This window comes from Peribacillus asahii, assembly GCF_003570725.1.
In the GTDB taxonomy this organism is placed as follows: Bacteria; Bacillota; Bacilli; order Bacillales; family DSM-1321; genus Peribacillus; species Peribacillus asahii.
This window is the reverse complement of record NZ_QWVS01000002.1, coordinates 288,358-345,613: the sequence shown is the minus strand read 5'-3', so window position 1 is coordinate 345,613 and position 57,256 is coordinate 288,358. Positions and strand designations below refer to the sequence as shown.

Here is a 57,256-nt window from a genome sequence, read left to right as displayed (position 1 = left end):
GATTAAAACGGCATTAGGTGCTACTTTAGCAATTGTACTTGCCCAATTATTAAATCTGGATCATTTTCCTTCTGCTGGTATCATTACGATACTATGTATTCAAGTGACACAGAAGAAGTCTTTAAAAGCCTCTGCATCGCGTTTTCTCGCTTGTTTACTAGCAATGGGCTATTCAACCTTATTGTTTGAGTTAATTGCCTACAACCCATTTACAATAGGATTAATTCTTTTGATGTTTATTCCGACTACGGTGGCATTAAAGGTGAATGAAGGCATTGTCACAAGCAGTGTAATCATTCTTCATCTCTATTCGTCAAATGGTATCACGCTGGATTTGCTCATCAATGAAACCATTTTAATTGCTGTAGGAATTGGAGTTGCGCTAGTCATGAATATATATATGCCTAGTGTTGAGAAAGACTTGAAATCTTATCAGCGAAAAGTTGAAGCAAACTTTAGCGCGATTTTAATGGAAATTGTGAAGTACGTGCGTGATAATGACTATACTTGGAATGGAAAAGAACTGACAGAAACGTCGAAATGGTTAGCGGAAGCGAAAAGCTTAGCTTTTCGAGATGTGGAAAATCATTTCTTACGAGAAGAGGATTATTACTATCGATATTTTGATATGCGCGAGAAGCAATTCGAAATTATCGAGCGAATTTTACCTCTTGTCACGAATATACCAAGTATCGTGAAGCAAAGTGATATCCTTGCCAACTTTATTCAAGAGTTAGCAGAAAACGTTCATCCGCAGAACACAGCTAGCTTTTATTTGCGGAAGCTGGACGGGATGGAACGAGGGTTTAAAGAGATGCAACTTCCTGTCACACGTGAAGAATTTGAATCGAGGGCGGCATTGCTTCAGCTTATGAAGGAAATGGAGAGATATTTATTGCTCAAACATTCCTTTAATGGTAGAAAAGCTGGAATGAAAAACGGCGGCTAGCTTAAACTAAGCAAAAAGAGAAAGTCATGATAGTAGTATACATTCTTCCTCTATTGCTTAGCTTTACGCTCCGACTGGATTCTTCTTTAAAGATTTTTGAACATTAGCAAAACAAATATAGAGCCATTCGATGAAACAAGAAAATAGAAAAGAGCGAAGCCGTTTGACTTCACTCTTGTTAGCATTACATTAAAAAGGCTATACCTGATAGTAATGTTGTTAACAACATCGAGATTAGCATTAAGTATACGATGATTTTTCTTATTTTTTTATTTTTCATATAGTGCTCTCCTCAATTTCAAATGAATATGTTTAGCTTTATTGTAACGTGAACAATAATCGGAAACAAGGTTAAATACCTGTCCGACAATTTTGAAAAGTTAGAGGGTTTTGTTGGGAAATGTAGAACTATGTTATGTTTCGTTTACTAAGTGTACATCATGGAGGGTTAGGTAATGATTAAAAATATCGATCATATTGGTATTGCTGTTCGTTCACTCGAAGAAGCTTTACCACTTTATACAGAAACATTAAAGTTAGAGCTTGAAGGCATTGAAACAGTAGAAAGCCAAGGAGTTAAAGTAGCATTTATCCTTGCTGGAAATACTCGCCTAGAGCTATTGGAAGCGTTGTCACCTGAAAGCCCAATTGCTAAATTCATCGAAAAACGTGGAGAAGGCGTTCATCATGTGGCTTTAGGTGTGGATAACATCGAAGACCGCATTCAACAAATTAAAGAAGCTGGTCTACGTATGATTGACGAGACATCTCGATTGGGTGCCCATCATGCAAAGGTAGCATTCATTCATCCGAAGTCTACAGCGAGTATTTTATATGAATTAACAGAAAGACCTGAATAAGAGGAGGAGCCATAATGAAAGACATCTACGAAACAATTAACGATTTATATGACAGACGCCGTGAGGTTGAGCTTGGTGGCGGTGATGAACGAATTGAAAAGCAACACGCTAAAGGAAAGTTAACAGCTCGTGAAAGAATTGAGCTATTACTCGATGAAGGTACATTTGTTGAATTAAATCCATTTATTCAACATCGCAGTACAAACTTCGGTTTAGATAAAGCAAAAGGGCCTGGAGATGGTGTTGTAACAGGATACGGTAAAGTAAATGGACGCGATGTGTACTTATTCTCACAAGATTTCACGGTATTCGGTGGGGCGCTTGGAGAAATGCATGCTCTGAAAATTGCCAATGTTATGGATTTAGCCGCGAAGAATGGGGCACCGTTTATCGGGTTAAACGATTCAGGCGGCGCGCGTATCCAAGAAGGGGTTGTATCTCTTGATGGATATGGACAAATTTTCTACCGTAACTCAATCTATTCTGGTGTAATTCCACAAATCTCTGTTATTATGGGACCTTGTGCAGGTGGAGCAGTTTATTCTCCAGCGATTACGGATTTCATTTTCATGGTTGAGAAGACGAGCCAAATGTTCATTACTGGACCAAAAGTTATCGAAACAGTTACAGGAGAAAAAATTACGTCTGAAGGCTTAGGTGGCGCAACTGTACATAATACAATCAGCGGTAACGCTCACTTTAAAGCACCAACTGACGAAGAAGTATTGAAAGATGTACGTAAATTATTAAGCTACTTGCCGCAAAATAATACAGAGAAACCACCTGTATTAGAAGCGGACAACAATGATGATTATCGTCCAGACTTAACAGATATCGTTCCATTTGAAGGTATTCGTCCTTACGATATCCGTAAAGTTGTTGAGCAAGTTGTGGATGAAGGATCATTCATGGAAGTACAAGAAGGATTTGCGAAAAACATTGTTATCGGTTTAGCTCGTATTAAAGGTCAATCTGTTGGTCTTGTATGTAACCAACCGAAAGTATTAGCTGGTGGACTTGATATCGATTCTTCTGATAAAGCGTCTCGCTTCATTCGATTCTGTGATTCATTTAATATTCCAATTATCACATTCGAAGACGTTTCTGGCTTCTTCCCAGGCGTTAAGCAAGAGCATGGTGGAATCATCCGTCACGGTGCGAAAATGCTATATGCATACTCTGAAGCAACTGTACCAAAGCTTACAATTATTCTTCGTAAAGCATACGGCGGTGCTTATGTTGCACTTAACAGTAAGTCAATCGGTGCAGACCTTACATTTGCATGGCCAAATGCTGAGATTGCCGTTATGGGATCTGCTGGTGCGGCTAACATTATTTTCGCTCGTGAAATTGCAAACAGTGAAGATCCAGAAGCAACACGTGCAGAGAAAGTTGAAGAATACCGTGAGAAGTTCGCGAACCCATACGTTGCAGCAAGCTTAGGAATGGTTGATGACGTTATTGATCCTCGTGAAACACGAATCAAAATCATCCAATCTCTTGAAATGCTGCGCAATAAAAAAGAAGATCGTCCTTGGAAGAAACACGGAAACATTCCATTGTAATACACGATTTTTTCAGAGAAGCTCAAGGCATAATGGCCTTGGGCTTTTTTGTTTTAGCTTTGCTTCACAATATTTGCCGGTTTATTTTCTAAGAAGTATACTAAGGTAGGATAACTTTTTTGGAGGGTATAAAGATGATTAATGAAAATCGTTTAGTAGAAGAATTTTTTGAATTGGTTCAAATTGATTCGGAAACGAAAAATGAAGCAGCGATTGCCAAAGTATTGAAAGAAAAATTTACAGAGCTTGGTTTAGATGTATTTGAAGATGATACAACAGCAATCACAGGTCACGGTGCAGGTAATTTAATTTGTACCCTTCCAGCTACAAAAGAAGGTGTAGATACAATTTATTTTACATCCCATATGGATACGGTTGTACCAGGGAACGGTATTAAACCATCGATTCAAGACGGATATATTGTGTCAGATGGTACGACAATATTAGGAGCCGATGATAAAGCGGGACTTGCAGTGATGCTAGAAGTGCTAAAAGTGATTAAAGAGCAAAAGATTGCTCACGGAAAAATAGAATTTATTATTACAGTTGGCGAGGAATCTGGTTTAGTCGGTGCAAAAGCGTTAGATCGTTCATTAGTGACAGCGAAATATGGTTATGCACTAGACAGTGATGGAAAAGTTGGGAATATTATTGTCGCAGCGCCGACACAAGCAAGGTTCGAAGCAAAAGTATATGGAAAAACGGCTCATGCAGGTGTTGCTCCTGAAAAAGGAGTTTCAGCGATTACAATTGCGGCTAAAGCGATTTCTAGAATGCCTTTAGGTCGAATCGATTCTGAAACAACAGCGAATATTGGTCGTTTCCAAGGTGGACAACAAACGAATATTGTATGTGATTACGTTGAGATATTAGCAGAAGCTCGTTCACTTGTACCAGAAAAAATGGAGGCACAAGTTCAAAAAATGAAGGAGGCTTTCCAAACAGCGGCTGCGGAAATGGGCGGGCGTGCTGAGATCGATGTAACGGTCATGTACCCTGGCTTTAAATACAGCGAAGGTGATCATGTTGTAGAAGTAGCCAGACAAGCAGCAGAGAAAATTAATCGCCCATGTGAATTACAACAAAGCGGCGGTGGCAGCGATGCCAATGTAATTGCTGGATTTGGCATTCCAACAGTTAACTTAGCTGTTGGTTATGAAGAAATTCATACAACAAACGAAAAAATTCCAGTGGAAGAATTAACGAAGCTTGCTGAAATGGTGCTGGGAATTATCGAAGTTGTTACAGGAGAATAATCTGCAAAAAATTTAGAAGAGTTTTAAGCTTGGGGCGTCTGCAATGATCATTGCAGACGCCTTTTTCGCTCTATAAATATAGATTAATCTATTTTCGGTAAATTCTTAAGACATTTTTATAGTAAGTAAGCATATAGTTATAGGAAATTAGTTATATTACTTTTTTTACCAAAATAGTGTATAATTGATGAGAATAGTATTCTGAATTATTAGATAAAAGGAAGTGGGGGGAGGATAGCATAATGTTTATTGTTTGGCTTGTTCTATCCGTATTTATCTCTTTAATCGTAATAGAGACATCTGTTTCACTCTGGATTAATTCAGGTACAAGGCAAGAGAAGGTAGAAAACAAGTTATTCTTCAAAAATATTCAATGGAAGTTTTTAAAAAAGAAAGCTGTATAAATAAAACGAGGATGCCGCAGTCTAGCATCCTCGTTTAGTTCTCTTGGTCTTCTTGCTCGATTTTTTCTATAGGCCACCAAATATGTCCGTCATGAGCTAATAAAGCATCAGCTGCTGATGGACCAGGGGAACCAGCCGGATAATTCGGGAAGCTTTCATCGTTTGTCTTTTTCCAGACTTCAGAAATCGTATCAATAAATTTCCATGATAAAGCGACTTCATCCCAATGCGTAAAGTTTGTTGCATCTCCACGCATGCTATCTAGTAATAGTTTCTCGTAAGCTTCTGGTGTATTAATATAATCTGTACCTTCATTTGCTAGTTGTAATCTGACGGATTTTGTTTCTGTTGTCGTGCCCGATTTTTTTACATTTAGTAATAGCGTAATGCCTTCTTTCGGTTGAATATGGATGACTAGTAAGTTTGGTGTCAATTTGTGTTCTGCCTGATAGTATAGATTCATTGGCATATCTTTAAATTGGACAACAATTTTCGTTGATTTACGATCCATCCTTTTTCCTGTTTGAATGTAGAATGGTACCCCGAACCAGCGGAAATTGTCGATCATGAGCTTACCCGCTACATATGTTTCTGTATTGGAATCGATGCTTACATTTGCTTCTTCTCGATAAGCAGGCACAGTCTCGCCGTGGATTATACCTTGCGCATATTGGCCGCGAACAAAATAGGTGTTCACCTCTTCTTGACTCATAGGTCGTAATGAACGGAGTAATCGAACTTTTTCGCTGCGAATTTCTTCTGGCGTTAAAGAAATAGGCGGCTCCATAGCAAGCAGGGCGACCATTTGCATCATATGGTTTTGAACCATGTCGCGCAGTGCCCCGCTGTTTTCGTAATAGCGACCTCGTTCCTCTACACCTAGCGTTTCACTGGATGTAATTTGAATATTAGAAATGTATCGGTTATTCCATAGCGGTTCAAATAAGGCATTAGAGAAGCGAATCACTGCAATATTTTGAACCATCTCTTTTCCTAAATAATGATCAATTCGATAAATTTCTTCTTCTTGAAACACTGTACGAATTTGTTCATTTAGTGCTTTCGCTGTTTCAAAGTTTGTTCCAAATGGTTTTTCTATTACGAGGCGTTTGTAGCCTTCTACGTTTGTTAAACCTTGTGTTTTGAGTTGATTTGTAATTGTACCGAAAAACTCTGGTGCCATAGCTAAATAGAAAATGCAATTTCCTTTCAGCTTATATTGATTGTTGATTTGGGATGCAAGCTGTTTTAATTCAATATAAGATTGCGAACTTGTAACATCATGGCAATGGTAATGAAAATGAGAGATAAATGCTTCTATCCGATAATCGACGTTTGCGAACGTCATGACAGAATCTTTGACGTTCTCTTGAAATTGTTCGGTTGTTAATGGACGCCGCGCGATGCCAATAACAGCGAAATTCTGTAGTTTATTTTTTGTATATAATTGATAGAGAGAAGGAAATAGTTTTCGTTTTGCTAGATCACCGGTTGCTCCAAAAATCATGATTAATGCAGTAGGTTTCGTATTTTCTGACACGGTCAATACCTCAACTTTCCTTTTTCACTAGGCTATGTGATAGAACGTGGTTGATTGTTGGTTATAATGAGTTTAAAATCGTTCGATTAAACAGACTTTTTTCCTGTTAGAGTGTTGGAATTATGTTTTTCATTTTACGTTTAGCATTCCCTAAAAAGCAATCATTTCGTTCGTTAAAATTATCAAAGCTTTGTATGCGGCACGTTTGCTTGCAATTATGCTATAGTTAATATAATGAGGATAATCGGAGGTAAAAAAGTGGATTTTATGTTTTTAGGAACGGGTGCTGGTGTTCCGGCAAAGGCGCGTAATGTAACATCAATTGCCCTTCAACTATTAGAAGAACGAGGAACGGTATGGCTGTTTGATTGTGGAGAAGCTACTCAGCATCAAATTTTAAAAACAGCTATAAAACCTCGTAAGATTGAAAAGATTTTTATTACGCATTTACATGGAGATCATATTTTTGGCTTGCCAGGGCTGCTTGGCAGTCGTTCATTTCAAGGTGGAACGGAAAAATTAACAATTTACGGACCAAAGGGGATTGCTGATTTTGTTCGAACGAGTCTTGCTGTAAGTACGACTCATTTAAAGTATCCGCTCGAGATCATTGAAATTGAAGAAGGAATGATATTTAAGGACGAGCAATTTACTGTTTATGCGCTTCCGCTTGATCATGGTATTTATTGTGTAGGCTACCGCATTGTTGAACAAGATCGTCCAGGCAGTTTACTTGTCGATAAATTAAAAAGAGAAGGTGTAAAACCTGGGCCGATTTTTAAAGCGTTGAAAAAAGGAGAACGTGTGCAATTAGAGGATGGTCGTTTACTAGATGGGAACGATTATTTAGGAGAAGCACAAAAAGGGAGAATCATTACGATTCTTGGAGATACGAGAATGTGTGAAAATGCAGTTCGTTTAGCTGTTGATGCAGATTACGTTGTTCATGAATCGACCTTTGCAGCGGATGAAGAAGAGATGGCTAAAGCTTACTTTCATTCCACGACGGTACAAGCTGCTCAAGTAGCGAAAACAGCGGCTGCCAAACATCTTATTTTGACACATATTAGTTCTCGCTACACAGCAAATGAAGTAGAACAGCTTCGTCAGGAAAGCGCAGCTATTTTTCCAAATACAATTGTCGCAGAGGATTTTTTACAAGTGAAGATTCCTCTCTATATATAGAAATAAAGTATAAAAGGAGTGAAGAGATATGATGGAGCAAAACCTATTACATAAAAAAGCGATGGATTTTTTATTAACAACGAGTCGGACGTTTTTTATTCCGATTAGTCATTTACCATCTGGATTACAAGAAGCGATTGGTTCAGCTTATTTGTGCATGCGTGCCATTGATGAAATTGAAGATGATTCGAAGCTTCCTGCTGATACGAAAATTTTTCTATTACAATCTGTCGCTAAATTGCTGCAAGAAGGTCATAGCGCAGCAAGAATTGAAGCACTTTTTACTCCGTTTAAAAAAGATTTACCTGAGGTGACGTTGCTTTTGTCGGATTGGATTGCGTATTGTCCACCGGGTGCATTAGATAAGGTGTTAGAGTCTACTATAGAAATGGCTGAAGGAATGGCGAAATGGGTTGCGAAAAATTGGGAGATCGAAACGGAAGCCGATTTAGATGATTATACGTATTATGTTGCTGGTTTAGTCGGTGTAATGCTCTCAGATATTTGGAAATGGTATGATGGGACAGAAACAAATCGTGAACAAGCGATTGCCTTTGGACGCGGTTTGCAAACGGTTAATATTTTACGTAATCGTGATGAAGATGCGGAGCGTGGTGTTCAGTTTTTCCCAAAAGGGTGGGGGTTCGCTGAGATGCTTGCTCACACTGAGAAAAATTTAGCAATGGCAGAAAAATATTGCCAAACGATTCAAACGAAGGATATTTTGCATTTTTGTAAAATTCCTTTAGAATTAGCGAAAGCCACATTAGTCGCTTTAAAAGAAGGAAAAGAGAAGATTAATCGAGCGGAAGTAACGAAAATTGTAAAGCATGTTGTTGATCAGTAAATCAAAAACCCGAAAAGCTTCAATAGCTTTCCGGGTTTTTATTATGCTATTTCTTTTTTCGATTGTTCTACTAGAATGTGTTGAGGTATTTTACAAAGCTCAATCCATTTTTTAATAGATGTAAGGAGAATAATCACTCCAAGGACAAGCATAATGATGGATAATGTGCCGTTTAATACGCTAAAACCTGTACTTTCTGCATTCCAGTATACATTTTTAATCATCCAATATCCTGCCACATTGACCGTAACATATAAGTAAGCGAGTGGGACTAGACAAGTTAGCATATACCAGCGTTTGTCTGCGATTTTTAAAATAACAGTTGCCCCAACAATTAAGCCGATGGAAGCCATTAATTGGTTGGATACACCAAATAGTGCCCAGATAGAACTGATGTCACCAGAATATAGAAGGTATCCCCAAATGAAACATGCTAGTGCACTAGCAAATATATTTGAAAGTAAGGACTCTGTATTTTTTAAAGGTTTATAAAAATCACCGAAGAAATCTTGAATAAGATAACGAGCTACACGAGTTCCTGAATCAATGGCTGTTAAGATAAAGACTGCTTCAAATAAAATAACGAATTGGAAGAAGTAGGACGCTAATTTTTCGAAAACTGGTATTTCAGTGAAAATATAAGTCATTCCAACGGCGAGTGTTACAGCACCGCCTGTTCTTCCTTCAAGATCCATGCCGATTTCATCGCTTAACTCATCTAAGTGCACCGTTTCCATTCCGAGTGTTGCAAATTTTTCAGGAGCGGAGTTGATAGCGAAATAGTCTCCTGGCTGTAAGGATACTGCAGCAATTAAAGCCATAATGGCTACTAAACATTCAACAAGCATGGCACCGAACGCAACGCCTTTAATATCACTCCAGCGATTAATCATTTTAGGAGTTGTTCCAGAACCAACGAATGCATGGAATCCTGAGATTGCTCCACAAGCAATGGTAATGGAGATAAATGGCCAAACCGGACCAGCAACGATTGGACCGCCGCCGTTAATAAAGTCTGTCAACGCTGGAAACTGAACAGATGGGTTTACGTAGAATACACCGACAATTAAAGCGGCGAAAACCCCGATTTTCATAAATGTACTTAAATAGTCACGTGGAGCAAGCAATAACCAAACAGGCAAGGCCGCTGCGAAAAATGCGTATATTGGTAAAATAATAGCAATTGTACTTGCTTCAAGTGTTAATACATTACCAAGTGCTGTGCCTTGAAGATTTGGTCCGAAAAGAATAGCTGCGATAATTAGACCGAATCCAACGATTGTCGCGGATTTTAGATTGCCGGTCTTTTTATGATAAAGACCAACACCCATTGCGATTGGAATGGTAATACCGACAACAAATGTACCCCATGGGTTGTTTTCTAGTGCATGTAATATAACTAAAGACAGTCCCGCCATTGTAATGGTAATAATAAACAACATCGCAAGGCCTGTACAAAATCCTGCTACAGGACCAAGTTCTTCTTTAGCTACTTCAGATAATGACTTTCCATCTCGACGCATAGAAGCAAATAGAACGACTATATCGTGAACGGCCCCACCAATGACGGCTCCGATTAGTAACCAAAGCAATCCTGGTAAATACCCGAACTGTGCTGCTAAAATTGGTCCAACTAATGGACCTGCAGCTGCGATTGCCGCGAAATGGTGACCAAACGTTACCCATTTATTAGTTGGAACATAATCTTTACCATCTTCTAGTTTATGAGAAGGAGTAGGTTTAGAATCATCTAGTTTTAATACTTTAGCTGCCATAAATGTACCATATAAGCGGTAGACAATTAATAATATACAAATGGAACCAATAACTATAGAAACCGCATTCATTTTTATGACCTCCAAACTTCTGTTATAGTACAGTAATCATACTAAATGAAAGTGCAAATAGGTAGATTTTTGGCCGAAATACAGAAAAATAATGTTCGATTACAAAAAATAAAGGGTGAGATACAATGAATAAACTGAAAATTTAGGATTTTTATAATTTTAATATTTCAGCTATATTGTTATATAACGATTTTAAGCAACAAGAGAATACCAGTTCAGAATTGTAATAACTGCTTTAGTTCTTTTATGTAGGTTCGACTAACAGGAACATTAGAACCGTCATTCATAATGAGGTTGTAAGTTGAGTTAAACCAAGGTTGTATTTCAGAAATGTAATCGATATTGACGATATAGCTGCGATGTACGCGCATAAATGAATGATCCTGTAGTTTTTTCTCTAGCGCAACAAGCGTTTCGCTTACTTTGAATACGTCATCCTTTGTTTTAATCATACATTTACCTTCACTTGATTCAACAAATAGAATAGATGCCATATCAAGTAATATGATTCTTTCTTCTACAAGGATAGCTATTTTGCCTGTTTTATTGATTGGAACGTTAAACGAAGGCTGGATGTCTTGCTCACCTATTTTCTGCAGTTTGGTAATTTTGTTTAACATTTGATACACACGCTGTTCATCGAACGGTTTTAATAAATAATCGAGTGCGTTTAGTTCAAAAGCTTCGAGTGCATATTCGTCATACGCTGTTGCAAATACAATAGCAGGAGTCTTTTTTAGACTATGAAGCTGCTTTGCTAATTGCAATCCATTATCTTCAGCTAATTCAATATCGAGAAAAACAAGATCGGGTTCTTGGACAGGGATGTCTGCCATTGCTTTCTCTAAACAATCTGCTTCTCCTACAACTTCTACTTGTTTGCTGCAAATGAGCAGATACTTTAATTCATCTCGTGCTAACGGCTCATCATCTACTATGTATGCTCGTAACATGTTGTTCAAAAACTCCTTTACTATGAAGAGGAATAGAGATAATAATCTTCGTACCTACATTTAGTTCGCTCTGAATAGTTAATTGTGCTTGCCCATTATAAATGCCCATTAAACGTTCGTGAATATTAAATAAAGCTGTACCTGTTCCCTTTTTAGAGCTGATGGTTCGTTGCCCAAGTTCTCTTCTTCTTTCTTCTTCGATTCCTTTTCCATTATCTTGGACGATAATGTGTATCCTTTCATCTTGTGAAGAAATATTGATTAAGATAGTTCCTTTATTATGATTTCCTCGAGTAAAAGCATGATTAACAGCATTTTCGACTAAGGGCTGTAAAGTAAACGGTGGAATCAACACTTGATTAAGCCCAGGCTCTATATGGAGAGAGAGGTGATAAACATCTGGAAATCTGGCTTGCTCTAACGATAAATAGGCTTTTACATGCTCGATTTCTTTTTCTAATGGAATCATCATTTGCCTAGCTCCTTGTAAATTACTACGAAAGAATGAACTAAGCTCGATTAATAGCTTTCTTGCTTTTTCTACATCGGTTCGGCATAGTGCTGAAATGGTGTTGATGCTATTAAACAAAAAATGTGGGTGAATTTGCGCTTGCAATGCTTTAATTTCTGCGTCTTTTAATAATTTTGTTTGCTGTTCGGCCTCTGCCAATTCTAGTTGAGTAGAAAATAAGTTAGCAAGACCTTCTGCTAGTTCTTTGTGTACTTTATCTAATTTAGCAGGGTCCTTAAAGTACATTTTTAAAGTACCTACAGTTTTATTTTGGACTTTTAAAGGCAGAACAATTGCTGCCTGCAAGGGGCAATCTTTTTGAAAACAATAAATTTCTTCTTTTACTTGTGCAATAGCAACCTTTCCGCTTTCCAATGCTTTTTTCGTTAATCCTGTAGCAAGCTCCATGTTTAGAATATGGTGATCAGCACCTGCGCCAACATGAGATAAAATTTGACGGTCATCTGTAATCGCTACAGCATCTGCATCAGTCAGTTGCAACATTATCTCTGAAATTTGTTGACAAGAACTTGGATTGAGTCCTTGACGGAAATAAGGCAATGTTTGATCGGCAATATGAAAGGCTTGATTTGTTTGATTAGCGCGTGCTCGTTCTTCATCCCGTATCATTGATTGAATAATAAGCATAAAAAGCAATGTTCCAAAACCATTAACAAGAATCATTGGCACACTGATTATTTCAACTAGTGTTACTGCTTGTTCAAATGGTTTGGCGACAATTACAATAATGAGCATTTGTACAGCTTCTAAAAGCATGCCGATTTTAACGGCATAGAGGGGAGTGATTTTTTTTCTACTCTTCCGTCGTTTCTTCCCGTAATAACCAGCTGCAACTCCAGCTAAGACGGTAGAGATTGCACAGGCAACAGCGGTAAAACCTCCTAATGTTAAACGGTGAACTCCTGCAAGCACACCAGCACCAATTCCGACTACTGGGCCACCTATTAAGCCCCCAATGACTACTCCCATGACTCTCGTATTGGCAATCGCATTATCGGGATTAACATCCGTAATCCAATCTACTTTATGAATTGTGTCGTGATGAATTTCTATCCCTGTATAATTACTAATCACTCCAAATGTTCCAAAAAGAACGATGAGCCATATTCGCTCTGTTACGTTGCGTTCACCGTGAACAATCTGGCGAAAGGACTTCATTTGTGAAAGTAAAAAAGCCACAATGACAATAATCCCTACTTTTTCTAACATTAATGATACTAAATTAAACATTGCAATCCATCCTTATATGCAGCATTGAATTTATCTTATACTAGAAATAGGAAATTTGTCGAATACTCGTCATGAAGGTCTGAATTTTTTCTGAGTTTTAACTTTCCTAATATATAGAAAGTTTTAAAAAGAATAAAAATATATTGAAATAATTGCGTGGAAGCGCTTATAATTTAATACATAAAAGCAAAAACGCATAACAGCACTGAATTAGAGAATTTTTCATTATCGAAAAAGAGGGGGAGAAACATGAAGAAGAAATTATACTCAGCTGCAGCAATTACACTTGTAACGAGTGCGTTATTAGCTGGCTGTGGCAGCGATTCAAGCAGTGAGGATACAAAGAAAGGGGACAGCGGAGAAAAAACTTATCAAGTTGGGGTTACCCAAATTGTGCAGCATGCTTCTTTAGATGAGGCGACGAAAGGGTTCCAAGATGCTTTAAAAGAAAGCGACCTAAATGTGGAGTTTGATGTTCAAAACGCACAAAATGATCAAAGTAATAATCAAACAATTGCGAAAAATTTTGTGAGTGATAAAGTGGATTTAATTTTTGCAAACTCGACTCCAAGTGCATTAGGTGCTAAAAATGCAACAAGCGATATTCCAATTGTATTTACATCCGTAACAGATCCAATTGAAGCAGAACTTGTGACATCTTTAGAAAAGCCAGGTGCTAATGTAACAGGTACAACAGATTCTCATCCAGATGCCATCGCAAATACGGTGAAATTTATTGCAGAAGAACTTGGTGCTAAAACAATTGGAACAGTGTATAACGCTGGGGAGAAAAACTCAATTGTACAAGTAGAGAATATGAAGGCTGAAGCGAAAAAATCAGGAGTTAAAGTGGCAGAAGCTTCTGTTTCTACGTCTGCAGATGTAAAAAAAGCAGCAGAATCTTTAATTGGGAAAGTGGATGCATTCTATATTGTGACAGATAATACAGTTGTTTCAGCATTAGAATCGGTTGTAGGTGTAGCGAACGATAAGGATATTCCATTATTCGTAGGAGAGTTAGATTCAGTAGAACGCGGCGGGTTTGCTGCTTACGGTTTCAGCTATTATGATATCGGTTTTGAAGCTGGAGAAAAAGCGGTGGAAATTTTGAAAGATGGTAAAAAACCAGGAGACATTCCAGTTAGCTATCCACAAAATTTAAAACTTGTAATCAATGAAACAGCTGCCAAAGAAATGGGCGTTGAAATTAAAGATGAGTGGAAGAAAGAAGCGGAGCTAGTAAAGTAAGCTCAACCTCTTTTTAGTTCATTGTTTATCTAGGGTCCCTTATGTTTTTGATCTCGGGACCCTTTTATTTTAACTTTAGGAAGGAAGAAAAATATGTTTACAGCCGTATTCAATTCATTTGAATCTGGAATGATTTACGCCATTATGGCACTTGGTGTTTATTTAACGTTTAGGATTCTTGATTTTCCTGATTTGACAGTAGAAGGAAGCTTCGTTACAGGTGCTTCTGTAGCAGCGATTATGATTGTGAATGGTTATTCGCCGATTATTGCCACATTAGCCGCATTAGGAGCGGGTTTTCTTGCAGGTATATTAACAGGCTTGCTGCATACAAAAGGGAAAGTAAATCCTCTTTTATCGGGAATCTTAGTCATGATTGCTCTTTATTCAATTAACTTACGAATTATGGGTACTTCGAATATTCCATTGCTTTCGCAAAAGACTTTATTAACGAATATTCAAGATGCTTGGGCAAAAACAGGAATAGACGATGTATTAAATGGCTTATTAACGGCAATTGGTTTAGGAGACAGTTTACCAAAAACATGGTCTATTTTACTGATGATGTTAGTCATTACGGTTCTTATCCAAGTAGGGATGTCTGTCTTTTTAAAAACAGAAATTGGTTTAGCTATTCGTGCAACCGGTGACAATGAAGCGATGGTAAAAAGCTTCTCCGCCCATACTGGGAATATGAAAGTACTTGGCTTGGCAATTAGTAATGCACTTGTTGCATTTTCAGGTGCTCTTATTGCTCAATATAATGGCTTTAGTGATATCGGAATGGGAATAGGGATGATTGTTATTGGTCTTGCCTCTGTTATTATCGGTGAAGCAATCTTTGGTGCGAAAACGATTGTCAGAGCAACGCTTGCTGTAATTGGTGGTTCGCTTATTTATCACTTTGTTGTTACACTAGCGCTTCGTGTAGATTTCTTACAAACAGGGGATGTAAAACTAATTACCGCTCTTATTGTAATTGGCGCACTTCTGTTACCTCTTATTACGGAAGGTCGGAAAGTAAAAGCACGAAAGAAAAAACGTCTGATGGAATTGCAATTTGATCATAAATCATTGGAGGAGGGGAAATAAGATGCTTCATCTGAATGGAATTTATAAGGTATTTAATGAAGGAACACCAGATGAGAAGCTCGCTCTGCAAAACCTTCAACTTCAATTAAAAAAAGGTGAATTTGTTACGGTGATTGGCAGTAATGGTGCAGGAAAATCAACGTTAATGAACATGGTATCCGGAAAAATTCTTCCTGATGCCGGGGAAGTTCTTATTGATGGTCAAAAGGTATCAGGAGTAGAAGAACACCAGCGAGCCAAACTCATTGGCCGTGTATTCCAAGATCCGATGGCCGGGACAGCTCCACATATGACAATTGAAGAGAATATGGCCATTGCATATGGTCGAACAAATCGCCGAGGTTTACGTTTTGGCGTAACGAATAAACGAAAAGCATTTTTTAAAGAAAGCCTAGAAACGCTTCATTTAGGTTTAGAAAATCGAATGACAGCGAAGGTTGGTTTATTATCCGGAGGGGAGCGTCAAGCGCTATCGCTTCTTATGGCAACCTTTACCAATCCGAAAATTTTGCTTCTAGACGAACATACAGCCGCACTTGACCCTTCTCGTGCAGAACTTGTAACACAATTGACTAAAGAAATTGTTGAGCAAAGCAAATTGACGACATTAATGGTCACACACAATATGCAGCAAGCGATTGATTTAGGTGACTCCTTAATTATGATGGACAAAGGACAAATTATTTTTGAAGCAAGAGGAGAAGAAAAACGGGCGTTGACTGTTGAAAAATTATTGAATGAGTTCCAACGTATTAAAGGTGAAAAAATGAATAATGACCGGGCGGTTTTAGCCTAATCATTTTTATATTCATAGGAAATCCATATATTGTTTTTGAATCAGGAAATAACACAATATTTAGTGCGGAAACAACAGAAAGAAGATGGAGTTCAAACGAAAATTTAAAAATAAAAGGTTTCTCTACACTCTGTGAAAGTGCCTATTCTTTGAGAATAGGCACTTTCTGCATGATTAGTTTGTTTGTGCTTCTTTTTTGGAAGAGCGAAAAAGAGTGCTGAAAAATGGCTTTTTCTTTGACTTTTCTGTTGAAGCTGCTTCGTCGAAGGTAAGGAAGCAGTCGGCTTGTGAGGCTACTTCTAGTTTGGTTTGGAGCGTTTCGATTTGTTGAGTTAGCTGGCAAACAACGCTTTGTAACTCTTCAATCTCGTTTCGATGCTGTAGGATTTGATAGGAGACGACATCATCTGCTTTTGTTGATAATTTCCGTTCAAGATGTTCAATTCTCTCGACTAGCTTGTCATACATTTTAGTTTCATCTTTAGGTGGTTTGTTTGCTACTTTTGCCTTTCGTACTCTTTTTTCATGGATTTTCATGCTTTGCAGAGGGGTACCATTTTTCAGTTGTTCCTGAACCTGCTGGAGTAAGGCTACATCTTCTTCTGAAAATCGATAATGGTTAAGGGGAGTTCGTTCAACCTCTAGTCTTAATTGTGTGACCCAACGAAGAACGGTTTTAGGAGAAACACCTAATAATTTGGACACTTCATTTGTATTCATAGTATTCTCCTCCTCATTTAATATTTACAGGCCGCTATAGTTAATAAGAAGAATTCTAGCTTCGATAGTCAATTCCTTTCAGGATGACAAAACTAGTATTCTTTCGCTAAAGAAAGTGATTTTTCGAGGAGTTTTATTGAGACAGAGCAAAATCCCACCGTATGATGGGATTTTGCTCTGTAGTAATTGTTTCACTATGAATGCGTCGTCAATAATCTTCTTTACCAGCCGCGCTTATATGGCGTAGGTGCTTCTATTTCATAGCGAAGTTCTTTTGCCGTGTTTCTTGGCCAATAAGGGGCGCGTAGCAGTTCACGACCGATAAAAATAAGATCGGCGCGCTCATTTTGTAAAATTTCTTCCGCTTGGATGCCAGTTGTAATTAAACCAACTGCTCCTGTAGCAATAGAGGCTCCGGATCTAATTGTTTCGCTGAACGGTACTTGGTAGCCTGGATAGACAGGAATAGAAGCGGGCACAACAGCTCCAGAACTTACATCAATTAAGTCGACCCCATCTTCTTTCATCCATTTACTGATTTCGATATACTGCTCTGCTGTCATGCCACCTTCTTGATAATCATGAGCAGAAATACGTACAAATAGTGGACCTTCCCATACTTGCTTTACTGCAGCGATGACTTCTTTTACGATTTTATAACGATTTTCGCTAGATCCGCCGTATTCATCATTTCGTTTATTGCTTAGCGGTGAGAGAAATTCATTTAGTAAGTAACCGTGAGCAGCATGTAGTTCAATAACATCAAATCCTGCTTTTTTTGCTCGTGCAGCTGCTTGTTGAAAGGAAAGGATTGTTTTTTCAATATCAGCTTGTGTCATCTCTTGAGGCTGTTTATAAGTCTCATCAAAAGCAATGGGTGACGGTGCATAGATGGTGCCTGGTACTGTCGCTTTTCGACCTGCGTGAGCGAGTTGAATGCCTGTTTTTGCTCCTTGCTCTTTCATCATTGATACGAGCTGTGACAGTCCTGGTAGCTGTTCATCATTCCAAATGCCTAAGTCATTAACGGAAATCCGACCTTGAGGATCAACTGCTGTTGCTTCTAGCATAATTAAACCTACACCGCCAACTGCTCGGCTTGTATAGTGCGTTAAATGCCAGTTTTTAACGTGGCCATCTTCCTGACTAGAATACATACACATCGGTGCCATAACAATTCGATTTTTGAAAGTTACATCTTTGATAGTATAAGTAGAAAAAAGTTTAGTATTCATGTTCATCCCACTCCCTATTTCCTTAAATATGAAATCTAGTATAGCAACTAAAAATCCAATTAGCTAAACATTTGATTGTAAAGAGTAAAAGAGCATGAATCAAAAGAGGCATATCCTGTCCCTTTTAATCACGCTCTTTTTATAATTAAGAATCTCGCTAAATTGACATAAAATCATGCCAATTTAGCGAGGAACAGCATATTGTGCAAGCTGGTCGCTAATTTGTTTCCCCATTCGTTTGGATTGTGCAGTTGCTTCCTCAATGCAGGCGATAAAAGCTTGATCGACTTCATAATTTTGTAGTACTTTTAATCCTGCTTCGGTCGTTCCGCCAGGAGAAGTTACTTCTTTTCTTAAAGTAGCTGGTGATTTTGTGGAATGTTTGAGCATTTCGGCAGCACCTAGCATTGTTTGAATGATTAATTGTTTAGCAGTACCGGCATCGAGGCCGAGATCTTGTGCTGACTTTTCCATTGCTTCAACAAGGTAATATAGGTAAGCAGGGCCGCTGCCGGATAGACCCGTTACAGCGTCTAACTGCTCTTCTTCAACAACGACGACAGAGCCGATTGTTTCAAAAAGCGTAATCGCTGTTTGACGTTGTTCCGCTGTTGTGTACGCATTGGTACTAATTGCTGTGGCTGATTGCCCGACCGTTGCAGACGTGTTCGGCATCGCGCGAATAATGGCTACCTCTTTTGCCGCAATTCCTTCAAGGCTTGCGGTATGAACACCTGCTGCAACAGAGACGAGCATCATCTCAGTTGTAATATATGGTTGAATGGATTGCATGGTAGCTAACATATCTTTTGGTTTTACAGCTAGTAAAACAACGTCAGCTTCTTTCATAGCCTCTTGTATATTTCGTGTCCCTGTTACACCATATTTTTCGTTTAAGGATGCTAATCTAGCTTCATTTGATTTGTTTGTCACGTTAATATTTTTAGGATCTACCACTTGTTCGGCTACTAATCCTGAAATAATAGCCTCAGCCATAGAACCTGCCCCAATAAAGGTTATTTTCTTCATTTTCTTTCGCTCCTTTGTTAAAGTCAAAGGCTCTGTTAGCGAATGTAGCCATGTTTAAATCGCATTATGTAACAAAGCCAAATAAAAAAAGATCTCTCATCCATAAAGGACGAAAGATCTTGCTTCCGTGGTACCACCTTTGTTCAGCTTTCTCCTTTACGTTCGCTGAAAGCTGCGCTTTAAGATCCTTTAACGTGGGATATACGTCAGGTTTTCCTGAAGGCTCATAAGGTAGGTTCAATACATGAGAGGGTGGTGAAGCCTTGCAGCCAAAAGGGAGCCTCACTCTCTATTCACCGTCATCTATTTACTTGGTCTTACTCATAGCCAAACGATTTAATTACTTGTGATTATGCAGGATAAACAAGTAAACTGTCAATATATAATATATGCGCGATACAAAAAAATAACCATAATTATGCGAAAATAATGACAACGTCCAAGAGAAAATGTAAAATATGGATTATATAAGTGTAAGGCTGTTGTGTAACAGGTTTTCAATATAATGCTTAAGGTGGATAAAATAATGGTGAATTGGGAGAATAATATCGCAAAGATTGCATTGCCAACACCGTTTGCGGTTGGTGACGTAAATGTATATGTTGTAAAAGGAGATGCTTTAACTTTAATTGATACAGGCCTTAAAACGAGGGAGGCAAAAGAAGCACTCGATTATAAATTAGGTGAATTAAAGTTGAAAGTAGAAGATATTGAACAAATCGTTTTAACGCATCATCATCCTGATCATGCTGGTGCACTTGATTTCTTTGCCGAAGATGTGCCTTTGTATGGTCATAAAAATAATCAGCGCTGGCTTGATGGGAGCGATGAGTTTTTACATACGTGTAATCAATTTTTTCTTGAATATGCCGATTTACTTGGAATTGAAGAAGAGTTAAAAGGGAAACTAACTTACTCTAAAAAAGAGAGAGCATTTTATAATGGAAGAAAGCTTACTGCTTTTTTAGCAGAAGGTGATGAAATACCGGGTTTACCTAATTGGAAAACGATTGAGACGTTAGGTCATGCACAAAGTCATATATCATTGTACCGAGAAAGTGATGCCGTATTAATTGGCGGCGACCATGTGATTGCTAAAGTATCACCCAATCCGATTATAGAGCCTCCGTTTTCCCCTGGTGAAGAACGTCCAAAGCCATTGCTCCAATATAATGAATCGCTAAAGAAAATACTTAATTTTTCAATTTCGAAAGTGTATTCAGGGCACGGAGAAGAAGTTAAAGGTGTGGAGGAATGGGTTCAATCTCGTATGAATCGTCAGCATGAGCGTGCGATGCAGGTGAAAAAAATGCTGGAAGAAAAGCCGTTGACTGGATTTGAAATTTGTAAGCGTCTATTTCCGAAAGTGTACCGCAAAGAAACTGATTTGACGATGTGGGAGACGATCGGTCAATTAGATTATTTAGAAGACTTAGGGGAGATTAAAAGTGAAATCCAATCGAGTTTAACACTTTTCTCTATTGCGTAATAAGATGACAAGATTGAGAGGAAAAGTTGTTGCTATTACAGGAGCTTCTGGCGGGTTAGGAAAAGAGATTGCAATTCAAGCAGCTAAACAAGGAGCCAGTGTTGTACTGCTTGCAAGAAGTGTAGATAAATTAGTAGCATTGCGCAAGACAATTATTGATACGTTCGGTGTTTCTGTATTTGTATTTGAACTTGATGTAGCAAATTCGGATGAGGTGCGAGCCGTTTTTGACCGAATTGCGAACGAGGTTGGGGAAGTTGATATTTTAGTGAATAATGCGGGATACGGCATTTTTAAGGAAGCTGCTGAAACCGATATAGACGAAGCTAAAGCGATGTTTGATGTCAATGTACTCGGTTTAATGGCTTGTACAAATAACGTACTTTCTTCGATGAAACGTCGGAAAGCAGGGCATATTATTAATATTGCGTCCCAGGCCGGTAAAATGGCTACACCTAAATCATCGCTCTATTCGGCAACTAAATTTGCTGTACTAGGTTACTCAAATGCGCTGCGAATGGAAGTAAAAGAAGAGGGGATTTCTGTTACAACCGTGAATCCTGGTCCTATTGCGACAAACTTTTTTGAAACGGCCGATGAATCGGGTAACTATGTCAAAAACATTCAAAAATTTATGTTAAAGCCGGAAGCGGTTGCTCAAAAAATTGTTGAATCCATGTTGACCAATAAACGAGAAATCAATTTACCGGGTTGGATGAATGTAGCGAGTAAGTTGTATTATTTATTTCCCGCAACAGCTGAACTAGTAGGGAAACGAGCTTTTTTCAAGAAATAAAATATTAGCAAGCTGTACTAAAAAGATATAATTTGGTACAGCTTTTTTGTTCAAGGCTATGTTATGGAAGTTTCACTTTATTTTTAATAGCGTTTGTTTGTTTCAATATCCTGCCTTTTGGAAGATGAATGGGTACATATATTTTTAAAAAATAAGGAGGCAACATTTTGAAGCGAAAGCTGATAAATTTATTATGTTTGTTTGTGATGATTGTGTTAGTCGGTTGTCACCCTTCTGATACTCAGAAAGAGCGGATTGAAAAAGGGGACACAGGGTTTATTACCGACCTTGATGACAAACGGCTTTTAATTAAAAGTACCTATTATAAGATGACGAAGGAGACTCTTATTCAAGATTTGAAGGGCAGAGAGCTCTCCTATGGGGATTTAGAAATCGGAATGAAAGTGAAGCCGTGGTATATAGGAGAAATTAAAGAATCGTTCCCAGCGAAAACGAAAGCAAAGTTCCTTCTTGTGCTGACCGACGCCCAAAGTATAGCTGAACAAGAGGCCGTCAAGAAAGCGATTAATCATGTGACTGAAGCTGCGAGTCAACGATTTATGGTGCTGTATGTATTATATGAGGCGAAGGAAAAAGTTTATAACATTGAGATGATGAATCGTTCTAATACAGACACAAGCTTTACGGTTATGGTAGATGAGCGTAAGAATGAAGTTCTGTATTAATCTGTATAATTAACATTAAGAGCTGCACAAGCCGATATGCTGCATAATGGAAGTGCAGGTTATTTGAAAAAAAGTGATCCGTCACGAAGATTACGCGAAATCTATTTCTTTGCAAACTTAACTCCAACGGTGAAGCAATTAGAAAAAATGCGAAAGAATATAGTGAAAATCAACTAAAAAGAAGCTGGCTTGAAAATTTGTAGTTTCGAGCCAGCTTCTTTTTCTATTTGTAGAAGTATAATCATTTTTCGAGAATCTCTTTATCTTTAAATGGTTTTGCTTTTAATATGCCTGTGTTGGTAAGCTTAACATCTATATGAATGGCTTGAAGGGCATCTCTATGTAAATAATCATTTGGCTCATTAAAGTGATGAGCTTGCCAAAATCTCAGCTCTTTTCGATAGAGTATTTCACCTAAATTAAGCGGATCAGCGTTGTTTCTTAAGCCTACTTCAAATGTTTTTCGGATGTCTTGGGCAATCGAAGCTTTTAATGATTGCTCTAGATCCTTTATGCTCTTATGAGATGTAAGTCCTAGAATATGTCCTGATACAGAACAATCAATGATAAATTTTGCTTGATCTCCTTCTATGATGGGTGTAATCTTCGTCTTCGGATGTGCCATGGAAAAATAAGCAAATCCATCTTTTGTTTGGATGTCAACAGGCGTTCTCGTTGTATCTTTTGTCATCCAGCGAATACCTGCCAATTCTTCTTCTGAATACCATGGTTTGGATTTATTGTAGAATAAGGTATAGGCACCATCAATGACGAATGTTTTTAGTTTCTTCTTAGTTATCCTTCCAATCTTTTGCATTCCATGTAATGGACGGGACTATGGTTGTTGCTGCAGCTTCTCGATATTGGGCAATAAATTCTTGAATCGTAATGGGCCTGATGAAAGAGCGGTTTCTATATACTTCATCAGGAAAATGGAGCTCAGAATACATAGGAGATAAATTGAAAAAGCCAGTAATCTTAAAGAGCTCATCTATAGGCTTTTTCGTAACAAAAAAATTGCTTGAATAACGGATAAAGTTATTACGAAAAGCAGAGTCAATAATGTCATTAATATCTTGCTTTAAGGCATTTTCTGTTAAGATAAACGTATGAACGTGTCCAAGAAATAAACGTTGCTGTGCTGTTTTGTATAAGTTATTAATCGCTTCTGTAATCGTTTTTCCACTATTATGACCTATATAGGATCTTGAAGGAGTAGTTGGCTTCATTTCTTGTTTGGCGACTCCAGCGAAATCAATTAGTTGGACATATACAATATACTTTCCTTCTTTATAATCAACCGCAAAAGTTGTGACATAGTGTATGTCTTGTATGCTTTTTTGATCCCAGCAACCAGATAAGAGTAGCAGACAAATCATGAGTACCAAGCCTTTTTTTATTATCCTTTTCATGTTTGTCCCCCTTTCCTTGTTTGATCGATTGTTGATTCGTTCCTTTTACTCGCCCATTTCCACGGCTTTTTTAAGAAGGAAACAACCATTTTGTTTAGAGTAGCAGGTGAGAAATCATTCATGTATGGAATGCCAAATGATTCTAAGCTTGATAGGAGAGCGGTTGTCATAATAAAACCGATAATTAAGCCATATATGCCAAGAAAAGAGCTCAGAATAAGAATCACAAATCGAAGTACTGTGACAGCACCTGTTAAAGCTTGGTTAACAAGTGTAAATGAAGCAACTGAAGTGGTGGCTGCGACTACAAGCATTGTTGGGGATGTTAAGCCTGCACGAATGGCTGCATCTCCTACGATTAATCCTCCAACAACAGCAACCGTTTGTCCAACAGCTTTTGGAAGACGGACGCCTGATTCGTGAAAAAGTTCAAATAATGCAAGCATAAGGAACATTTCCATAGTTGCAGATAGCGGTAAACCAAGACGTGAGACACTGATTGTGGCGAGTAGGCTAAATGGGATTTGTTCAATATTAACGGTAGAAAGCGCGACCCAAAATCCAGGTATTAATATTGAGAGAAAAAACCCTCCAATACGCAAAATTCGCTCAAATGAAACGTAAAAAAAAGGAAGGTTCGAGTCTTCCGCTGTTTTTACTTGTACAAGTAATGTCGTGGGAGCGACGATAGCTGTTGGCTGCCCATCAATAATTAGTATGAATCGCCCTTGATTTAAACACTCGACACAATAATCAGGACGACTTGTATAATCTGTCAGCGGAAAAAGGGTGAATGGATGTTCTGAGATTAACTCTTGCAGTTGTTGACTACTTGTTAGAATATCAATATTTAATTCATTTATTTTTGTTGTAATGGTGGTCACTAAAGAAGGTTCAATAATATCATTCATATATAGCAGAACAACTTTTGTTTGACTACGTTTACCAACAATGAATTCTTCTACTGTGAGGGTGGAAGTCCGCAACCTTTTCTGATTAAGGCAACATTGACAGATACATCTTCAATAAAGCCATCGCGTGGTCCACGAACAGACACTTCAAAAGCAGATTCTTCTGGCTGACGATTTGGGACTTCGGGAATGGCAATTGAATATAGTTGTTGCTTTTCTTCAATGAAAATAAGTACTTCTCCACCAAAATTGAATTGGTATAAAGATTCGAAGTTGCCATCAAATGATAGTGAACGAAGATCCATTAATGTATTTGTAAAGGATTCACCTTGGTGTTTATTTTTATCTTCTTCAATATAAATAATTTTTTCAAGATCCTCTAAAATATGGTCATTCAATTCTGTCATATTGACGAGACTAGGAGCAAAGAAAACCAACATTTTGACTGGATGATTGGTTGTCTTTGAAAAAATTGTTTTAAAGTGAACATCAGGGCTATTAGAAAATTGATTACGAAAGGTATCGTCTGTATATTTTTTAGTATCGTTTTTAAACAGTTTCATTTTTCTTCGCCTTTCTTTTTGGTTTCAATAGGGCACAAATGAAAAACAGAAGCGCGAGTGCGTATAGAAAATAAGAAGTATTTGTAAAATAATAGTTTTTCATAAAGGTGTAAAACGACATATTGCTCCACGGAATAAGCGGCATGATTACGACTAATAAAGAAAGAAAAACAAGAACGATTTTTTGACAGCTGGTTTTTGAAGATTTAATAAATCGACAATCATAAACATAGGTAAAACAACGCGAATAAAGGCACCTGCCAGCCATTGATAAATAGAGAAAAAATCTGTATGTGAAATGTATTTTCCGATTTTTAACAAGCGCCATTGTTCATAAGAAGGATGGCGTAATTCGCTAGATAAAATAGGACCAAATTCAGCAAGTGCGCCAGTAATCGGTCCGAATATAAGGATCATTAACATGAGTGTTAAATACACAAGTGTTTTCGCTTTAAATCGTTTGGTATCTGTAAAGTGATGTTGCAAAATAACAAGAAAAAGGAGCTCTAAAAAGCCGTTAGAGGCATAAATAATCGCTTTTGCTCCATGAAAATAGCCTTGTTCAAACAATGGAAATAAAAAATGAAAATGTTTCTTTGGCATATTTCCAGTAGAAACGAGGATGCCTAATACAACGACAATAGGCAGCAGCAGGGCTGAATTAATCGATATAGCACGAAGCCCTGCCTGTGCAAGAAAGAAACAAACAATAGCAAAGGGAAGGACAATTGCAAGTAATGGTGTTTCAAAAAGAAAGCTCGATACAACCCAATCTACCATATCTTTAATAGTGACGAGTATCATTGATAGTAGATAAAGAATGATGAGCCAAATCGTCAGTTTAGCGAATCGTTTTCCTATTCTATTTTCAAGCCATATATGGAGGGGCTTCTGTTGCTTTCGTCTTAAAATAAATAATAAAAAAAGAGCAAAGAAACAACCAATTCCAGATGTTACTAATGACCAAAACCAAGCATCCTGACCAGCTGTATCAAAAAGAATGGGTATAATCATCACATGATTAAAGAGACCGATGGATAGGGAGAGTACAAAAAACATCTGGGTTGAATCAATTTTTTTCATAGATAAAGACTCCCGCTATTTTTTTAATAGCTTAAGCGGAAAAGTGAAAAATATTCAGTAGAGGAATGATTCAACAGAAAACGATGGATTATGTATAATGAACAAGTTAAGGAGGGGTTTATATGTATATCGAATGGACAGAGAAAGCTTTAACGAAAGTAACGGAAAAGATGAATGGAGTTAGCGGGTATCTACTATTAAAATACGATACAGATGATTGCGGCTGCGCAGTTAATGGAGTAACTGTGCTTTGGCTCGTTCAGGAGCTGGATGCAGATTTTGAGAAGATTGATACGAATGGTCCAACTATTTATGTAGAGAAATCGAAAATGATTTATTTAGATGAAATGATGAAATTTGATTTTGTAGAATCAGCGAATTGTTTTATGCTCAAAAGTCCGAATGAAATTTTAAATCCACGGCTTAGTTTTTATCGAAAATAGTTCACAGGAATAAGGTTGTCTCAAAGTTGATTGTTGAGACAACCTTATGTATTTTTGGCAACATACAGTTACCACATTGGTTCATCCTTATTGTTTAGTTTATATAAAAAGGGCATCCAAATCAGTGCCAAAACAATTGTTAGGAATTGTAAAGATATAATGATTTTAATAGGTAAGTTGAATGATAATAACGGTATGGAACTTAAGCAAGGCATGACGGACAATAGGCTTATTTGGTTTCTTGACTTTTTTGATAGATATTGAAAAGTTTCGCAGGAGGAGCATTTAAGCTTATTTTTAAATGTAAACATTTTGCAAAATGTTTCTCTCCAGCTCCATTTAGCATAACAATGCTGACATGTCGGCATAATCAAGTACCTTCCTCTTTATCATAAACATATGTTTCTAAAAATAGTTTAACTTGAGCTTTATATTCTTCAGGATTTTCGTTATAGGACTGGGCATGAGCCCCTTTTTTCGCTAAGTAAAGCTGTTTTGGCCCTCTTTTTTTCTCATATAAGGCTTGTGTCATGGAGGCAGGAATGAAACGGTCGGGTTCACTATGGATAAATAAAATGGGTTTTTGAATATTGTTTACATAGTCAATTGGAGAGACTTCACTTGTCCAGTAGCCATCACGCAGTTTAATGAAAGCGCGACCGATTGGGAAAACAGCCCATGATGGTACAGGAACTTCCTGACTCATTTGATGTTTAATTTGTTCCTCGAAGTTTGAGAAGGGACAATCAGCGATATAAAAATCAGCCGCATCTTCAAGCATCCCAGCGTATAAAAGTGTCGTTACGGCTCCCATCGATTCACCGTGAATACCAAGCGTAATGTCATTGCCTTTGCGTTTCTTTACCTCAGCTATAACTGCTTGTAAATCAAACTTCTCATAATGACCGTAACTGCTCGTTTTACCACCGGATTCACCATGACGGCGATGATCGTAGATAACGGCATTAAATCCAAGTTTCATAAACATATCGGCATATTTAAAAGAATTGATTTTATTTTCGGTGACACCGTGACAAATAATGATCCATTTTTTTGTATCATGGGGTTCGATTAATACACATTTTAACGAATAGCCTTCTGGAGAGGGAATGGGGAGTTCGGTTTTTGGTAATGCTTCGAACTCTTTTATACTAAACCGTTTCGCCTCTATTTCGCGATTTTGTATAAAGGCATCTTCTTTTTTCTTCATAAACATAATGCGATTGGACATATACATTCCGATGGCTATTACATAACTTAGAATACCTGCGATAATAACCCACCATTTTTTCATGAAATTTCCTCCTATTGCTATTATTGTATCATTCTAAGCAAGAAATCAAAACAGAAGTTGTGTTGCATGATATAATAGTGACAACGTAAGGGAGGGGTTTACTAATGAGCAAAAAACAATCGCGTACTCATACGTCAAAAAAACAAACTCAAGATGATTCTTTAAAATTAGGGGATCTCATTAATGGAGATATCATGTCTAAGCTTCGTCAGACGCAAAAAGAATTGACAGAAGCTGCACAGATAAAAAAAGAAGCAGAAGAAGCGAGACAGCGTGAAGAACGGAAAAGACGCGAGAAAAATAAATCGTTTGAAGAGCTGCTAGAGGAAAGTAATTTAGATTGGAAAAACTATAAATAAAGAAAAGTCCCATATGTCATGAAATGGATATATGGGACTTTTTGTAGTTGAAACGGAAATTTTGTTAGATAATTCACAATTTCCGTTGATAAATATAGAATAATCGCAGATAAAGGATTAATCTCGATGGATATGGTACACATTCGCTTTTGTAAGCTGGCGTAATAATTGCAGTTCTTCAGAAGATAGGGCTTTACTTCGAACAGCTTGACAATTTTCACGCAATTGAGCGACAGAGCTTGCTCCAGGAATTACAGCAGCGACAGTCGGTTCAGCGAGAACATATTGCAGAGCTGTTTCATTCATTTTTCGAGGAGACAACTTGTCTTTTAATAACGGAAGCAGTTCCTTTAATTCATTATAGCTGTAGTCTAAATATCCGTCCGCGTTTAATTTACTTAACATGCGTTCACTTAATAATCCTTTTGCCACAGGCCCGCGAGCGATGATGCTAATGTTTTGTTCTTTTAATAAGGGAAGCCATTCTTCAGGACGACGGTCAAGCAAACTATATTGCATCATCACTGAATCGATATGAGATTTCGCTGCATATTGTTTAATGACATTTGGTCGAATAGAAGAAATTCCGTAAGCTCGAATATAACCAGCTTTTTTTAATTCCTCAAATGTATTAATTATCTCGTCTATATTGTCTTCCAGTGTTCCTCCATGAAGTTGATATAGATCGATATAATCCGTCCCTAAGCGTGTTAAGCTATCTTTAACGGCTGTTTTGATGTAAGCACTTGAAGCATCCCAACTCCAGCTATCTCGGGCTTCATTCCAACGATTTCCGACTTTTGTTGCGAGGATGACTTGATCTCGGCAGCTTTTTAAAGTTTGACCGACAATTGCTTCATTCATGCCGTAGTCATATAAATCAGCTGTATCAAAATAGGTAATCCCTTCATCTAAAGCAGCATGAATAATATCCGCCGCTTTTTTTTCATCGGTTCCAAGTGACATACAGCCTAATCCGATTTCTGAAACCTTTATTATAGAGCTTCCTAGTTTTCTTGTTTTCATTGTATGTACTCCTATTTCTCATTTTCTTCCTCATTTTACCTTAACTTTTATTGAGGTGTGAAATGATTTGTTTTTTCATCATTTCATGAAAAAGAGGCTATTGATTAGCCTCGATAGATTAAACCGTTTTTCGTTGTGGAGCAACAGTTTGTTGATGAACATCAGTGATCCATTCGTTGACATATCGATAGTGATGTAGTGATTCTTGGAGCTTTTGTTTAATTTCCCACGCTTTACCCGAGAATACAATACTTTTTTCCAACACGTATATTTTCATCAAATCGACCTCCACTGTTATTATGGTAAAATATATGAAGTTTCATGCTAAATAGAACAAAGGAAGTGGACAAGTTGAAAAAATTTGAAGAAAAAACATTGTCGTCACAAAAAATATTTACGGGAAAAGTGATTAGCTTACAGGTAGATGACGTTGAATTACCGAATGGAAAGACAAGTAAGCGGGAAATTATTAAACACCCAGGTGCGGTTGCGGTCATTGCTATTACAGACGATGGGAGAATTGTGATGGTTGAACAGTATCGAAAAGCAATGGAAAGAAGCTTAGTGGAAATTCCTGCAGGAAAGCTTGAACCAGGGGAAGAGCCATTAAAGACGGCAGAACGTGAATTAGAAGAAGAAACAGGCTATGTATGCGAGCGAATGGAGCATGTCATTTCTTTTTATACATCCCCAGGGTTCGCCGATGAATTAGTACATGTATATGTCGCTCATCAGTTATCGAAAAAAGAAGATGCTGCGTCATTAGATGAAGATGAATTTGTTGAAGTGATTGAGCTAACACTAGAGGAAGCGCAACAATATATAGCGGAAGAAAAAATTTATGATGCAAAAACAGCGTATGCTGTGCAGTATTTGCAACTAATGGAGGCGTTACAAAAATAGATGAAAGACTTGTATGCTGATTTACATATTCATATCGGCAGGACGAAGAGCGGCAAGGCCGTTAAAATTACCGGAAGTAAATCATTAACACTTCAGCATATTCTTGAAGTAGCTAGTCAGCGTAAAGGCTTAGATTTAATTGGTATTATCGATTGCCATTCACCGGAAGTAATTGGAGAAATAGAAGAGCTTATTCAAAGTGGTACACTATTTGAACTGCCAGAAGGAGGCCTGCGGTTTCAACAGATGACGATTATTCCGGGAGCGGAAATTGAAATTTATGATGAACATTGTCATGGACCGATTCATGTGCTTGGCTTCTTTCAAAGTATTGAAACGATGAAAGATTTTTCAAGTTGGATGAGTGGGTATGTGAAAAATATTCATTTAAGCTCACAGCGTATCTATTGCGATGGAGTGACTCTGCAAAATAAGGTTCGTTCATTAGGGGGACTGTTTATTCCAGCTCATGTGTTTACTCCCTTTAAAAGCCTTTATGGAAAAGGAGTCAAAACAAGTTTAAGTGAAGTGTTCGATCCAGCAAAGATTGATGGAATCGAGCTTGGCCTTAGCTCGGACACACCAATGGTACAGGATATACAAGAGTTGCAGCAATACGTATTCCTTACAAATTCTGATGCGCATTCATTAGGAAAAATCGCTCGTGAATATCAAAAGCTACGATTAGAAGAAGCGAACTTTTTAGAATTGAAAAAGGCATTGCACGAAGTAGAGGGGCGAGCCATTGTTGCGAATTATGGCTTGAATCCGCTGCTTGGCAAATATCATGAAACGGTTTGTGGAGAATGTTATCAAAAGGTGAATGCCGGAGAAACATCTTGTCCAACATGTCACAGCAAACAGATTATCAAGGGGGTTTCAACGAGAATTAAAGAGCTGTCTAGTAAAATTGAACATCACCGATCACGCCCGCCTTATATTCATCAAGTACCACTTGATTTTATTCCAGGCCTCGGGCCAAAATCATTGGAGCGATTGCTTCAGGCGTTTGGGACAGAAATGAATATTTTACACCGAGTAGCGATAGAGAAATTAGCCGAGGTTGTTCCCGAAAAGCTAGCTCATTATATTGATTTAGCTCGAAATGGGAATTTGTCTTTTGAAGTAGGTGGAGGCGGAAAATACGGGAAAGTTAAAATGTAACGCATAAATCCAAACAACTCACATAGATTCTAGTAAGTGGAGTTGGGAGGATGAAAAATGAAAAAACGATATGCCGTACAAAATGCCGTAATCCATCATATTACTGAACATTCCTCACTATACGTATTTATTACTGTCCTCTTTTTAATGGGGGTTATTTTTGGAGCCGTGCTTGTGAATAGTTTAAGCTTTACACAAAAAGAAGATTTGTTCTATTATTTATCGCAATTTTTTGGACAAGTTTCAGATGGGCAAATCGCAGCTACGCATGAAATGTTTCAACAAAGTGTGCTTCATAACTTAAGATATATTAGTTTCATTTGGATTTTAGGTATTTCGATTATTGGTTTACCAGTCATTTTAATTTTATTATTTTTAAAAGGCATGGTCGTGGGCTTTACAGTTGGTTTTTTAGTTAATCAAATGGGATGGAGTGGATTTTTATTATCCTTTGTTTCCATTTTGCCGCAAAATATTTTTCTTGTGCCGGTTTTTATTATTATTAGTGTGTTAGCTGTATCGTTATCGATGAAAATGATTAGTCGTATTTTTTTAAAACAAATTCGCACACCGTTAAAGCCGGTCATTATGCGTTATATATTTTCTCTTGTTTTTTCACTAGTATTTATAGTAGTGGCAGGGGCAATTGAAGCATATATATCACCATCTGTTATGAAAAGTGTCGTAAGTTTACTTGTTGAATAATGTGGAAATTAATGTATTTTTACTATAAAAGCATATCCGTACTATCGTTTAAAAAGTTATTTGGGAAATTTCTTTTTATTTCAGAGGAAATGTATTTTGACAGTTTTCCCTCATTTGATATAATGGAACAGATATAGCGGCGCGGGAGGGAATTACGTATGGAAGAAAGAATAGATAGAATCAAAAAACAGTTGCACTCGTCCAGCTACAAATTGACACCTCAACGAGAAGCGACTGTCCGCGTTTTACTTGAACATGAAGAGGATCATTTAAGTGCTGAAGATGTTTACCTCCTTGTCAAAGAAAAGTCGCCGGAAATTGGCCTAGCAACCGTTTACCGTACATTGGAGTTATTAACGGAATTAAAAATCGTAGATAAAATCAATTTCGGAGATGGAGTATCCCGTTATGATTTAAGACAAGAAGGCGCTGCACATTTTCATCACCATCTTGTTTGTGTTGAATGTGGTGCAGTGGATGAAATTCAAGAAGATTTGCTTGAAGACGTCGAAGCGATTGTAGAGCGTAACTGGAATTTCAAAATAAAAGATCATAGACTAACCTTTCATGGTATTTGTCATCGCTGCCATGATAAAGAAACTGACGATAAAGATGAATAATAAAAAACCTTTTCCTGTACCCGGAAAAGGTTTTTTGTTTTTTACATATAACAATTGGATCCTGCTTCAAGGCTCTATGAGACAGGAGTACTGCAGGGAATGAAAATGAAGTTTCAATCTATCTTTCTTCATCTATATGTATAAAACTTGTCTTACTGGGCATAGATTGGACATATAGAGATTGGTTGAGAGGAGAGAGTGAATGAAAGCTTCATTAGCCCTTATACTGCATACTTGTAAAGTTTTAATTCTTTTTGTGGGCTTCACTGTTCTTTTTTATATTGGAATGGTATGGTTAAATCAAGAATATCAAAGTTATCATCGTTACGATGAACCAGAAGGAGCAGCCATTAAAGTAACAAAAGTTGTTGACTCTGACAGCAATACATGGCTTGACCGTTTATTGTTGTTTTATTTAGATGGGGAGTAATGCAAATGGAAGATCAAATACGAGATTTTATTCATTTTTTAACAATTGAAAAAGGACTAGCTAAAAATACGATTGTCTCTTATGAACGTGATTTGAAATCGTATTGGTACTATCTTAAAAATATAGAACGAATTAATGAGTGGAATGATTCTAGGCGAGTCAATATTATGCATTTTTTAGCTCAGTTAAAGGACCAGGGAAAATCGTCGAAAACAGTAGCGCGTCATATTGCTTCCATTCGCTCGTTTCATCAGTTTCTACTTCGCGAAAAAGTAACGAATCAAGATCCAACCGTACATATTGAAACACCGCAGCCTGAGAGAAGTTTGCCGAAGGTACTGAGTATGGAAGAAGTAGAGGCCTTGTTAGAGGCACCGAAAGTGATGGATCATTTCGGACTTCGCGATAAAGCGATGCTTGAGCTTTTATATGCAACTGGGATGAGGGTGAGTGAGATCATTCAACTAGATATAAGTGATGTCCATGCGGCAATGGGGTTTGTTCGTTGTGTCGGGAAAGGGAACAAGGAAAGAATTATTCCGATTGGCCAGACGGCATTAAACGCGATTGAAGCCTATTTGCAAAAAGGGCGGGGAAAGCTAGCTTCTCATAATCGCACCAATTCGCTCTTTTTAAATCATCATGGCAATCGATTGACGCGCCAAGGTTTTTGGAAAATCCTTAAAAAATTGACGAAGGAAGCGAATATTGAAAAAGAGATTACACCGCATACACTACGCCATTCGTTTGCAACGCATTTATTAATGAATGGAGCAGATTTGCGTGCTGTTCAAGAAATGCTTGGGCATGCTGATATTTCCACGACTCAAATTTATACACATATTACAAATGTCCGTATTAAAGATGTGTATTCAAAGTTTCATCCACGTGCTTAGTAGGTACATAGATTAATAGAGAAAAGGTCTCTTAACTGTAGTTGAGAGGCCTAGTTTGTTTTTATCTTGTATTTAACGGACTTTGCTATGAAGCTTCACTATATGATGTGGTTGTAAATTGCTTATTAGTCCTTATGAGTGATACTATGATGGGTACAGGTAAGCAGTTAGTATATATCCAATTGATTCGATTTTGATTTACTTTTGTAGGAGGAATCGTAATGGAAAAATTCAAACGTATATTTGTCATTGTAATGGACTCTGTTGGGATTGGTGAGGCACCCGATGCTGAGAAGTTTGGGGATAAGGGGGCTGATACGTTAGGACATATTGCAGAGCGGATGAATGGTTTACATATGCCAAATTTAGCTAAGTTAGGATTAAGTAATATCCGTGAGATAAAAGGTGTGGAGAAAGCAGAACATCCGCTTGCTTACTATACGAAAATGCAGGAAGCATCAACAGGAAAGGATACGATGACAGGTCATTGGGAAATTATGGGTCTTAATATTACGCAGCCTTTTCAGGTGTTTCCAAATGGTTTTCCCGACTCTTTAATTAAAGCTTTGGAAGAGAAAACAGGGCGCAAAATAATTGCGAATAAGCCAGCGAGCGGCACAGCTATTCTTGAAGAGCTTGGAGAAGAACATATGAAGACAGGAGCTCTTATTGTTTATACATCTGCTGACTCTGTACTCCAAATTGCTGCACATGAAGAGATTGTTCCACTTGACGAATTGTATAATATTTGTGGAATAGCCCGGGAAATGACGTTAGCGGATGAATATAAAGTAGGCCGTGTCATTGCTCGTCCGTTTATCGGAGAGCCAGGTCACTTCAAAAGAACGTCAAACCGTCATGATTATGCGCTAAAACCTTTTGATCGAACGGTGATGGACGAATTGAAAGATGCAGGCTTAGATGTATTAGCTATCGGGAAAATTTCCGATATCTTTGACGGGGAAGGAGTAACGGAATCTTTGCGAACTGTGTCCAATATGGATGGTATGGATAAACTTGTGTATACAGTTGAGAAAGATTTTACAGGTTTAAGCTTCTTGAATCTTGTTGATTTTGATGCTTTGTTTGGACATCGCCGCGATCCATTAGGCTATGGGAAGGCATTAGAGGAATTTGACGCACGATTGCCAGAAGTATTAGATAAACTAACGGAGAATGATTTATTAATGATTACGGCTGACCACGGAAATGATCCCATTCATCATGGAACAGACCATACACGTGAATATGTGCCTTTATTGATTTATTCAAAACGTTTTCAATCCGGCGGTCGACAACTGCCTATTCGTCAAACATTTGCAGATATTGGTGCGACGGTAGCAGATAATTTTAAGGTGAAGATGCCTTCGTATGGAAAAAGTATGTTAGCTGAATTAAATGAAGGAGGGGCTTGATGATGTATGAGAAATTAGAAGAGGCAGCTGCTTTCATTAAAAGCAAGATAACAGACGTTCCTTCAGTTGGTTTAATTCTTGGTTCAGGCCTCGGTGTCTTAGCAACTGAAATTGAACAGCCTATTGTATTACCTTATCAAGAAATTCCTAATTTTCCTGTGTCTACTGTAGAAGGACATGCAGGGCAATTAGTAATTGGAAAGCTCAGTGGTAAAACAGTAGTGGCTATGCAGGGGCGTTTCCACTTTTATGAAGGATATTCTATGAGTCAAGTGACATTTCCGGTCCGGGTTATGAAATTATTAGGAGTGGAAACACTAATTGTGACCAATGCTGCGGGAAGTGTAAATGAAAGCTTTACTCCTGGAGATTTAATGCTCATTACTGATCACATTAATTGTATGGGAACGAATCCTTTAATTGGCTCCAATGATGCCCGTTTTGGCCCGCGTTTTCCAGATATGTCAGAAGCGTATAATAAAGAACTGCGAAGTTTAGCTAAACAAATTGCAGCAACGCAAGGGTTAGATCTTAAAGAAGGTGTGTATGTCGGTAATACCGGTCCCGCTTATGAAACACCAGCAGAAGTAAGAATGGCAAGGGCAATCGGCGGGGATGCAGTTGGAATGTCGACTGTTCCTGAAGTGATAGTGGCAAGACATTGCGGCTTAAAAGTACTTGGTATTTCTTGCATGACTAATATGGCTGCCGGTATTTTGGATCAGCCACTATCTCATGAAGAGGTTATTGAAACGACGGAAAAAGTAAAAAGTCGTTTTTTACGCTTTGTAAAAGAAATTGTAAAAGAGTTGTAAGCCATTTACGAAAGTGAGGAACTTCAGATGAGAATGGTAGATTTGATTGAAAAAAAGCGGGATGGACACGAGTTAACAACGGAAGAAATGACGTTTATTATTCAAGGTTTTACCGATGGTTCGCTTCCTGATTATCAAATGAGCGCCTGGGCGATGGCTGTATATTTTCAAGGGCTAACGGAAAGAGAATGTGCGGATTTAACGATGGCAATGGTTCAATCAGGTGATCAAATTGACTTATCTAAGATTGAAGGAATTAAGGTTGATAAACACTCTACAGGCGGGGTCGGCGATACGACAACGCTCGTATTAGGGCCATTGGTTGCTTCTGTCGGAGTGCCTGTAGCGAAAATGTCAGGACGTGGTTTAGGTCATACAGGTGGAACTGTAGATAAATTAGAAGCAGTTGCTGGCTTTCATGTTGAAATAGAAAATGAACAATTTATTGAACTTGTAAACAAAAATAAATTGGCTGTCATCGGTCAAAGTGGAAATTTAACGCCGGCTGATAAAAAGCTTTATGCGCTTCGTGATGTTACTGCAACGGTTAATAGTATGGGGTTGATTGCAAGCTCGATTATGAGTAAAAAGATTGCAGCGGGTGCCGACGCGATTGTTCTCGATGTGAAAACAGGTGCAGGGGCTTTTATGAAAACCCTCGAGGACTCGGAGGCATTGGCTAATGCGATGGTTCAAATTGGGAATAATGTTGGTCGCCAGACAATGGCTGTTATTTCTGATATGAGTCAGCCGCTTGGCTTTGCAATTGGGAATGCACTTGAGGTGAAAGAAGCCATTGATACACTGAAAGGTCAAGGCCCTGAGGATTTAACTGAGCTTTCTTTAACACTGGGAAGTTATATGGTTTATTTAGCGAAAAAAGCAAGCTCTTTAGATGAAGCAAGGGCACGATTGACACAAGCTATTCAAGACGGTTCTGCACTTGAAACGTTTAGAAAATTTCTAATCGCTCAAGGTGGCGATGGTTCGGTCGTTGATCATCCTGAAAAGCTTCCACAAGCATCCTTTGTTTATGAACTTCAAGCAAAAGAGTCCGGCTATGTTTCTGAAATTGTAGCGGATGAGATAGGTACAGCGGCTATGCTGCTAGGTGCAGGAAGGGCGACAAAAGAGTCTGAAATTGACTTAGCGGTTGGCTTAGTGCTTCGTAAGAAAATTGGTGATTATGTTGAGCAAGGTGAATCACTTGTTACCATTTACAGCAATGTTGAAGATATAAAAGCTGTTAAGGAAAAGTTATATAATCACATCTCCATTTCTAAAGAACGAGTATCGAAACCGACACTTATTTATAAAGAGATTGTATAGTAAATATAGTGACAAAAGGGCATCTCAATAGTTGAGGTGTTCTTTTTATTTATTTCTTTATAAACGTGGGCTCGGTTGAATCCAATGATACCCAAATCGTTCCATCAACAATATTGTTTAATATAGCGTAACTTTTAAAATAGCTTCTGTATAAATTTGGATTTAGTGGTAAAAATAAATGCTATACAGAATGGAGGGTATGGAGATGAAGCGGATTCTTTCTCTATGTTTAACGATATTATTAACAACAGGCTTGACAATTCCTTATGCACAAGCCGTAGAAAAAAAAGAAGTAGAGCTAGCCGAAAATGCAAAATCAGCCATCTTGATTGAACGAGATACGGGAACGGTTTTATACGATAAAAATGCGGATGAAAAGCTTTCCCCTGCTAGCATGACAAAAATTATGACGTTGTTATTAATTATGGAAGCGATTGAAAAAGGAGAGCTTTCTTTAAAAGAAAAAGTCCGAACAAGTGAATATGCGGCTTCCATGGGTGGTTCACAAATTTTCCTTGAGCCAGGAGAAGAAATGACAACCGAAGAAATGCTCAAAGGGATTACGATTGGTTCAGCTAATGATGCATCGGTAGCGATGGCAGAGAGACTAGCAGGATCAGAAGAAGCGTTTGTGAAGAAGATGAATGAAAAGGCCGCACAGCTAGGCTTGAAAAATACAAAATTTCAAAATGCAACAGGCCTTCCAGTAGCTGATCACTATAGCTCAGCCCACGATATGTCTGTTATGGCAAAAGAATTATTGAAATATTCATTAATTACGAAGTTTACGAGTACGTATGAAGATTATCTTCGTGAAGATACAGATAAGAAGTTTTGGCTGGTCAACACCAATCGACTAGTAAAGTTTTATCCAGGTGTAGATGGATTAAAAACAGGATATACAGCAGAAGCAAAGTATTGTTTAACGGCTACTGCTAAAAAAGGAGATATGCGTGTAATTGCAGTTGTATTTGGGGCCTCTACTCCAAAAGAACGTAATGCTCAAGTGACTAAAATGTTAGATTATGCTTTTGCACAATATACAACTCATCCAATTTATAAAAAGGATGAAAAACTAGCTGAAGCTAAAGTGAGCAAAGGAGAGTCGAAGCTAGTTACAGGTGTAACAAGTGAACCCATTTCGATTTTGACGAAAAAAGGAAGTACAGCTAAAGACTTTACAAAGAAAATTATGATAAATAAAGACTTAAAAGCACCGATTAAAAAAGGGGATCAGATTGGTACGCTTCAATTGAAGAAGGATGGAAAAGTATACGTAGAATCACCGATTATTGCTAAAGAAGCGGTGAAGGAGGCTAGTTGGTGGCAGTTGTATAAGCGTGCATTCGGCATGTTTTCACAAACAAAATAGCATAAAATGTCATATCCACACATAAATGTACTAGTTTAGGCGAATGAACACTACTTTTGCCTATAAGAAGGAAAATAGTAAAGAAAACGAGAATTTGACTCATATAGAAACGAGAGAAGGGAGCTGTTTCGTGTGAGTCTTGCTATTCAAATGGAGGCAAAGAATGGCGTATTATTAATTCGCCTCAATGGAGAATTAGATCATCATACGGCGGAAGCGTTACGTACACAAGCAGAAAATGCGATTCAAAAACACCAGATAAAACATATTGTATTGAATTTGGAAGAGCTTCATTTTATGGATAGCTCAGGACTTGGTGTGATATTAGGACGCTATAAGCAAATTCAGAAAAACAAAGGGGAAATGGTTATTTGCGCAATTTCCCCAGCTGTAAAGCGGTTATTTGAAATGTCCGGGTTGTTTAAAATTGTGAAAGTAGAACGATCAGAAAAGAACGCTTTGCAAAGACTGGGGGTAGCGTAAATGATGAAAAATAAAATGGAAATTCAATTTTCAGCATTAAGTCAAAATGAATCCTTTGCTAGAATTACCGTTGCAGCATTTATTGCCCAGCTGGATCCAACAATGGATGAGTTAACAGAGATTAAAACGGTTGTATCGGAAGCGGTTACGAATTCGATTATTCATGGGTATGAAAATGACCCAAATGGTGTGATTTATATTGCAGTTATCTTAGATGGAGACACTATTGAGCTGACAATTCGTGATGAGGGTATCGGTATTGATGATGTAGAGGAAGCGAAGCAACCACTCTTTACGACAAAACCCGAGCTTGAACGTTCCGGTATGGGTTTTACGATTATGGAAAACTTTATGGATGAAATTCATGTGATTTCTCATCAAGGCGAAGGCACCATTATACGATTAAAAAAGCACTTAGCGAGAAACAAAGCGTTGTGCAATTAAGGAGACTTGCCTATGGATGTGGAGGTTAAGAACGGGAAAATAAAAAAAGACCAGGTCCATTTAAAAGACGAAGAATTGCGGAGACTAATCCGAAGCAGCCAGAGCGGGGACCAAGAAGCGCGCGATTTAATTGTTCAAAGCAATTTACGGTTAGTATGGTCCGTTGTTCAGCGTTTCTTAAATAGAGGATATGAACCAGATGATTTATATCAAATTGGTTGTATCGGTTTACTAAAGTCTGTTGACAAATTCGATTTATCGTTTGAAGTCAAGTTTTCAACATATGCTGTACCGATGATTATTGGTGAAATTCAACGTTTCATTCGGGATGATGGTACAGTTAAAGTAAGTCGCTCTTTAAAGGAAATGGCTAATAAAATCCGCCGTGCTAAAGAAGAGCTTTCAAAAACATATGGACGTGTTCCGACTGTGAATGAGATAGCTGAACATTTGGAGCTTTCCCCAGAAGATATTATTTTAGCGCAAGAGGCTAATCGTAATCCATCTTCAATACATGAAACCGTATATGAAAATGATGGCGACCCGATTACGCTGTTGGACCAAATTGCGGATCAAAGTGACACGAAATGGTTTGATCAGATTGCTTTAAAAGAAGCGATTCATGAACTGGATGAACGAGAGCGGTTAATTGTATTTCTAAGATACTATAAAGATCAAACACAGTCTGAGGTAGCCTCGAGACTTGGGATTTCTCAAGTTCAAGTATCTAGGCTGGAAAAGAAAATTTTACAACAAATGAAAGACCACATGAATCATTGATTCATGTGGTCTTTCATTTATGTTGTTTGTTCAATACTATTTAGCACAACTAAGAAGTGGAACTTATTTGTTAATTATTGGTTATCTATTTCTTTCTGCATTTTCACTTAGTTTCCAATCCATACTACATATAGGAGAAAATTAACGGTCTGGATGTGAAAGCAATGGATTTGATTTATCTTAGAATGCGAAATCGAGTACACGTACAGAAAAATCAACAAGTGAGGCTGAAAGATGTTGCGAAATTTATTGGAGATGATGAGCAGGTAAAAAAAATTGAAGAAGAGGTTCTACTTACTGTAACACACGAAGATAAAAATATTATTATTATCGATTTGGTTCAGGTTATTGAAGCTATTCAAGCGATTGATCAGTCTATAGAAATTCAAACATTTGGTCCATCTCAGACAATTATTGAAGTAATCTATGAAAAACAAAAAGTTTCTTTTTTAGCTTTTACCGCTGTTTGGTTGTTGTTATTCCTTGGGGCTGGCATGACGATTATGAACTTTCATGTAGATGTCAGCATGGGGGAAGTGCATCAAAAGCTCTTTACACTAATTACTGGGAGAGAGGATAGAAAGCCGTTGCTTATTCAAATTCCGTACAGTTTCGGCCTTGGAATTGGGATGATTCTCTTTTTTAATCACTTCTTTAAAAAGCGCTTTAATGAAGAGCCGAGTCCGCTCGAAGTGGAGATGTTTAACTATCAGCAAGATTTAGATCAATACGTCATCATGAATGAAAATAAGGAAAGTAATCGTCATCTTGATAACCGGTAAAGTTGTATTCGGTCTCTTTATTGGTCTTGCGAGCGGTTTTGCGGTTGGAGCGGGCTTTGTAGCATTTGTAACCGTGTTAGGAGTTATTCCGAGATTAACTCAGCTTACAAAAACGATGCAGTTTATTCATTATTATGAAGCGGCTATTATTGCAGGCGTTGTGATTGGGACGTGGCTTGGGTTGCAAGAAGTTAAGCTTTTTTGGACGAAGTGGCTGTTGGTGCCGATTGGTCTTGCAGATGGCATTTTCAACGGTATGCTGGCGGCTGCATTAACAGAGGTGTTAAATGTATTTCCGATTCTTGCTAAACGAATGGGCATTCAAGAAAAAGTCATTTATTTAATGATGGCGCTTGTGTTGGGGAAAATCATTGGCTCCTTATTTCAGTGGATTTATTATGTGGATTTATAAAGGAACTTGGTACTGAAAGGAAGACATTGGATGGGACAGAAGAGAAAAGTGATTTTGATAACAGACGGCGATATTTATGCAAAAAGGGCTATAGAGCTTGTTGCTCGTGAAATTGGAGGTCGCTGTATTTCGATGTCACAAGGAAATCCAACTACTTGTTCTGGAGCAGAACTTGTTCGCCTTATTCAACAAGCAAAGAATGATCCCGTATTAGTAATGTTTGATGATAGCGGCTATGTAGGAGAAGGCGCTGGTGAACGGGCAATGCGCTATGTTGCTAATGATCCTTCCATTGAAGTTCTGGGCATTATTGCGGTTGCCTCAAAAACGAGAAGGGAGGAATGGACGAAGGTAGATGTATGTATTGACCGTGATGGCAATTTAACACCGAATGGAGTCGATAAGTATGGAGTAGAGGAATTTGAATTAGGGAAAATTACAGGGGACACTGTTTATATAATAGATGAGTTGAAGGCACCTATTGTCGTTGGGATTGGAGATATTGGCAAAATGTCACATCGAGATGATTATAAAAAGGGTGCACCGATTACGAGAATGGCTGTGGAAATCATATTAGAAAGGAGCGGTAACTATGAGTTCAGAAAGCAAAAAGAACATGATACCGATTTCTAGTAAAGTATCAGATGTAGAAGCCTATATGAAAGAAAGAGTAGGGCTGGGTAAAAGTTATGATATAGGCGTAAGAAAGATAAAGATTTTAAAGAAAGATGTTCATATGTATTATGTAACGGGTCTCGTCGATTCGGCTTTGATTGTTGAGATTCTAGAAGAATTGGTGGATTGTAATGATACAGAACGTGCAACATCGAAAGTAGCAGAAATCGTAGAAAACAGAATTACTCACCAACAGGTTACACCGATTGAGACGATGGATGAACTTGTTGATCAAGTTCTCTCAGGTTTAATTGTCATCGTGGTTGACGGGACACCAATAGGATATGTGGTAGATGTCAGAACTTATCCGGGTCGTCAGCCGGATGAGCCAGACACAGAAAAAGTAGTTCGTGGATCGCGTGATGGCTTTATTGAAAATATTGTGATTAATACCGCATTAACAAGAAGAAGAATTCGAGATGAAAGACTGCGCTTTGAAATGTTAAAAGTAGGTGAAAGATCTAAAACAGACGTCGCACTTGCTTATATAGATGGCCTTGCAGATGCTGATTTAATAGATGTTATTCGTAAGGAATTGAATAGCATTAAATTGGACGGTTTGCCGATGGCTGATAAAACCGTAGAGGAATTTATCGTGAGGCAGAGCTACAATCCTTATCCGCTTATTCGTTATACAGAACGAGCAGATATAGCAGCTGCCCATCTTTTAGAAGGTCATGTTGTAGTCTATGTTGATACTTCACCGAGTGTTATCTTAGTACCGACAACGATTTTTCATCATATGCAGCATGTTGAAGAATTTAGGCAGTCTCCAGCGGTAGGGACATTTGTTCGATGGATGCGTTTCATAGGAATTGCAGCCTCATTATTTTTACTGCCAGTTTGGTTTTTATTTGTTCTTGACCCAGGACTATTACCAGAAAAGCTGGAATTTATCGGACCGAATGATAAAACGAAAATTCCGATTGTTGTACAAATTTTTATAGCTGAAATAGGGATTGAATTTTTACGATTGGCCGCCATACATACTCCGACCTCACTTGCAACCGCAATGGGCTTAGTTGCAGCCGTATTAATCGGGCAAATTGCGATAGACGTTGGATTATTTGTTCCTGAAGTGATTCTATATGCCTCCGTAGCAACGGTAGGTACATTTGTGACACCAAGTTATGAACTAGGGGTTGCCAATAAAATGGCCCGCTTAGCCATACTTGCTTTAGTCGCCATATTTAAGGTGCCGGGTTTAATGATAGGTTTCGCTTTATACTTTATTTTGATAGCGGGTATAAAGGCATTTAACACACCATATCTATGGCCATTTTTACCTTTTAATCCAAAAGCTTTTTCTCATATTTTATTTAGAAGACCAGTTCCAGGCTCCATCCTAAGACCGAGTGTTGTGCATCCGCGAGATAAGTATCGCCAGCCACCTGAATCTAATGGTTGATGTTGTCGAAAAGTTATGGTAATTTAATTTTATTCGAAAAGCGCGAAAGCTGAAATAACATGAGGCTGACTATAGAATTGAGCCAAGATTCGATTTGGTTCTTTTATAGGTCTGCCTCATTTGTTATACGACATCGCTTTTTAAAGGGAGAAAGGTGGAACAAAGATGCATTTGTACGGAACTGGGCGCGTCAATGACTTAGGACATCTTGAGATTGGCGGGGTCGATACGATTGAACTTACGAAACAATATGGAACACCGTTATACGTGTATGATATAGCGCTAGTTCGCGAACGAGCAAGAGGGTTTAAAAAGACGTTTGAGGAATTAGGAATTGCAGCGCAGGTTGCTTATGCAAGTAAAGCATTCTCATCGATTGCTATGATTCAAGTTGCAGAGCAAGAAGGTTTATCGTTAGATGTTGTATCTGGAGGAGAGCTATATACAGCGATTAAAGCGAATTTTCCAACAGATCGCATTCATTTCCATGGGAATAACAAAAGTGAAGAAGAGCTACATATGGCGTTAGACTATCAAATTGGCTGTATCGTCGTAGATAATCTTTCTGAACTTGAGTTATTAGAAGAAATTTGTGCAAAGCGCGAACAAAAGGTGAAGATCTTACTTCGTGTGACGCCAGGGATTGAAGCGCATACGCATGATTATATTTTAACAGGTCAGGAAGATTCTAAGTTTGGCTTTGATTTAATGAATGGACAAGCGGAATCTGCATTACGCCAAGCGTTAAAAAGTAATTGGATTGAAGTGTTAGGCTTACATTGTCATATCGGCTCTCAAATCTTCCAAACAACAGGCTTTATACTAGCTGCTCAAAAGATTATCGGTCAATTGAGAAATTGGCAGGCAGCTTTTGACTATCAGCCAACGGTATTGAACTTAGGCGGTGGTTTTGGCATTCGTTATACAGAGGAAGACGAACCACTACCAGCTTCACAATATGTAGAAGAAATTGTGCGTGAAGTGCAAGCGCAAATTGCAGATTCAGATTTAACAATGCCGGAAATCTGGATTGAGCCAGGCCGTTCATTAGTCGGCGATGCTGGTGTGACTTTATATCAAGTTGGCTCAGAAAAAGAAGTTCCAGAAGTAAGAAAGTATTTAGCGGTTGATGGAGGAATGAGCGATAATATCCGTCCGGCTTTATACGAAGCAAAATATGATGCTGTTTTAGCCAATCGTCCATTAGATGAAGTAGAAGAAACGGTCGCAATTGCGGGTAAATGCTGCGAAAGCGGCGATATGCTAATTTGGGATTTACCTTTACCGAAATCAGGCCGCGGCGATGTGTTAGCTGTTTTCTGTACAGGAGCTTATGGCTATAGTATGGCGAATAACTATAACCGGATTCCAAGACCAGCTGTTGTGTTTGTAGAGAATGGGGAAGCCCGTTTAGTCATTAAGCGTGAAACATATGAAGATCTTGTTCGTCTTGATTTGGCTCTTCATGAAGTGGTCGATTGTAAATAATATAGTCTATCAAAAAAGAAACGTACTCGAACACATACACTTTAATAATAATTTAGTACATCACGATATAGTGGTGTACTTTTTTGTATATATAAATTTGATTAAATCTAAATCTGGAAAATAACTATTGTCCGAATTGAGTTATGTATTTTACAATATCTGAACCTTTCCTTAACAAGCCCTTAATACTAGTAAAATATGATAAAACTTGTAGACAATAGGGGGAGGGAAAAAATGTTTAATAAAAATTTTAAAAAGAAACTATTACCTTTTGCAGTCGTTTCATCATTAGCTTTTACAAGTTTTACGGGATCTGTTTCAACTGCTGAAGCAAAAGGGAAAAATCAAAATAAGGCTAAAGTGAAAAATGTCATTTTCCTTATTGGAGATGGAATGGGTGTATCTTATACATCGGCGCATCGTTACCTTAAAGATGATCCTGCTACAAAATTTGCAGAAAAAACGACTTTTGATCAATATTTAGTAGGTCAGCAAATGACATACCCAGAAGATCCAGCTCAAAATGTAACAGATTCAGCTTCGGCAGCAACGGCTATGTCAGCTGGTATTAAAACGTACAACAATGCCATTGCGGTGGATAATGACAAAACAAAAGTGAAAACGGTTTTAGAAGCAGCAAAAGAAAAAGGAAAAGCAACGGGACTTGTTGCAACATCAGAAATTACTCACGCTACACCTGCTTCATTTGGTTCACATGATATTAGCCGTAAAAATATGAATGCCATTGCTGATGATTATTATGACGAGCTAATTAACGGAAAACATAAAGTAGATGTTCTGTTAGGCGGAGGAACAGATCTTTTTATACGTCAAGATCGAAATCTTGTAAATGAGTTTAAAAAAGATGGATATAGCTATGTGACAAATCGTGACGATTTATTAAAGAATAAGGATGAACAAATTCTTGGTTTATTCGCTCCAACCGGTATGCCTAAAATGATTGACCGTGAAAAAGATATACCATCATTAGAGGACATGACACAATCAGCAATTGATCGTTTAAAGCAAGATAAAGACGGTTTCTTCTTAATGGTTGAAGGCAGTCAAATTGACTGGGCTGGACATGACAACGATATCGTTGGTGCAATGAGTGAGATGGAAGACTTCGAAAAAGCATTTAAAGCAGCTATCGAATTTGCTAAAAAGGATAAGCATACACTAGTTGTTGCAACTGCCGACCACTCTACAGGGGGCTATTCAATTGGTGCTGACGGAATCTATAACTGGTTTGGCAAACCAATCAAAGCAGCAAAACGCACCCCTGATTTCATGGCTCAACAAATTATAGATGGAGCAAGCGTTGAGGGGACATTAAAACAATATATTGATCTCGATTTAACGGACAAAGAAATTCAATCTGTTAAAACTGCAGCTGAAACTAAAAACTATACAAACATCGACAATGCCATTGAAAACATTTTTAATGAACGTTCACACACTGGATGGACAACTGGCGGACATACAGGTGAAGACGTACCAGTCTATGCTTTCGGACCATCAAGTGAAAAATTTGCGGGACAAGTCGATAATACAGATCATGCTAAAATGATCTTTGACTTACTTAAATCTAAAGTTGTTATTAATGATAAATAATAACAACCGTACAAATGTCTTAATCAGCCTTGGGTTATAAAAATCTTCAAAATCGTTCCTTTTCATTTTGGATGGACTAGACTTTGCAATAAAAAAGTTCCCATTGTTATATTTTGAACAATGGGAATCTTTAGTAAAAAACGGATGGGAGCTCTAGTATGAAAAAAGCAATTTTTCTATTTATATCATTATCTCTTCTACTAATAGGTTGTTCAAATAACAATACTGAACAATCTGTTGCTGCAGAAAATCAATCCGATACAACAAATTCCTCCAATACAATTCCTAGTTACTATAATGATTATATTCTTAATCCTCAAGTATCGGATGACAGATTCATACAAGATGTAGGGGAATCCTTTCGAGATAAAAGAGGTGAATTAACATTACAGGCAATAAAAAATGACAGCCAAACATACAAAATAGATTCAATTGAATTGACAATAAGAGAAGCAAAAATTCTTCATTTTAAACCAGATTACGGTTTGATTGATTTCTTTCATTCTTACACACACGACGAAGAGTTTGATTTTGTGAAAATGTTCGCAGAAATAAAGAATACATCGGATACACCTCTTAAATTTGCACCGGCGGCAATCGTTAGTACAAGTTCAGGTGAAAAAAAGACATGGGAAGATGATATTTACCTTGAAGAGTTAAATGGAGAAATTGGAGCAAATGAAACAAAAAAGGGGAATGTAGGTTTTATCATTAAAAAGTCTAAAATTGACTTCATTGAGATTACGACGAGCGATGTTTTTAATGAAAAAGAAGAAAAAATAAGTGACGCTGAAAAGGTTAAGCTTGAATTCTAAAATATTAAGAGGAAACTGGCGTGATGCTTACATATAGGCATCATAAAAAAGATCGATCAGGCAAGTGCTTGCCTGATCGATCCTTTTTGTGCAATATTTATAGAATTTCATCGTTATTAAGTAAGTGATTGCGTTAAGTGCAGGATAAACCTATTGGAACAACGCTTTAATTGCTTCGATTAAGTTAGCAAATCCCTCTTTAATTTTATCAATAAAAGATTTACCTTCTTCCGATTCAAGGAAGACATCCAGTTTTTCTTTTGCTTTTGTTAATTGATCGCCTACAGCGTTCCAATCAATATTTAATTCTTTTAATTTATTGAATAAATCTTGTAAATTTTGAACCTGTTCTTCTGTTAAGGTGATATTAAGGTCCTGAGCAGCGGAATCAATAATTGTCCGAAGCTCCTCTGGTGTTTCCGGTTTATTGGCTGCCATTTCTTCTTTGATCTTTGTCATTAAAGCAGCGGCCTGCTCTGTACCAATCTCATCGCCAAGTTTTGCCGTTGTAACCATTTCCTCATTTGCCGCTTGTTTGACATCTTCGGGAATTACTTTATCAGAAGAAACTTCATATGCTTTAATAATTCCTGTTAAAGCAGCGGTTCCAGATACCGGAATCGGGGCTGTAACATAAATTGTAGCGTCTTTTACCCCAGCTGTTGCTAAAGCATTAATATACATTTCGTCGGTTACCCAGTTAATATTTTTCGATTCGACTTTTAATCCTGTCCCAGCTTGTTCGAATGTTACAGCAGAAGATGAAATCGCCTTTGTACCGATTAAGGCTTTTGAAATATAGCTTCCTAAATATTCATGTTCTTCCGCATTGCTAACTGTAATCGTTTGTACATCTTGTGGAGCCTTCATTTCTGCTAATAATGTGTTTTTTTGTTCGGGTGTTAGATTTTCACCAAGGGTTACAATCATTTCTCCAACGGCTACATCAGCGAACGCTTTATATGGAGCAAGCATACAAAGCATAATCGTTAAAATAAACCACTTTTTCATTAGTTTTTGATTCATTGTTTTTCCTCCTTCGTCTATATAGACGAATGTATTATACAAAAGCAACATTCTGTTTATCATTTAAATTCACTCCTCAAATGTAGTAAAAGACAAGGAGAATTGCAAGTGAAATTTATCAATAATATGATTAATCAAATGATTTTTAGAAGACGAACCCCTCGTTTTATACGTAATTATCTAAAGCGGAGTAAGGAAAGAATTACTATTTTGGCAAATCTGTTTGAGCAGTAGATAAAGGACATTTGGGGGATATTGAAACAGATTGAATTTTTATGTATGATAGTAATGTCATAGATGAGCTCTTGAATGCGAAACGGAATCGCCGAAATCATTAAGTAAATAACAAAACGTTATTTGGTAACGAGGGATAATATGTTAATTAAGTATAAAAAGATGTATGAGAAGTTTGCTATGGGTTTATTGTCTTTTATGCCGGATGAAAGAGATATTAAACAGCTTCAGCAAACAATGAAGAATTATGAAACGAACGAAAACTGGCAATTATTTCTTTGGAAAGATGAAGACATTATCGGTTTAGTAGGAGCTGAAATTTTTACGAATTCAATTGAGATTCATCATATATCTGTTAACCCTGCATTTCGTCAACAAGGTGTCGGAAAATCGATGATTCAAGCTTTAAAAGAGGTTTATTCTGATAAAGAATTAAAAGCAAATGAGTATACGGGGGCTTTTCTAGGGAAGTGTGAAAACAGAGGGTGACGATTTCGTCAGCCTCTGTTTTTACGTATACGAATGATTCGCTGTCGTTCCCGCTCTTGGATAACTTCTGAACGATCACGCATAAGATGCTTATGGATAATGTGAAGATTATGAGGGTCACTGTCATTACACCAAGTGAACCCTGCTTTACGGCATTCTTTAATACAGTGCTGAATGAGTTGTTTATCGCGTAATGGGAGATGGATGCTTTCATACGGCTGGTGATTCATCATTCGCTTGCGAGTATATTCAAGCAAGTGTAAAAGTTCGTCTACCTCTAAGCCGAGTTGCTGTAATTCTATCGTATGAGCTGCTAAATTGTTAATGGCTTTTGAGATTGTTCGAATTGCACCAGGAATATTTCCTCTCCGTTGATGATACAAGGCAACAGCGATTTGGATTAGCCCGACCCAATGCGAGTCTTTTTCTCTTGGAGCTACTTTTTTCCAGTATTCTTCAAGGATTTCATGACACTCGAAGTAATCTCGATCACCATGAAAGTGAACTAAGAACGATATATATTCATTAGGATAGTTCAATCTTATCCTCCTTTGTAGGTATAATATTTTCATTTTATCATAAGCGATTTCTTAGATTATGGTAAACAATATTATTGATTGACAGCGTTATATAATGCGTGATTTTTTATCAGCGTGTGTTCTTATTAAGTTTATCCCACTCTTAACGGGCAGTAAGCCTCCACTGATGGAAGTTACACTGTATGTACAATCATTCAAAATAGTAAAGGCTGATTGCAGAACAATCAGCCAAGTTTACGACGGTTGATTAAAACCAAGATGCACCAACGATTATTAATAAAATGAACAATACTACGATTAACGCGAAACCGCCACCGTGAAATCCTACATTACCCATATAAGTACCTCCTTTGAATGCTTACTTGTTATTACATTTCTAGGTTATGTAAATTTGAAGAATATGATTGGGCAAAGGCCTAGTATTATAAAAACTACGAAAGAAAGATTTCAGTTTCATAGTTAGGATGGGACTTGGACAAACTTCTGGAATCCTCTATACTGAGACTAATAACAATAGCACAATAATGGGCTAAATTGATTTAAATGCGGGGTTTGAAAATGAGTTATAATATAAAAATTGATGCTTTTGAAGGTCCGATGGATTTACTCCTTCATTTAATCAATCGCCTTGAAATAGATATTTATGATATTCCAATGGCTGAAATTACGGATCAATATCTTGGTTACATTCATACGATGCAGCATCTTGAACTGGATATTGCCAGTGAGTACTTAGTGATGGCGGCTACGCTTCTTGCGATTAAAAGCAAAATGCTGCTGCCAAAGCACGAAGAAGAGCCTATTTTTGATGCTGAGGATGAAGGATTTGAAGCTGATCCACGTGATGAACTTGTTGAAAAGCTGTTAGAGTATAAGAAGTATAAACAGGCCGCTCTTGAATTTAAAACATTGGAAGAAGAGCGAAGTTTAATGTTTACACGGCCGCCAAGCGACTTGTCGCAGTATGCAAAGGATGCATTAAGTGGACCGCAAGATTTAAATATTAGTCTCTATGACATGCTTGGGGCACTGCAAAAGCTGCTTCGAAGACAAAAGCTACAAAAGCCTGTATACACAAAAGTAACCAAACAAGAGCTTTCTATTGACAAAAGAATGGCTGAAATTTTATCTGACTTAAGAACGACAAAGGGCAGCAAGCGTTTTTATGATTTGTTTTCAGAGCCTGTGAAAGAACATATTGTCATTACGTTTCTGGCTTTGCTTGAATTGATGAAACAGAACGACATTGTCGTCAAACAAGATGACAACTTTTCGGATATAGTAATTACCGCTAAGGAAGGTGTAGAGTAAGTTGGAGAGTAGTAAATGGAAGGGAATTGTAGAAGCTTTGCTTTTTGCCTCAGGAGACGTTGGATTGTCGATTGCACAACTGGCTTCTGTCCTCGAAATCACGGAGTATCAAGCAACGGATCTTATTGAAAGTTTAAAAGAGGATTATGAAAAAGCAGAACGAGGCATTCAGCTTGTTGAAATGGCCGGTGTGTTTCAGTTAGTTACCAAACAAGAGCATTCTGAGTATTTAAAAAAGCTCGTGGAATCTACTAGTTCACATAGCTTATCACAAGCAGCGTTAGAAACATTAGCCATCATTGCTTATAAGCAGCCCATTACAAGAACGGAGATTGAAGATATTCGTGGAGTGAAGACGGAGAGACCTATTCAGACACTTGTTTCGAAAGCACTGATTAAAGAGGTTGGGCGAGTAGAAGGAACGGGCAGAGCCTATTTATATGGAACAACGAAGGAATTTTTAGATTATTTTGGTTTAAATTCCTTAGAAGAATTACCGCCAATCGCTGACCCGATAGATGAAGGCTATGAAAATGAAGAAGCGGATTTATTTTTTGAAAAATTTCAGCAAACAATTGAATAACCTTTTTATATGTAATTGTGATAATATGGAAAAAACGAATAAATACTGAAGCGATTTGAGGAGGGTTCTCGAATGGGGAATACTATTGTAAAATCTCAGCTTAAAGATGTACAAATCTTTTTAGAAACAACGGTAGCCAAGCTCGAAGATTTTTTAAATGAAATAACGTATTCTAAGCTTCAAGAAGAACGAAGCGGTGGAGAAAGTTATTATAAAGGAATTCTTTCAACTCTTCGTAGATTGCTTGTTGGTTGTGAAGAAGGTTTAGAAGTTTGTCAAATTATTCTTCATAACGAAATCTTTAATAAAGCAGCAGCCGAAAAAACGCTATATAAAATTTATCATCAATGTATTGAAGAGTATTTTTCCCCTAAATCTGACTGTTGGTATGAAGATAGTCGTGCCGCGTACACAGGAAGAAATTCGATTAAGTTTCATGAAGCTGTACCTGATTCCATTCCAGCGATTTTAAAAGAGTTAGAGAGTGGATTTCAGGCGATGCGTGAGGAATTAGAGTTTTATGAAACGGATTATCGAACGAAAATGATGCAATCTAAATAAGGCAAAAAAACAGCGGGGAGCGTAGTCCTCGCTGTTTTTTTGTACAAAGTTGTATAGGTGCAGCTTAAGCCTCTAATTAAAAGAGAAGTTAAAAGCATTCAAAAATCTTTGCATAAGTTACTGTTTTTTTCATATCTACAAATGAGAGAGAATTTGATTAGAAAAGGAGCGATTGAGATGTCACAAATTCAGGACTATGCGAAAGAGGTACAAGCTTGGGTTACGGAAATGACAGGTTTTTTAGAAAAAAATCGTCTGACAGAACAACATGTTTTGGAGCAGCTTAACAGGTTGTCTCAGTTATCACGCCAATTACAAAAGGATGATGCCACAAAGGAAGAGATGACAAAGGTGGAGAAGGAAGTAACCCTCGCTTTCCGGGAAATTAATGATTTAATGAACAGAAATACTAGAAGCCGTATCAATCAATCTGTTCCGATAGGGAAACATACACTGCCGCCGCTTCCTTATCCTTATAATGCTCTAGAGCCTGCTATCTCTGAGGAAATTATGCGCTTACATCACGACAAGCATCATCAATCCTATGTAGACGGACTAAATAAAGCGGAACTGATGATGAAGCGTGCAAGAGAGACAAATGATTATTCACTATTAAAGCATTGGGAAAGGGAAGCTGCTTTTCATGGGTCAGGACATTATTTACATACGTTATTTTGGGAGGGGATGAGTCCGAAGGGAGGCGGCCAGCCAAAAGGAGCGTTACTGAAACAAATAGAGAAGGATTTTAGTAACTTCGCAAGCTTTAAGAAGCAGTTTAGCGAGGCTGCTAAACAAGTGGAAGGTGTGGGGTGGGCATTATTAGTGTGGGTGCCGCGTACTCGGAGACTTGAGGTTCTTCAGTCGGAACGGCATATGAATTTAACGCAGTGGGATACCATTCCGATTCTTGTCCTAGATGTATGGGAGCATGCGTACTATTTACAATATAAAAATAACCGGGCAGCTTATGTGGATCAATGGTGGAATATCGTAAATTGGCCGCAAACAGAGAATCGCTTTATGGAGGCAAAGAAATTAGTTTGGAAACCGTATTAACGGTTTAATTCCATAACATAGCTTAAAGAAAAGGCTATGATGAAAGATGTATGGAACCGAGTTTTTATATAGTAGGCTCAAAAATTGTATGAGCAACCATAATATTCACTAAAGCCTGACGAAAAAGAAGAAAAGAGGTACGTTTTCTAATCATAACCCTTGTCCTTCTGCATAGACTTGTACAAAGACATGAGAAGGAACGAGGGGAATTCATGCAGGCTAAAGTGAGAGGTTTAGCGATCGTTTGTATCGTAATCCTATTATTGATAGCTTACTTTCCGACAAAAGCAACGACTCAAGGGATAGATGTTAGTGCTCGCAGTGCGATTTTGATGGATGAAACGAGTGGTCGAGTCATCTATGAAGTGAATGCACATGAAAAAAGGCGGATTGCGAGTATTACAAAAATTATGACGGCAATTCTTGCGATTGAATCAGGGGAGTTAGATGAAATTGTAACGGTAAGCGGGAATGCAGCGGGTACAGAAGGGTCGTCTTTATATTTAAAAGAAGGAGAAAAGATTAAACTGGAAGACCTTGTATATGGGTTGATGCTTCGTTCGGGTAATGATGCAGCTGTAGCGATTGCAGAGAAAGTTGGAGGGAGCTTTGATGGATTTGTTTGGATGATGAATCAAAAGGCAGAGGAGATTGGGATGAAGAACACCAATTTTTCCAATCCGCATGGACTAGATACGACAGAAAATCATTATTCCACGGCCTATGATATGGCGTTGCTTACCCGTTATGCCATGCAAAATGAAACATATGCAAAAATATCGGGGACAAAAGAGCATCGTGCCCCAAACTCTACAGAAGGCTGGGACTATGTCTGGAAAAATAAAAATCGATTGCTTACACAATTATATGAATATACTACAGGGGGGAAAACAGGGTACACAAAGCTTGCGAAAAGAACGCTTGTAACGACAGCAACAAAAAAAGGACATGACTTAATTGCTGTTACAATCAATGCCCCAGATGATTGGAATGACCATATTCATATGTATGAGTCTGCTTTTAAAGCGTATAAACCGACTACGGTGTTACAGGAAGGGGTTTTATCTAATCTTAATGTAAAGTTCTATAACAAACATGTATATATTAAAAATGAATTTACGTACCCATTAACAAAAAAGGAACAAGAGCAAGTTGAGGTCAAAATTAAGTTATTAAAGCCGAAAAAAGAATGGGATGAGCGAGAGAGGATTCCTGAAATTGTGGGGAAAGCTCATATTTACTTAAATGGCGAAAAAATCGGTACACGTACGATTTTTTATGGACAATCACAGGAGACATTTAAGCAGGAATCATTCGGGGCATCTTGGTTGAATTGGTTTCAATCCGTGTTAGGAATGAAGCGCTATGGTTAATTATATTTGGGTTGGTATGACGGTGATTGGTGTTTTATTTGCTATTGTTAATGGGACGATGGATGAGGTAAATAAAGCGTTATTTGTTAGTGCAAAGGAAGCAGTTACCCTAAGTATAGGACTTATGAGCATTCTTGTTTTTTGGCTCGGTTTAATGAAAATTGCCGAGAGTGCAGGATTGCTTGAAAAATTATCTTTCTTATTTCGTCCTCTGATGAGATGGCTGTTTCCTGATATACCGATAAATCATCCAGCAATGGGCTATATCTTATCGAATATGATGGCGAATACATTTGGTTTAGGCAATGCAGCGACACCGCTTGGAATTAAAGCGATGGAACAAATGAAAGAGTTAAATGGCGGCCAAGCTAAAGTAAGTCGTTCGATGGTTACGTTTTTAGCGATTAATACGTCAAGTATTACGCTTATTCCGACGACCGTTATTGCGATTCGAATGAATTATAACTCAAGTAATCCAACTGATATTGTGTTCCCAACTATTATGGCGACGGCTATATCCGCCGTAGGTGCGATTATGATTGACCGATATTTTTATTATAGGAGAAAGCGGAACGGGAGGGAGTAGCATGGCTTGGATCACAACGATTTCAGTTTGGCTCATTCCACTTCTGATTTGTACAATTTTGCTGTACGGAACGTTTAAGAAGGTTCCGACGTATGAAACATTTGTTGAAGGCGGAAAAGAAGGTATTACGATGGCTTTTTCCATTATCCCCTTTTTAGTAGGGATGCTTGTTGCTATCTCCGTCTTTCGTGCTTCCGGGGCATTAGATTATATGATAGGCTTTGTGAAGCCTGTACTTGCTTTATTGCATGTTCCGGCAGAAATTGTACCGCTTGCGATTATTCGACCGATTTCCGGAACAGCTGCTCTGGGGATGACGAGTGACTTGATTTCCGTATATGGACCTGATTCTTTTATTGGACGACTTGCAGCAACGATTCAAGGAAGTACAGATACAACGTTTTATGTGCTAACTGTTTATTTTGGCGCTGTTGGGATTAAGAAAATGGGGGATGCTTTAAAAGTTGGGCTGCTAGCGGACTTAATAGGAATTATAGCTGCTATTCTAGTTGTTAGCTTTGTATTTGGAATGCAGTAAGTAACAAACAGAGCGACTCTTACGCTCTGTTTTATTTTATTTTTATAATATTTTACATAAAATACATAATTTTGGAATAAAAAGTGGAGCTATGCTACACTCAGAGTAATCACGATTATAAAAAACCTTTTGTTTTTGCATCACACTATGTAATAATTGTATGATTGTGTTGAAATATACAATGAAAACAGAATTATTATGAGGTGAGAATAGATGGAAAGACTGCAAAAAGTGATTGCCCATGCTGGGTTAGCTTCACGTCGTAAAGCAGAAGAGTTAATCAAAGAAGGAAGAGTAAAGGTGAATGGAACGGTTGTGAAAGAGCTTGGGGTTAAAGTAGGGCCGAATGATCGAATAGAGGTAAATGAAGTACCCCTGCAAAAGGAAGCACCTGTGTATTTCTTATTTTACAAGCCGCGCGGTGTTATTTCGGCAGTAGCAGATGATAAAAATCGCAAAGTAGTGACGGATTACTTCCCACATGTTGAGGAAAGAATTTATCCAGTTGGTCGTCTTGATTATGATACATCTGGTTTATTGCTGCTAACGAACGATGGGGAATTTGCAAATGTACTCATGCATCCAAAGCACGAGGTGGACAAAGTATACGTAGCAAAAGTAAAGGGCATTCCACTTCGGGAAAATTTAAGAAAATTAGAAAGAGGAGTTATGCTTGAAGACGGAAAAACAGCTCCGGCGAAAACAAAAGTGCTGTCGGTTGATAAACGAAAGCAGACGGCGATTGTAGAAATTACGATTCACGAAGGCCGAAATCGTCAAGTTCGTCGAATGTTTGATGCTATTGGTCACCCTGTGCTGAAACTAAAGCGAGAGCGCTATGGCTTTTTGACACTACATGGCTTATCTGCGGGTGATGCGAGAGAATTAACGCCGCATGAAGTGAAACAAATGAGAGCTCTTGCTTTAAATGAAGGAAAGAAAAGATGATAATGAAGAGCTTTAATTAAATAGAACATGTTTGTCATCTACTCTTTAAACATAAAAACGTTATTGTCGTGTTGGTCGATAATGTAATGTTAAGAAAGAATTTTGCGTGGCT

At 37.9% G+C, this 57,256-nt stretch carries 62 protein-coding genes and 2 pseudogenes (1 of these 64 cut by a window edge); 45 read left to right on the top strand and 19 right to left on the bottom strand.

Translation table 11 applies throughout. The features are described from left to right. A protein-coding gene (locus D1953_RS01860) for an aromatic acid exporter family protein (RefSeq protein ID WP_119115442.1) crosses the window boundary here: on the top strand, window positions 1-949 show its 3' portion. The gene continues 23 nt to the left of window position 1, outside the view; only the last 949 of its 972 coding nucleotides appear in the window; the start codon falls outside the window, past its left edge; it ends in the stop codon at window positions 947-949. A 184-nt stretch (window positions 950-1,133) separates the two neighbouring features. Here D1953_RS01860 and prli42 read toward each other — a convergent pair whose 3' ends face one another. Then, the gene (prli42, locus tag D1953_RS21895) at window positions 1,134-1,229 is read right to left on the bottom strand and encodes a stressosome-associated protein Prli42 (RefSeq protein ID WP_164853271.1); all 96 of its coding nucleotides are present in this window, start codon (window positions 1,227-1,229) and stop codon (window positions 1,134-1,136) included. A 175-nt stretch (window positions 1,230-1,404) separates the two neighbouring features. Between prli42 and mce the strand changes: the two genes are divergently transcribed. The 4 genes from mce to D1953_RS21090 all read left to right on the top strand — a co-directional run bounded on the left by mce (window position 1,405) and on the right by D1953_RS21090 (window position 5,034). Then, the gene (gene mce, locus D1953_RS01855; RefSeq protein WP_119115441.1) at window positions 1,405-1,809 is read left to right on the top strand and encodes a methylmalonyl-CoA epimerase; all 405 of its coding nucleotides are present in this window, start codon (window positions 1,405-1,407) and stop codon (window positions 1,807-1,809) included. Window positions 1,810-1,823: 14 nt separating this feature from the next. Then, the gene (locus D1953_RS01850) at window positions 1,824-3,374 is read left to right on the top strand and encodes an acyl-CoA carboxylase subunit beta (protein ID WP_119115440.1); all 1,551 of its coding nucleotides are present in this window, start codon (window positions 1,824-1,826) and stop codon (window positions 3,372-3,374) included. A gap of 134 nt (window positions 3,375-3,508) precedes the next feature. Continuing rightward, entirely contained in the window at window positions 3,509-4,630 is a 1,122-nt protein-coding gene (locus D1953_RS01845; RefSeq protein ID WP_119115439.1) for a tripeptidase T, read from the top strand. A gap of 242 nt (window positions 4,631-4,872) precedes the next feature. Next, window positions 4,873-5,034 carry a hypothetical protein gene (locus D1953_RS21090; RefSeq protein ID WP_182480468.1) on the top strand — a complete coding sequence of 54 codons (162 nt, stop codon included), beginning with the start codon at window positions 4,873-4,875 and terminating at the stop codon, window positions 5,032-5,034. A 34-nt stretch (window positions 5,035-5,068) separates the two neighbouring features. Here the strand turns inward: D1953_RS21090 and zwf are convergent, their stop codons facing one another. Then, complete coding sequence (gene zwf, locus D1953_RS01840; RefSeq protein WP_220453351.1) at window positions 5,069-6,541, bottom strand: glucose-6-phosphate dehydrogenase; 1,473 nt, start codon at window positions 6,539-6,541, stop codon at window positions 5,069-5,071. A gap of 291 nt (window positions 6,542-6,832) precedes the next feature. Here zwf and rnz point away from each other — a divergent pair, with 291 nt between their 5' ends. Next, window positions 6,833-7,759 (top strand): ribonuclease Z, encoded by a 927-nt coding sequence (gene rnz / locus D1953_RS01835; protein ID WP_119115437.1) that lies wholly within the window; start codon window positions 6,833-6,835, stop codon window positions 7,757-7,759. Between the two features lie 28 nt (window positions 7,760-7,787). After that, entirely contained in the window at window positions 7,788-8,606 is an 819-nt protein-coding gene (locus D1953_RS01830) for a squalene/phytoene synthase family protein (RefSeq protein ID WP_119115436.1), read from the top strand. 41 nt (window positions 8,607-8,647) lie between these two features. Here the strand turns inward: D1953_RS01830 and D1953_RS01825 are convergent, their stop codons facing one another. From D1953_RS01825 to D1953_RS01815, 3 genes are all read right to left on the bottom strand, one after another. Continuing rightward, a complete protein-coding gene (locus D1953_RS01825) occupies window positions 8,648-10,453 on the bottom strand; it encodes a carbon starvation CstA family protein (RefSeq protein ID WP_119115435.1) in 1,806 nt (601 codons plus the stop codon). A 215-nt stretch (window positions 10,454-10,668) separates the two neighbouring features. Beyond that, window positions 10,669-11,406 carry a LytR/AlgR family response regulator transcription factor gene (locus D1953_RS01820; RefSeq protein WP_119115434.1) on the bottom strand — a complete coding sequence of 246 codons (738 nt, stop codon included), beginning with the start codon at window positions 11,404-11,406 and terminating at the stop codon, window positions 10,669-10,671. Then, window positions 11,381-13,168 (bottom strand): sensor histidine kinase, encoded by a 1,788-nt coding sequence (locus D1953_RS01815; protein WP_119115433.1) that lies wholly within the window; start codon window positions 13,166-13,168, stop codon window positions 11,381-11,383. Before D1953_RS01815 ends, D1953_RS01820 begins: the two co-directional genes overlap by 26 nt. Before the next feature lie 249 nt (window positions 13,169-13,417). Here D1953_RS01815 and D1953_RS01810 point away from each other — a divergent pair, with 249 nt between their 5' ends. The 3 genes from D1953_RS01810 (at window position 13,418) to D1953_RS01800 (ending at window position 16,304) form a co-directional block, all read left to right on the top strand. Continuing rightward, window positions 13,418-14,416 carry an ABC transporter substrate-binding protein gene (locus tag D1953_RS01810; RefSeq protein ID WP_119115432.1) on the top strand — a complete coding sequence of 333 codons (999 nt, stop codon included), beginning with the start codon at window positions 13,418-13,420 and terminating at the stop codon, window positions 14,414-14,416. A 93-nt stretch (window positions 14,417-14,509) separates the two neighbouring features. Continuing rightward, window positions 14,510-15,508: an ABC transporter permease gene (locus tag D1953_RS01805; protein WP_119115431.1), complete on the top strand. Its 999-nt coding sequence runs from the start codon at window positions 14,510-14,512 to the stop codon at window positions 15,506-15,508. A 1-nt stretch (window position 15,509) separates the two neighbouring features. Beyond that, complete coding sequence (locus D1953_RS01800; RefSeq protein WP_119115430.1) at window positions 15,510-16,304, top strand: ABC transporter ATP-binding protein; 795 nt, start codon at window positions 15,510-15,512, stop codon at window positions 16,302-16,304. Between the two features lie 174 nt (window positions 16,305-16,478). Here D1953_RS01800 and D1953_RS01795 read toward each other — a convergent pair whose 3' ends face one another. The 3 genes from D1953_RS01795 to proC form a co-directional block, all read right to left on the bottom strand. After that, window positions 16,479-17,024 carry a MerR family transcriptional regulator gene (locus D1953_RS01795; protein WP_119115429.1) on the bottom strand — a complete coding sequence of 182 codons (546 nt, stop codon included), beginning with the start codon at window positions 17,022-17,024 and terminating at the stop codon, window positions 16,479-16,481. Window positions 17,025-17,245: 221 nt separating this feature from the next. Further along, the gene (gene namA, locus D1953_RS01790; RefSeq protein ID WP_119115428.1) at window positions 17,246-18,259 is read right to left on the bottom strand and encodes an NADPH dehydrogenase NamA; all 1,014 of its coding nucleotides are present in this window, start codon (window positions 18,257-18,259) and stop codon (window positions 17,246-17,248) included. Window positions 18,260-18,442: 183 nt separating this feature from the next. Next, window positions 18,443-19,288: a pyrroline-5-carboxylate reductase gene (proC, locus tag D1953_RS01785; protein WP_119115427.1), complete on the bottom strand. Its 846-nt coding sequence runs from the start codon at window positions 19,286-19,288 to the stop codon at window positions 18,443-18,445. 526 nt (window positions 19,289-19,814) lie between these two features. Between proC and D1953_RS01775 the strand changes: the two genes are divergently transcribed. From D1953_RS01775 to D1953_RS21610, 4 genes and pseudogenes are all read left to right on the top strand, one after another. Next, window positions 19,815-20,777 (top strand): MBL fold metallo-hydrolase, encoded by a 963-nt coding sequence (locus D1953_RS01775; RefSeq protein ID WP_119115425.1) that lies wholly within the window; start codon window positions 19,815-19,817, stop codon window positions 20,775-20,777. Between the two features lie 4 nt (window positions 20,778-20,781). Then, window positions 20,782-21,573: an SDR family NAD(P)-dependent oxidoreductase gene (locus tag D1953_RS01770; RefSeq protein WP_119115634.1), complete on the top strand. Its 792-nt coding sequence runs from the start codon at window positions 20,782-20,784 to the stop codon at window positions 21,571-21,573. A gap of 167 nt (window positions 21,574-21,740) precedes the next feature. Next, window positions 21,741-22,259, top strand: coding sequence for a DUF3221 domain-containing protein (locus tag D1953_RS01765; protein ID WP_119115424.1), 519 nt, complete (start codon window positions 21,741-21,743; stop codon window positions 22,257-22,259). Window positions 22,260-22,268: 9 nt separating this feature from the next. Further along, window positions 22,269-22,436 (top strand): annotated as a pseudogene (locus D1953_RS21610) (acyl-CoA dehydrogenase family protein); the annotation flags it as partial. A 64-nt stretch (window positions 22,437-22,500) separates the two neighbouring features. Here D1953_RS21610 and D1953_RS01755 read toward each other — a convergent pair. The 4 genes and pseudogenes from D1953_RS01755 to D1953_RS01735 form a co-directional block, all read right to left on the bottom strand. Then, window positions 22,501-23,076: a Ger(x)C family spore germination C-terminal domain-containing protein gene (locus D1953_RS01755; protein WP_119115423.1), complete on the bottom strand. Its 576-nt coding sequence runs from the start codon at window positions 23,074-23,076 to the stop codon at window positions 22,501-22,503. Beyond that, entirely contained in the window at window positions 23,051-23,671 is a 621-nt protein-coding gene (locus D1953_RS01750; protein ID WP_119115422.1) for a Ger(x)C family spore germination protein, read from the bottom strand. Before D1953_RS01750 ends, D1953_RS01755 begins: the two co-directional genes overlap by 26 nt. Next, a pseudogene (locus D1953_RS01745) lies at window positions 23,668-25,145 on the bottom strand (spore germination protein). Before D1953_RS01745 ends, D1953_RS01750 begins: the two are co-directional and overlap by 4 nt. A 153-nt stretch (window positions 25,146-25,298) precedes the next feature. Beyond that, window positions 25,299-26,228, bottom strand: coding sequence for an endospore germination permease (locus D1953_RS01735; protein WP_119115419.1), 930 nt, complete (start codon window positions 26,226-26,228; stop codon window positions 25,299-25,301). A 122-nt stretch (window positions 26,229-26,350) separates the two neighbouring features. Between D1953_RS01735 and D1953_RS01730 the strand changes: the two genes are divergently transcribed. Then, a complete protein-coding gene (locus tag D1953_RS01730; protein WP_119115418.1) occupies window positions 26,351-26,671 on the top strand; it encodes an iron-sulfur cluster biosynthesis family protein in 321 nt (106 codons plus the stop codon). Between the two features lie 68 nt (window positions 26,672-26,739). Here the strand turns inward: D1953_RS01730 and D1953_RS22135 are convergent, their stop codons facing one another. Next, on the bottom strand, window positions 26,740-27,039 hold the full coding sequence (locus D1953_RS22135; protein WP_425454242.1) for a TIGR04104 family putative zinc finger protein: 300 nt from the start codon (window positions 27,037-27,039) through the stop codon (window positions 26,740-26,742). A 2-nt stretch (window positions 27,040-27,041) separates the two neighbouring features. Continuing rightward, window positions 27,042-27,965, bottom strand: a complete 924-nt coding sequence (locus D1953_RS01720; RefSeq protein ID WP_119115416.1) for an alpha/beta hydrolase — start codon at window positions 27,963-27,965, stop codon at window positions 27,042-27,044. 104 nt (window positions 27,966-28,069) lie between these two features. Here D1953_RS01720 and D1953_RS01715 point away from each other — a divergent pair, with 104 nt between their 5' ends. Beyond that, a complete protein-coding gene (locus D1953_RS01715) occupies window positions 28,070-28,324 on the top strand; it encodes a YqkE family protein (protein ID WP_119115415.1) in 255 nt (84 codons plus the stop codon). Window positions 28,325-28,441: 117 nt separating this feature from the next. Here D1953_RS01715 and D1953_RS01710 read toward each other — a convergent pair whose 3' ends face one another. Continuing rightward, entirely contained in the window at window positions 28,442-29,350 is a 909-nt protein-coding gene (locus tag D1953_RS01710) for an aldo/keto reductase (RefSeq protein ID WP_119115414.1), read from the bottom strand. 118 nt (window positions 29,351-29,468) lie between these two features. After that, window positions 29,469-29,627 (bottom strand): Z-ring formation inhibitor MciZ, encoded by a 159-nt coding sequence (mciZ, locus tag D1953_RS01705; protein WP_119115413.1) that lies wholly within the window; start codon window positions 29,625-29,627, stop codon window positions 29,469-29,471. A gap of 74 nt (window positions 29,628-29,701) precedes the next feature. Between mciZ and D1953_RS01700 the strand changes: the two genes are divergently transcribed. The 20 genes from D1953_RS01700 to D1953_RS01605 all read left to right on the top strand — a co-directional run bounded on the left by D1953_RS01700 (window position 29,702) and on the right by D1953_RS01605 (window position 47,900). Next, window positions 29,702-30,253: an NUDIX domain-containing protein gene (locus D1953_RS01700; protein WP_182480466.1), complete on the top strand. Its 552-nt coding sequence runs from the start codon at window positions 29,702-29,704 to the stop codon at window positions 30,251-30,253. Next, a complete protein-coding gene (locus D1953_RS01695) occupies window positions 30,254-31,417 on the top strand; it encodes an endonuclease Q family protein (RefSeq protein ID WP_119115411.1) in 1,164 nt (387 codons plus the stop codon). A gap of 57 nt (window positions 31,418-31,474) precedes the next feature. After that, window positions 31,475-32,122, top strand: coding sequence for a stage II sporulation protein M (gene spoIIM / locus D1953_RS01690; RefSeq protein ID WP_119115410.1), 648 nt, complete (start codon window positions 31,475-31,477; stop codon window positions 32,120-32,122). Between the two features lie 158 nt (window positions 32,123-32,280). Further along, complete coding sequence (fur, locus tag D1953_RS01685; protein WP_119115409.1) at window positions 32,281-32,742, top strand: ferric iron uptake transcriptional regulator; 462 nt, start codon at window positions 32,281-32,283, stop codon at window positions 32,740-32,742. Between the two features lie 202 nt (window positions 32,743-32,944). Next, window positions 32,945-33,172: a YqzK family protein gene (locus D1953_RS01680; protein ID WP_119115408.1), complete on the top strand. Its 228-nt coding sequence runs from the start codon at window positions 32,945-32,947 to the stop codon at window positions 33,170-33,172. Window positions 33,173-33,177: 5 nt separating this feature from the next. Further along, the gene (xerD, locus tag D1953_RS01675) at window positions 33,178-34,068 is read left to right on the top strand and encodes a site-specific tyrosine recombinase XerD (RefSeq protein ID WP_119115633.1); all 891 of its coding nucleotides are present in this window, start codon (window positions 33,178-33,180) and stop codon (window positions 34,066-34,068) included. A 221-nt stretch (window positions 34,069-34,289) separates the two neighbouring features. Next, window positions 34,290-35,483, top strand: a complete 1,194-nt coding sequence (gene deoB / locus D1953_RS01670) for a phosphopentomutase (RefSeq protein ID WP_119115407.1) — start codon at window positions 34,290-34,292, stop codon at window positions 35,481-35,483. Further along, on the top strand, window positions 35,483-36,298 hold the full coding sequence (locus tag D1953_RS01665; RefSeq protein WP_119115406.1) for a purine-nucleoside phosphorylase: 816 nt from the start codon (window positions 35,483-35,485) through the stop codon (window positions 36,296-36,298). The genes deoB and D1953_RS01665 overlap by 1 nt, the downstream gene beginning before the upstream one ends. Before the next feature lie 27 nt (window positions 36,299-36,325). Then, window positions 36,326-37,627 (top strand): pyrimidine-nucleoside phosphorylase, encoded by a 1,302-nt coding sequence (locus tag D1953_RS01660; protein WP_119115405.1) that lies wholly within the window; start codon window positions 36,326-36,328, stop codon window positions 37,625-37,627. Window positions 37,628-37,832: 205 nt separating this feature from the next. Next, window positions 37,833-38,999: a D-alanyl-D-alanine carboxypeptidase family protein gene (locus D1953_RS01655; protein ID WP_119115404.1), complete on the top strand. Its 1,167-nt coding sequence runs from the start codon at window positions 37,833-37,835 to the stop codon at window positions 38,997-38,999. A 132-nt stretch (window positions 39,000-39,131) separates the two neighbouring features. Next, window positions 39,132-39,482, top strand: a complete 351-nt coding sequence (gene spoIIAA / locus D1953_RS01650) for an anti-sigma F factor antagonist (RefSeq protein ID WP_119115403.1) — start codon at window positions 39,132-39,134, stop codon at window positions 39,480-39,482. A 3-nt stretch (window positions 39,483-39,485) separates the two neighbouring features. Further along, window positions 39,486-39,926, top strand: coding sequence for an anti-sigma F factor (gene spoIIAB, locus D1953_RS01645; protein WP_119115632.1), 441 nt, complete (start codon window positions 39,486-39,488; stop codon window positions 39,924-39,926). A gap of 12 nt (window positions 39,927-39,938) precedes the next feature. Then, window positions 39,939-40,706, top strand: a complete 768-nt coding sequence (sigF, locus tag D1953_RS01640) for an RNA polymerase sporulation sigma factor SigF (protein ID WP_119115402.1) — start codon at window positions 39,939-39,941, stop codon at window positions 40,704-40,706. 164 nt (window positions 40,707-40,870) lie between these two features. After that, entirely contained in the window at window positions 40,871-41,488 is a 618-nt protein-coding gene (locus tag D1953_RS01635; protein WP_119115401.1) for a stage V sporulation protein AA, read from the top strand. Further along, window positions 41,478-41,900: a stage V sporulation protein AB gene (locus D1953_RS01630; protein WP_119115631.1), complete on the top strand. Its 423-nt coding sequence runs from the start codon at window positions 41,478-41,480 to the stop codon at window positions 41,898-41,900. The genes D1953_RS01635 and D1953_RS01630 overlap by 11 nt, the downstream gene beginning before the upstream one ends. Before the next feature lie 30 nt (window positions 41,901-41,930). After that, the gene (spoVAEA, locus tag D1953_RS01625) at window positions 41,931-42,533 is read left to right on the top strand and encodes a stage V sporulation protein SpoVABEA (RefSeq protein ID WP_119115400.1); all 603 of its coding nucleotides are present in this window, start codon (window positions 41,931-41,933) and stop codon (window positions 42,531-42,533) included. Next, the gene (locus D1953_RS01620) at window positions 42,493-43,983 is read left to right on the top strand and encodes a spore germination protein (RefSeq protein ID WP_119115399.1); all 1,491 of its coding nucleotides are present in this window, start codon (window positions 42,493-42,495) and stop codon (window positions 43,981-43,983) included. The genes spoVAEA and D1953_RS01620 overlap by 41 nt, the downstream gene beginning before the upstream one ends. A gap of 165 nt (window positions 43,984-44,148) precedes the next feature. Beyond that, window positions 44,149-45,471, top strand: coding sequence for a diaminopimelate decarboxylase (gene lysA, locus D1953_RS01615; protein ID WP_119115398.1), 1,323 nt, complete (start codon window positions 44,149-44,151; stop codon window positions 45,469-45,471). A 234-nt stretch (window positions 45,472-45,705) separates the two neighbouring features. Further along, entirely contained in the window at window positions 45,706-47,085 is a 1,380-nt protein-coding gene (locus tag D1953_RS01610; RefSeq protein WP_119115397.1) for an alkaline phosphatase, read from the top strand. A 158-nt stretch (window positions 47,086-47,243) separates the two neighbouring features. Then, the gene (locus D1953_RS01605; protein ID WP_119115396.1) at window positions 47,244-47,900 is read left to right on the top strand and encodes a hypothetical protein; all 657 of its coding nucleotides are present in this window, start codon (window positions 47,244-47,246) and stop codon (window positions 47,898-47,900) included. Between the two features lie 150 nt (window positions 47,901-48,050). Here the strand turns inward: D1953_RS01605 and D1953_RS01600 are convergent, their stop codons facing one another. Next, window positions 48,051-48,911 carry a DUF1002 domain-containing protein gene (locus tag D1953_RS01600; RefSeq protein ID WP_119115630.1) on the bottom strand — a complete coding sequence of 287 codons (861 nt, stop codon included), beginning with the start codon at window positions 48,909-48,911 and terminating at the stop codon, window positions 48,051-48,053. Window positions 48,912-49,301: 390 nt separating this feature from the next. On the opposite strand from D1953_RS01600, the gene D1953_RS01595 reads away from it, so the two are divergent. Beyond that, on the top strand, window positions 49,302-49,649 hold the full coding sequence (locus D1953_RS01595; protein WP_119115395.1) for a GNAT family N-acetyltransferase: 348 nt from the start codon (window positions 49,302-49,304) through the stop codon (window positions 49,647-49,649). Between the two features lie 8 nt (window positions 49,650-49,657). Here D1953_RS01595 and D1953_RS01590 read toward each other — a convergent pair whose 3' ends face one another. Both D1953_RS01590 and D1953_RS01585 read right to left on the bottom strand, forming a co-directional pair. Continuing rightward, window positions 49,658-50,188, bottom strand: a complete 531-nt coding sequence (locus D1953_RS01590; protein ID WP_245979822.1) for a DUF309 domain-containing protein — start codon at window positions 50,186-50,188, stop codon at window positions 49,658-49,660. 247 nt (window positions 50,189-50,435) lie between these two features. Then, window positions 50,436-50,525 (bottom strand): YjcZ family sporulation protein, encoded by a 90-nt coding sequence (locus D1953_RS01585; protein ID WP_119115393.1) that lies wholly within the window; start codon window positions 50,523-50,525, stop codon window positions 50,436-50,438. Between the two features lie 221 nt (window positions 50,526-50,746). Between D1953_RS01585 and D1953_RS01580 the strand changes: the two genes are divergently transcribed. The 8 genes from D1953_RS01580 to rluB all read left to right on the top strand — a co-directional run bounded on the left by D1953_RS01580 (window position 50,747) and on the right by rluB (window position 57,144). Continuing rightward, the gene (locus D1953_RS01580; protein ID WP_119115392.1) at window positions 50,747-51,499 is read left to right on the top strand and encodes a segregation/condensation protein A; all 753 of its coding nucleotides are present in this window, start codon (window positions 50,747-50,749) and stop codon (window positions 51,497-51,499) included. A 1-nt stretch (window position 51,500) separates the two neighbouring features. After that, complete coding sequence (gene scpB, locus D1953_RS01575; RefSeq protein ID WP_119115391.1) at window positions 51,501-52,082, top strand: SMC-Scp complex subunit ScpB; 582 nt, start codon at window positions 51,501-51,503, stop codon at window positions 52,080-52,082. 72 nt (window positions 52,083-52,154) lie between these two features. Continuing rightward, window positions 52,155-52,643: a YpuI family protein gene (locus D1953_RS01570; protein WP_119115390.1), complete on the top strand. Its 489-nt coding sequence runs from the start codon at window positions 52,155-52,157 to the stop codon at window positions 52,641-52,643. Window positions 52,644-52,820: 177 nt separating this feature from the next. Beyond that, window positions 52,821-53,699, top strand: a complete 879-nt coding sequence (locus tag D1953_RS01565; RefSeq protein ID WP_119115389.1) for a superoxide dismutase — start codon at window positions 52,821-52,823, stop codon at window positions 53,697-53,699. Between the two features lie 212 nt (window positions 53,700-53,911). Next, window positions 53,912-55,072 carry a D-alanyl-D-alanine carboxypeptidase family protein gene (locus D1953_RS01560; RefSeq protein WP_119115388.1) on the top strand — a complete coding sequence of 387 codons (1,161 nt, stop codon included), beginning with the start codon at window positions 53,912-53,914 and terminating at the stop codon, window positions 55,070-55,072. Beyond that, window positions 55,065-55,658 (top strand): nucleoside recognition domain-containing protein, encoded by a 594-nt coding sequence (locus D1953_RS01555; RefSeq protein ID WP_119115387.1) that lies wholly within the window; start codon window positions 55,065-55,067, stop codon window positions 55,656-55,658. The genes D1953_RS01560 and D1953_RS01555 overlap by 8 nt, the downstream gene beginning before the upstream one ends. Before the next feature lies 1 nt (window position 55,659). Then, on the top strand, window positions 55,660-56,196 hold the full coding sequence (locus D1953_RS01550; RefSeq protein ID WP_119115386.1) for a spore maturation protein: 537 nt from the start codon (window positions 55,660-55,662) through the stop codon (window positions 56,194-56,196). 213 nt (window positions 56,197-56,409) lie between these two features. Continuing rightward, on the top strand, window positions 56,410-57,144 hold the full coding sequence (rluB, locus tag D1953_RS01545) for a 23S rRNA pseudouridine(2605) synthase RluB (protein WP_119115385.1): 735 nt from the start codon (window positions 56,410-56,412) through the stop codon (window positions 57,142-57,144). Window positions 57,145-57,256: the final 112 nt, after the last annotated feature.

Coding starts and splice junctions, on each gene's coding strand:
- prli42 (WP_164853271.1), bottom strand. CDS start 1,229: ATGAAAAATAAAAAAATAAGAAAAATCATCGTATACTTAATGCTAATC.
- mce (WP_119115441.1), top strand. CDS start 1,405: ATGATTAAAAATATCGATCATATTGGTATTGCTGTTCGTTCACTCGAA.
- D1953_RS01850 (WP_119115440.1), top strand. CDS start 1,824: ATGAAAGACATCTACGAAACAATTAACGATTTATATGACAGACGCCGT.
- D1953_RS01845 (WP_119115439.1), top strand. CDS start 3,509: ATGATTAATGAAAATCGTTTAGTAGAAGAATTTTTTGAATTGGTTCAA.
- D1953_RS21090 (WP_182480468.1), top strand. CDS start 4,873: ATGTTTATTGTTTGGCTTGTTCTATCCGTATTTATCTCTTTAATCGTA.
- zwf (WP_220453351.1), bottom strand. CDS start 6,541: ATGATTTTTGGAGCAACCGGTGATCTAGCAAAACGAAAACTATTTCCT.
- D1953_RS01830 (WP_119115436.1), top strand. CDS start 7,788: ATGATGGAGCAAAACCTATTACATAAAAAAGCGATGGATTTTTTATTA.
- D1953_RS01825 (WP_119115435.1), bottom strand. CDS start 10,453: ATGAATGCGGTTTCTATAGTTATTGGTTCCATTTGTATATTATTAATT.
- D1953_RS01820 (WP_119115434.1), bottom strand. CDS start 11,406: ATGTTACGAGCATACATAGTAGATGATGAGCCGTTAGCACGAGATGAA.
- D1953_RS01815 (WP_119115433.1), bottom strand. CDS start 13,168: ATGTTTAATTTAGTATCATTAATGTTAGAAAAAGTAGGGATTATTGTC.
- D1953_RS01810 (WP_119115432.1), top strand. CDS start 13,418: ATGAAGAAGAAATTATACTCAGCTGCAGCAATTACACTTGTAACGAGT.
- D1953_RS01805 (WP_119115431.1), top strand. CDS start 14,510: ATGTTTACAGCCGTATTCAATTCATTTGAATCTGGAATGATTTACGCC.
- D1953_RS01800 (WP_119115430.1), top strand. CDS start 15,510: ATGCTTCATCTGAATGGAATTTATAAGGTATTTAATGAAGGAACACCA.
- D1953_RS01795 (WP_119115429.1), bottom strand. CDS start 17,024: ATGAATACAAATGAAGTGTCCAAATTATTAGGTGTTTCTCCTAAAACC.
- namA (WP_119115428.1), bottom strand. CDS start 18,259: ATGAATACTAAACTTTTTTCTACTTATACTATCAAAGATGTAACTTTC.
- proC (WP_119115427.1), bottom strand. CDS start 19,288: ATGAAGAAAATAACCTTTATTGGGGCAGGTTCTATGGCTGAGGCTATT.
- D1953_RS01775 (WP_119115425.1), top strand. CDS start 19,815: ATGGTGAATTGGGAGAATAATATCGCAAAGATTGCATTGCCAACACCG.
- D1953_RS01770 (WP_119115634.1), top strand. CDS start 20,782: ATGACAAGATTGAGAGGAAAAGTTGTTGCTATTACAGGAGCTTCTGGC.
- D1953_RS01755 (WP_119115423.1), bottom strand. CDS start 23,076: ATGCAAAAGATTGGAAGGATAACTAAGAAGAAACTAAAAACATTCGTC.
- D1953_RS01750 (WP_119115422.1), bottom strand. CDS start 23,671: ATGAAAAGGATAATAAAAAAAGGCTTGGTACTCATGATTTGTCTGCTA.
- D1953_RS01735 (WP_119115419.1), bottom strand. CDS start 26,228: ATGAAAAAAATTGATTCAACCCAGATGTTTTTTGTACTCTCCCTATCC.
- D1953_RS01730 (WP_119115418.1), top strand. CDS start 26,351: ATGTATATCGAATGGACAGAGAAAGCTTTAACGAAAGTAACGGAAAAG.
- D1953_RS22135 (WP_425454242.1), bottom strand. CDS start 27,039: ATGCCGACATGTCAGCATTGTTATGCTAAATGGAGCTGGAGAGAAACA.
- D1953_RS01720 (WP_119115416.1), bottom strand. CDS start 27,965: ATGAAAAAATGGTGGGTTATTATCGCAGGTATTCTAAGTTATGTAATA.
- D1953_RS01715 (WP_119115415.1), top strand. CDS start 28,070: ATGAGCAAAAAACAATCGCGTACTCATACGTCAAAAAAACAAACTCAA.
- D1953_RS01710 (WP_119115414.1), bottom strand. CDS start 29,350: ATGAAAACAAGAAAACTAGGAAGCTCTATAATAAAGGTTTCAGAAATC.
- mciZ (WP_119115413.1), bottom strand. CDS start 29,627: ATGAAAATATACGTGTTGGAAAAAAGTATTGTATTCTCGGGTAAAGCG.
- D1953_RS01695 (WP_119115411.1), top strand. CDS start 30,254: ATGAAAGACTTGTATGCTGATTTACATATTCATATCGGCAGGACGAAG.
- spoIIM (WP_119115410.1), top strand. CDS start 31,475: ATGAAAAAACGATATGCCGTACAAAATGCCGTAATCCATCATATTACT.
- fur (WP_119115409.1), top strand. CDS start 32,281: ATGGAAGAAAGAATAGATAGAATCAAAAAACAGTTGCACTCGTCCAGC.
- D1953_RS01680 (WP_119115408.1), top strand. CDS start 32,945: ATGAAAGCTTCATTAGCCCTTATACTGCATACTTGTAAAGTTTTAATT.
- xerD (WP_119115633.1), top strand. CDS start 33,178: ATGGAAGATCAAATACGAGATTTTATTCATTTTTTAACAATTGAAAAA.
- deoB (WP_119115407.1), top strand. CDS start 34,290: ATGGAAAAATTCAAACGTATATTTGTCATTGTAATGGACTCTGTTGGG.
- D1953_RS01665 (WP_119115406.1), top strand. CDS start 35,483: ATGATGTATGAGAAATTAGAAGAGGCAGCTGCTTTCATTAAAAGCAAG.
- D1953_RS01660 (WP_119115405.1), top strand. CDS start 36,326: ATGAGAATGGTAGATTTGATTGAAAAAAAGCGGGATGGACACGAGTTA.
- D1953_RS01655 (WP_119115404.1), top strand. CDS start 37,833: ATGAAGCGGATTCTTTCTCTATGTTTAACGATATTATTAACAACAGGC.
- spoIIAB (WP_119115632.1), top strand. CDS start 39,486: ATGAAAAATAAAATGGAAATTCAATTTTCAGCATTAAGTCAAAATGAA.
- sigF (WP_119115402.1), top strand. CDS start 39,939: ATGGATGTGGAGGTTAAGAACGGGAAAATAAAAAAAGACCAGGTCCAT.
- D1953_RS01635 (WP_119115401.1), top strand. CDS start 40,871: ATGGATTTGATTTATCTTAGAATGCGAAATCGAGTACACGTACAGAAA.
- spoVAEA (WP_119115400.1), top strand. CDS start 41,931: ATGGGACAGAAGAGAAAAGTGATTTTGATAACAGACGGCGATATTTAT.
- D1953_RS01620 (WP_119115399.1), top strand. CDS start 42,493: ATGAGTTCAGAAAGCAAAAAGAACATGATACCGATTTCTAGTAAAGTA.
- lysA (WP_119115398.1), top strand. CDS start 44,149: ATGCATTTGTACGGAACTGGGCGCGTCAATGACTTAGGACATCTTGAG.
- D1953_RS01610 (WP_119115397.1), top strand. CDS start 45,706: ATGTTTAATAAAAATTTTAAAAAGAAACTATTACCTTTTGCAGTCGTT.
- D1953_RS01605 (WP_119115396.1), top strand. CDS start 47,244: ATGAAAAAAGCAATTTTTCTATTTATATCATTATCTCTTCTACTAATA.
- D1953_RS01600 (WP_119115630.1), bottom strand. CDS start 48,911: ATGAAAAAGTGGTTTATTTTAACGATTATGCTTTGTATGCTTGCTCCA.
- D1953_RS01595 (WP_119115395.1), top strand. CDS start 49,302: ATGTTAATTAAGTATAAAAAGATGTATGAGAAGTTTGCTATGGGTTTA.
- D1953_RS01585 (WP_119115393.1), bottom strand. CDS start 50,525: ATGGGTAATGTAGGATTTCACGGTGGCGGTTTCGCGTTAATCGTAGTA.
- D1953_RS01580 (WP_119115392.1), top strand. CDS start 50,747: ATGAGTTATAATATAAAAATTGATGCTTTTGAAGGTCCGATGGATTTA.
- D1953_RS01570 (WP_119115390.1), top strand. CDS start 52,155: ATGGGGAATACTATTGTAAAATCTCAGCTTAAAGATGTACAAATCTTT.
- D1953_RS01565 (WP_119115389.1), top strand. CDS start 52,821: ATGTCACAAATTCAGGACTATGCGAAAGAGGTACAAGCTTGGGTTACG.
- D1953_RS01560 (WP_119115388.1), top strand. CDS start 53,912: ATGCAGGCTAAAGTGAGAGGTTTAGCGATCGTTTGTATCGTAATCCTA.
- D1953_RS01555 (WP_119115387.1), top strand. CDS start 55,065: ATGGTTAATTATATTTGGGTTGGTATGACGGTGATTGGTGTTTTATTT.
- D1953_RS01550 (WP_119115386.1), top strand. CDS start 55,660: ATGGCTTGGATCACAACGATTTCAGTTTGGCTCATTCCACTTCTGATT.
- rluB (WP_119115385.1), top strand. CDS start 56,410: ATGGAAAGACTGCAAAAAGTGATTGCCCATGCTGGGTTAGCTTCACGT.